This window comes from Pseudoalteromonas phenolica, from assembly GCF_005876835.1.
GTDB lineage: Bacteria > Pseudomonadota > Gammaproteobacteria > Enterobacterales > Alteromonadaceae > Pseudoalteromonas > Pseudoalteromonas phenolica_B.
In genome coordinates, this window is the sequence record NZ_PPSW01000024.1 from 57,672 (window position 1) to 115,342 (window position 57,671).

Sequence of the window (57,671 nt, forward strand, 5' to 3'; positions counted from 1 at the left end):
AACTTAATAGCTGGGCCGAAAAACTTTTGGTTTTGTTCAGTTAGCGTGTTTAGTAAATCAGTGTACATAACGTTTTCCTTTTGAGTCGTTGAGATTTTTCAAAAATTTGGTTGAGCGTTAACTGCTTACTCAACTAACTTAATTCATATATAAACCGCCGTTTAAGGCGAGTGTTTCACCTGTGATATAAGCCGCATCGTCAGAAGCTAAAAAGCGGACTGCTTTGGCGACTTCTTCTGGGGTCGCTAAACGTTGCATAGGTACTTGGCCGCGAATGTTATCTAGTACTTCAGGTTTCATTGCTGCAACCATTGGGGTTTCTGTATAACCAGGGGCAACTACATTCACCGTAACACCGGCGCGTGCACCTTCATAAGCTAGAGATTTAGAAAAGCCGATCATGCCCGCTTTTGCTGCGGCATAATTTGCTTGACCAAATTGGCCTTTTTGACCGTTAACGCTGGAGATGTTGATGATTCGACCTTGCTTTTGTGCACACATATGCGCAAACAAGGGTTGGGTCATGTTGAAAAGGGAGTTTAAGTTGGTATCGATCACTTCGCGCCATTGTTCAATCGACATTTTTTTAAATGTGGTATCACGTGTGATACCCGCATTGTTGACTAACACATCAATGTGTTGATGCTCTTCGATGAGGTCGTCTAGGGCAAGTTTACAAGCTTGCGTATCTGTCACATCTAAAAACGCCGCTTGGACATGTTTTGGATTGATGTTTGCTTCATTGAGCCATTGATCAAAGTCAGCTTGGGTTCGACGTTGACTGGCAACGGCGATAACAAAGAATTGGTTTTCTACAAGAGATTGAACGATGGCTGTACCAATGCCACCAAAGGCGCCAGTTACAATGGCAGTTTTTTGTATATCCATGATGATTTCCCTACATCTTTTATGACAATTTAACTGCATTTGTCATGTTTGTTTATGGCAACAAACACCAGTGAAATTCACTTGAGTGATCGTTAAGTGACTTCATTATTTGCGAAAAAAGTGACAGTTTTTTAACCAAACCATGACCTTTTTAAGAACTCACCCTTGCGGCTTACTTTAAGCGTAAACCCCATAGCGCGGTTTATCATATAGTCTATCGTTATGCTCGAAATTTGCACAATTTATAACTTGATCTAAATCTAGTTTTCTTTACTAAACTTAAAGTAAGGAAAAATAAAGGTCAGACTATGCGCGTTCAGTCTTCATTACTTATTTTTAAAGTTGCTTCGAGCACATGTGTGTTTTTAATCATGCTTGCAAGTTGGTTCATGTATTCACACATAGATCATACTCAGCAAGTTGAGCTGCAATTAAATCGTCTTAAGTTAGCTGCAGCTCGATTAGTTGGCGTGAAAAATGATTACATACAAGAAAGGCAGCCAGAATTTATTGAGTCTTTCGATAAGCATTATTTTCAATTCGAAAAAGAATACGGTGAGCTTGCTCAACTTCTTTTAGATGAGCCAAAAGTTATGCTGCAACTTTCCGCAATAGAATCTAATACCGCACAACTAAGGCAAACTTTAAAGCGTTTTGAGCAGTTCCAAATCAAGTTAGGTCATGAGGCTGATGAGGGGGTATATGGCTTGTTTAGACGTCACGCTCATCAGTTACAAAGTTATGTGCAAACAGCTGAAAAACCCATGTTAGAGCTTAAAGTACTTGAATTACGACGTGCAGAAAAAGACTTTTTACTGCGACACGATCATGCCTATGTTGAACGTCATACTGGAGTTTACGAAAAATTATATCAAAAGTTGCAATCCGAAAACCCTCAAGCGGCACTGCTACTCAAAGCTTATCGGCAGGGATTTTTATCTTACAGTGCAGTGCTCACAGAAATTGGTTTGAACTCTAAGCAGGGGTTGAGAAAGCAACTTGATGAGCAAAAAAATGCGCTAACAACCAAAATATTGGGATTGAGCAATACTATTATTTTACAGGACCACGACACTAAGCAAGCTTGGGTTTTAAGCTTACTAGGCATGATAATTTTGATTTGCTCTGTGTGCTTTGTGCTGTTGATGATCTTGCATGCAAGAGTCTCGAAAAAAATTAATGTGATCAATGATGTCTTAGACAAGGTTGTTGAACATGAAAACTTTAAACTCAGGACTAATCTCAATAATATCGATGAGTTAGGTCAAATAGGTACGCATGTCGATAAATTACTTGAATACCTTGATGGCTTATTAGCGCGTTTGTCTTCGGCACAAAAACGCCTTTTAGAAGATGCTGAAGTGGCGAGTTTTAGCAATGTCATACATCGCTTTGCTCAAGAGCTCAATACGCCACTTGGAGAAGTAAAAAGTGGTAAAGGCGATATGGCTGAGTTAATAGCCATCATGAAAAGTAACCTAAGAGATGGGTTAGATGAGAATGCCTCTATCACTGAGATGATAAGTCATCTAGAAAGTACGCTAGATATTATTGAAAGTAACCTCACGGTTAGTGAGCAGCTTATTGAAGAGTTTAAACTGATCTCTGCAAACCAACACTTGGATATCTTGACCTATTTTAACTTACTTGATCAAGTAGAACAGACTTTTCGAAGTAATGACGGTTTATTATCTGCCGATGATTATGATATCACCTTTGATATCTCAGAAGGGTTGTTTATTAATAGCTACCCCTCTGCAATCAATCAGATCATTAACCTATGCATTCATAACAGTATTAAACATGGCAAAATAGCCAATCAGAAACTCCATATTGTGGTGTCGGCAATGGTTGTAAATGACTTTGTGCATATCTATTTCAAAGACGATGGCATGGGTATAGACAAAGAAATTTTACCAGTGATCTTTGAACCGTTTATTACTTCAAAACGCCATAGTGGTGGCACTGGTCTAGGTATGAGCATCATACATAATTTGGTCACGCAAAAGCTGAAAGGGGAAGTGAAAATGCAAAGCCCTGCGCATGGTGGTGCTTGCCTTCATATTATTTTGTCAGAGACTGAATTTTCACAAAAACAATTATCTGACGTCAGTTCAGAGCCTATAAGTTAATCTTACGAGTAACTCATTTTGTTTAGGTTGACGTTTTATTCTGTCAGCAGAAATAAGTATATAGAAATAAAAAAGCCATGGTTTTTAACCATGGCTTTCTAAATCACTTTTGCGATTAAGCTTTTTTACTTGCTACCCACTCGTCAACGAACTTTTCAAGTACGTTAAGTGGCACAGGGCCATTTTTCAGAACCACATCGTGGAACTGACGAATATCAAACTTGTCACCAAGTTCTTTCTTCGCATCTTCACGTAGTTCTAAAATCTTAAGCATGCCCACTTTATAAGCAGTTGCTTGAGAAGGCATTACGATGTGACGTTCAACCATTTTAACACCGTCAGACTTAGCGTTAGGGGTGTTATTCACGTAGTAGTCGATACCTTCTTGGCGAGTCCACTTCATAGCGTGAATACCTGTATCTACCACTAGACGACATGCACGCCACAGCTCCATCGCGAGACGACCAAAATCTGAATATGGGTCTTCATATAGGCCCATTTCTTTTGGTACCAGCTCAGAGTATAAACCCCAACCTTCGATGTAAGCTGTGTAGCCACCGAATTTACGGAACTTAGGCACACCTTCAAGCTCTTGCGCAATAGCAATTTGCATATGGTGACCTGGAATACCTTCGTGGTAAGCAAGCGCTTCCATTTGGTAAGTAGGCATAGCTTCCATGTCATAAAGGTTTGCGTAGTAAATACCAGGGCGAGAGCCATCTGGAGCAGGCTGCTGGTAGAAAGCTTTACCAGCCGCTTTTTCACGGAACGCTTCAACACGTTTAACGATCATGTCTGCTTTTGGCTTAACTATGAATAATTCATCAAGACGAGATTTTAGGTTGTCGATCATCGCAGTAGCATCTTTTAGATACTTCTCTTTACCCTCTTCTGTATTAGGTAAGTAGAATTGCTTGTCGGTTTTCATGAATTCCATGAATGCTTTTAAGTCACCTTTGAAGCCAACCTTTTCTTTGATTGCTCGCATTTCGTCATGAATACGTGCAACCTCTGCAAGGCCAATTTCGTGGATTTCTTTAGCCGTTAGCTCTGTAGTCGTTGTACGAGCAAGGGCATTGTTAAAGAATGCCTCACCTTCTGGGAGCTTCCAAGCACCATCACGGGTATCTGCTTTCTTTTCGAGCTTAGCTAGATAATTAATTAGCTTGTTGTAAGACGGCTTGATAGCGGTTTTAAGTGCTTCTGTCGCTTCATCGATGAGGGCTGCTTTTTCTGAATCAGCGATTTCTAGTTTGTTTACCTTACGTTTGAAGTCAGCAAGTAGAGTAGAGTCGTCACCTTTTTCAAAAGGTGCACCTTTAATGATATTCTTGCTTGAATCAATTACATGAGGGAATACAAACTTCGGTGCAATAATGCCCTTTTGTGCACGGATCTCTAAAGAGTCAATAAGTTGATCTAATACTTTAGTGACGCCATTTAAACGAGAGATATACGCTTTCGCATCTTCTACGCTAGTGATTTGGTGTTGGTTAATTAAAAATGCAGGCACCATTGAGTGTGTACCAAACATTTGGTTAACCGGATAGTTATGGTAGCGCCATTTGAAATCAGCAATGCCATTTTCTAAGCTTTGTTGCATTAGGTCATAACTAACCAGAGTATTAGCATCAAGTTTGCTGCGGTCAATTGCAGTTAAACGAGCAAGATTCTTTTTCGTGATTTCAAGATCTTCAAGTGCGCGTGCTTCACTGTCATCATCCCATTTATCATAGTCTTTTTTGATGCCCATGTAAGTTTGGTATACCGGGCTGCGCATAACGCCATCCATGAAGATTTCTTCGAAAAGCGCATTGGCTTTTTCTACTTCACTTTGAACAACTTGAACTTGGGGTGCAGGAGCAGGTTTTTCAGCAGTTTGCTGACAACCAGCCAAAAATGCTGCGCTGATTGCTGCAGCAATAATGGTGAGTTTACGCATTGTTATCTACCTTTGAGTTTTTTGTACGCTATGGATTATCCGAGCGAGTTTTTATTTTTATTAAAACAGCCGAAACCGTTTAAACAAATAATTCTAGCAGGTCATTTAAAAAACGGTGGCCTTTATTTGTAACCAACCATGAATGACCTAAATCTTCTATTAATCCTTTATCAAGTGCTGTGCTAATTGCAGTCTCAATTTCGCTCAATAGTAGGCCTGAATAGTCAGTGAACTGTTGTTTATTGCACGGTTCACGCAGTCTAAATTGGTTCATAAAGAATTCAAAAGGACGGTCTTCATTTTCAACTTGCCAGCTTTTATATAAATATGGCTTACTAAGATCCATATAACCACGAGGGTGTTTCACTTTTACGGTGCGTAAAATAACACCTTGTTCAGGCTGAGTTATCTTACCGTGGGCGCCACAGCCTATGCCTAGGTAATCACCGAAGCGCCAATAATTTAAATTGTGCTTACACTGGTAACCAGGCTTGGCATAACCTGAGATTTCGTAGTGCTCATAACCGGCTTCGGCCAGCAATTTTTGCCCTTGTTCTTGAATATCCCATAATGTTTCATCTTCAGGGAGAACTGGAGGTTTAGAAGCAAACTGAGTGTTTGGTTCAATGGTCAATTGATACCAAGATAAGTGAGGAGGATTAAGCGCAATGACTTTTTGTAAATCACTTAACGCATCTTCAACACTTTGACCTGGCAGACCATGCATTAAATCCATATTAAAAGAATTTAAACCTGCAGTTTGTGCTTCTTTTGCTGCGTTTATGGCTTCATTTTCACCATGAATACGACCTAGGGATTTTAACTTGTCGGCTTGTAAGCTTTGCACACCAATTGAGATACGGTTAATACCCGCTTCAACATAATGCTTAAACTTGTCTTTTTCTACTGTACCCGGGTTCGCTTCTAGGGTAACTTCAATATCATCTTCAAAGGGGATAAGCTTTTCTATTTCGGCTAATAACCATTGATAGGCCTTGCCCGATAACAAACTTGGTGTGCCGCCACCGACAAAAATACTGTGTAATTTGCGACCTTGCACTAAGTGCAAATCAGCCTGCAAGTCGTGGAGTAAGTGTTGAATATATTCTTGTTCAGGAATTTCACCCTTTTGACCGTGGCTGTTAAAGTCGCAGTAAGGGCATTTTTGCACGCACCAAGGTACGTGCACATATAAGCTTAGAGGAGGAAGTTGCACAATTAGCCTTTTAATTTAGCAACGAGTTGCTTAAGCGCCTGACCACGATGGCTCAGGGCATTTTTTTGCTCCTTGGTTAACTGTGCAGACGTGCATCCTTCGCTTGCTACATAAAACACCGGATCATAACCAAAGCCTTCACGGCCTTGTTGATCTTCTGTGATGGTCCCTTCCCAGCTTGCTTGGCAAACGAGTGGTGTCGGGTCATTAGCATGACGCATATAAACTAACACACACCAGAAACGCGCTGAGCGCACTGTTTTACCTTGCATCTCAACCAGCAACTTGTCGATATTGTCTTGGTCATTTGCGTTTTCACCGGCGAAGCGTGCAGAGTAAACACCGGGTGCGCCGTTTAGAGCATCGACCTCAAGACCAGAGTCATCTGCGATCGCAGGCAAGCCAGTAATTTTTGCCGCATGACGCGCTTTAATAATGGCATTTTCGATGAAGGTAGTGCCCGTTTCTGGCACGTCAGGCACATTAAATTGGCTTTGCGGTAATACTTCAATGTTTAACTCATTAAGCATTGCGCCCAGCTCTTTCACTTTACCTTGGTTGCCTGTGGCAAGAACGATTTGTTGACTCATCAGTTAGTTAGTCCACGTAGAATTTTTGTTGAAAGTTTAAAACTTGAAAGTTGTTGCCTTGATTAATGTTGATTTTAAAGCGATAAATCTCTTCATTGCGAAAATCAACTTGGGCAAGGTAATAGATGGCATCACCATCAACCACTTCTTTGAATTCCAGCACTTGTTTAGTACCCAGCAGGTTTTTTGCTTCGCCAGTGAGTTTGGCTTTTTGAGCAGGTGTCCCTTCTTTATTGGCCAGTACAGAAATATTGATAATACCTTTATAGTTACTGCGCTCTAAACCGTATGCTTTAGCAATACTTGGCTGAATAAAAGTTGAAGGAAAAGCAATGTAGTGTACTTGCCACGGACCAAGCTCTTTGTATTGCCCGCCTTGCACTGAATTTGCACAAGCCCAAAAGCTGCTTAATGTTATGAGTAAAGCAATGAAAATGCGCATGAAAGCTCCTTACTACCTAAACAGGTCCATAATCAATAGGTTTACGAATTGTAAGCCGATAAGTAAAACCAGAATCGACAAATCTAATCCACCAAGTGATGGAATAACTTTACGAATAGGGCGTAGCATTGGCTCAGTAAGTTGGTCAAATACCGCCGCAATAGGGTTATAGCCTTGTGCTACCCAACTTAAAATAGCTCTAATAATTAATACCCAGAAGACTAAATTGAATGCTTCTTTTACTACTGTGATCAAGCCATGAATAGCTGCACCTACAGGATCCCAAGCACCGGCAAACAGCACCATTAATAAAGAAATTTTTGCAAAGCCAACCAGTAGGGCAAGTACTAAAGAAGCGAGATCTAAGCCACCGACGCCAGGAATGATTTTGCGCAGAGGGTTTACTGCAAAAGAAGTGGCTTTAACGACAGTTTGGCTCAGTGGATTATAAAAATCAGCGCGAACCAGTTGCAGCCAAAAGCGCAGTAACACGACCATTAAAAATAGGTCGAATACAATACCAATTAAAAATTGCATAGCAGTCATGGCTGCCTCCTAGATTTGTTGTTCCATTTCTTCAGCGCGAGCGATACAGGCGTCCATAGCGTCGGCAACGGTAGTTTGTAAGTTTTGTGATTTTAAGTATTCAACAGCCGCGTGGGTTGTGCCGCCTTTTGATGTCACGTTGGCGCGCAGTTGCTCAAGTGAAATGTCATCATTGGCAAACGCCATTTCTGCTGCACCTAATGCAGTTTGTTGCACTAGTAATCGAGCTTGTTCATGACTAAACCCAAGATTTACAGCTTTTTCGGCAATTGATTGCATAAATAAGAAGAAATACGCAGGAGAAGAACCCGTTACAGCAATGATGTCATTGATTTGCGACTCTTGCTCTAACCAAAGCGCAATGCCTGTTGCACTGAACATGTCAGTGACAATGGCTTTTTCTTCATCGCTAATTTCATCGCTGAATAAGCCACTCACGCCTTTGCCCAGTAAGCTTGGTGTATTTGGCATACAGCGTACCAGTTTTGCGTCAAACCCTAGCATTTCGCGCAAGCGTTTAACCGTAATGCCCGCTGCAACTGAGATGAATAGCTTGTTACTCATGTCTATGCCAGAGTCTTGGAATGTTTGACAAAGCTCAGCCATCATCTGTGGTTTAACGGAAAGCACGATAATGTCGGCTTGTTTTACTGCCGAAAGATTATCTGATGTGGCGTTCACACCTAAGTCAGCTTCAACTTTTGCTAGTTTTTCTGGATTACGGTTAGTAGCAATAATGCTGTTCGCATCGAAGCCACTTTTTACCATACCACCGATGATGGCATAGCTCATGTTACCTGTTCCGATAAACGCGATGGTTTTATTTGACATAGTTTGTGCTTACCTTATTGTCTTTTTCCAAAAATGTCGGTGCCAATACGCACCATGTTTGCCCCTGCAATGATGGCAGGCTCTAAGTCCTGGCTCATACCCATAGAAAGGGTATCTACTTGAGGATATTGGTGCTTTAGTTTATCAAAGCAAGCCCGCATTTGCTGAAAATATTGTAATTGTTTCTGCTCATCATCGGTTTTTTCGGTGATGGTCATTAAACCACGAAGGTTTAATTGACGTGCATCAGCTATAAATGCAGCCAATTCATCTAGCTCTGAAAGCTGACAACCCGACTTATTTTCGTCTTCACTGATATTTACTTGGATCAGAATATTTAATGGCATGAGGTTGTTTGGACGTTGCTCGTTTAAGCGTTTTGCAATTTTTAAACGATCAACACTTTGCACCCAACTAAAGTACTCTGCAATATGGCGAGATTTATTTGATTGGATCGGGCCAATAAAGTGCCATTCAATGTCTTTTTTATCTTTTAAGTGTTGAATCTTATCAACGGCTTCTTGTACGTAAGACTCGCCAAATTGACGTTGCCCTGCGTCATAGGCCTCTTCAATGAGGTCAATTGGTTTGGTTTTAGACACGGCAAGTAATTGCACTGTATCGGAAAATGGACTGTTTTGTTCTGCTTTTATCACGCGATCGTAGGCGCAGCTCAGACGTTCTGCTATTGTAACCATATTATATTTCAGCTCGTTTTGGAGTCATACATGGATATTACTGAATTATTGGCCTTTAGTGTTCAACATAAAGCCTCGGATTTACATTTATCATCGGGTGTTTCGCCGATGATCCGGGTCGACGGCGATGTACGTCGTGTAAATATTCCCGCGTTAGAATCGAAAGACGTAAATAGCCTTGTTTACGATATTATGAATGATAACCAGCGAAAGGACTATGAGCAAAATTTAGAGGTGGACTTTTCATTCGAAGTGCCTAATTTAGCGCGTTTTCGTGTAAATGCATTCAATACGAGCCGTGGCCCAGCGGCTGTGTTCCGTACTATTCCGTCAACAGTGCTTTCACTTGAAGAGTTAGGTGCACCAGATATTTTTAAAGATATCTCGGATAAACCGCGAGGCTTGGTACTGGTTACCGGTCCTACCGGTTCTGGTAAATCAACCACCTTAGCCGCTATGGTTGATTACATAAATAATAATAAACACCACCACATCTTGACCATCGAAGATCCTATTGAATTTGTGCATCAAAATAAATTAAGCCTAATTAACCAACGTGAAGTTCATCGAGATACCCATAGTTTTAAAGCGGCACTTCGTTCAGCGCTGCGTGAAGATCCTGATGTCATCCTAGTGGGTGAATTACGAGATTTAGAAACTATTCGCCTCGCCATGACCGCAGCTGAAACAGGCCATTTAGTGTTTGGTACTTTGCACACCACATCTGCACCAAAAACCATTGACCGTATAATTGATGTTTTCCCTGGTGAAGAAAAAGACATGGTGCGCTCAATGCTGTCAGAATCACTGCAAGCGGTTATTTCACAAACACTGGTTAAAAAGGTAGGGGGAGGCCGTGTGGCTGCACACGAAATCATGCTTGGCATTCCTGCAATCCGTAACCTAATCCGTGAAGATAAAATTGCGCAAATGTACTCTGCTATTCAAACCGGTGCTATGCATGGCATGCAAACTATGGATCAATGTTTAAAGAACTTGGTTAACCGCGGCCTTATCACAGCGCAAGATGCACAAACAAAAGCACATGATAAAGCGCAATTTGGTCCAAATATGTAAGGGGAGGAAATCATGTTATTGAATCAATTCTTACAAGCGATGGTAGACCGACAAGCATCAGATTTATTTGTTTCTGCGGGTCTAGCTGTGAGTGCCAAAATTGATGGTGAATTAACGCCTTTAAGTGAGGAACGTTTAACACCTGAAGCCTCTCTTGAGCTTGTTGAGTCTGCAATGAATGATAGGCAAAAAGAAGAGTTTTATCGCGAAAAAGAATGTAATTTTGCGATTGCTACCGATGAAGGGCGTTTCCGTGTTTCTGCATTTTGGCAAAGAGATTGTGCGGGCATGGTACTGCGTCGCATTGTAACGCAAATTCCTGATGTGAATGATTTGGGCTTACCTTCAGTACTGACTGATGTGATCATGTCAAAGCGTGGCCTGGTGTTATTCGTTGGTGGCACGGGTACAGGTAAATCAACATCACTGGCTGCACTACTTGGTTATCGCAACCGTAATCAGCGTGGTCATATTCTTACAATCGAAGATCCAATTGAATTTGTGCATGAGCACAAAAAGAGCATTATCACACAGCGTGAAGTAGGGATTGATACCGAGAGCTTTGAAGCGGCGCTAAAGAGCTCGTTGCGACAAGCCCCTGATGTCATTTTGATTGGTGAAATCCGCTCTCAAGAAACCATGGAATACGCGCTCAGCTTTGCTGAAACTGGTCATTTATGTGTGGCAACACTGCACGCAAATAACGCTAACCAAGCGATTGACCGTATTATGCACCTGGTTCCGAAAGAGAAACATGATAAACTCAAGTATGACCTAGCATTGAACTTACGTGCAATAGTCGCTCAGCAACTCGTGCCTTCAGCGAAAGGTGAAGGGCGAGAAGCAGCCATTGAGATTTTACTTAACTCGCCAATGGTTGCTGAGCTTGTCAAAAAGGGTGACATAGGTTCAATTAAAGAAACCATGGCGAAGTCAAAAGAGATGGGTATGCAGACCTTTGATCAGGCATTGTTTGAACTCTATAAACAACGTCGTATTAATTATGCCGATGCACTTCACTACGCAGACTCGCCAAATGATCTACGCTTAATGATAAAGCTGCAGAATAATGAGCAGCAAGGCGCAGGTTTCCTACAAGGTGTGACTGTTGATGGGTTGGACTCAAAATAATAAGTATTTAAGAAGTTTATATTTTGTACTGCCTATGTTGGCTGTGTTGTTTAGTCACACAGTCAACGCATTAGGTATAAACAAAATACAGATATACGTAAGAGATGATGTGTATATCGATTACAAACGATTCCTAAACGGTCGTAACGTCTCAGAGATCACTGACTTTTCTGGTGAGTATATACGTCGAGACGTTGTTGATATGATTTTAGCGCAACAAGCACTCGTGTTAGGTGGTTTTACAAAAGAGTTCGAATATCAAACTGGGAACGTCAACTTTAGAAATACCAAGCTGCTTGAACAAGGTAAACTGCTACTGAGCATGGACAGTTACTGGTTAGAAGATGCCAAAGCAATGTCTGACTCTGTGTATGTCAGTAAAGCGCTCATCAAACGAGGTGAGTACTATGCAGGGGTATTCTATTCACCAAATAATAAAAAAATGCAGCAGCTTCAGAGTTATAAGCAACTGATAAACTACACCTCAGTAAGTACACCACGCTGGCGTACCGATTGGGAAACCTTACATAACCTGCCATTAAATAAGCTATTTGTTGAACATGAATGGGTGTCTCAAGCGCGCATGGTGAGCATGATGTGGGCTGACTTTATGTTAATGCCACTAATGCCGAGTCTTAAAAATGAATTTAATTTAGAAGGCATAAAATTAGTCGCTCACCCAAGTTTAGTAATGCTTTTAGATGGTAGTCGACACTTGGTTGTATCGAAAGCACACCCATATGGTACAGAAGCTTTTAAAGCGCTACAAAAAGGGTTAAAGGTATTAAGAGAGCGTGGCATGATCATAAAAGCCTACACGCAAGCAGGCTTTATTCCTGATCTGTCAAAGTATGAAGTTTTAAACGAGTTACCCCCTAGGTAAACATTAATCCCATAGTGATTCAAAAAAACTTTCTAAAATGATAACCGCAGACATACCGTCAACGTTACTCTTGCCTAAGTTTCGATAGCCACCTTGCTCAAACAAACGCGCTTTTGCGTCAGTGGTGGTCAATCGTTCATCTTGGGTTTCAACTTGTAATTTAAAGTTGTTGTGCAGGCGATTAGCAAACTTCTTTGCTTGGAACGTCACTTGTTGATTCGTGCCATCCATATTGAGCGGTAACCCAACGACTAATAAATCCGGCTTCCAGTCGTCGATGTGTGTAGCAATTTCATCCCAATTAGGAATGCCATCTCGCGCTTTGACGGCGCCAACACTATTGGCTGTGCCGGTGATCTCTTGACCAACAGCAATACCGATACTTTTGGTACCAAAATCAAAGCCCATGACCGTTCTTTGGCCTATGGGCGTTTTTTCTTTTTTATTTGTCATTAACTTTATTCTTTATTAAGCATGGCCTGCGATAGTCGCTAATTTCGACACATCGAAGCCAAGCATCTCTACAGCTTTTTGCCAGCGTAGCTCTACGGGGGTGTTAAAAATGATTGCAGGGTCAGCTTTAATTACTAACCAGCTATTTTCTGACAGCTCACGTTCTAGTTGGCCTTGTTCCCAACCTGCATAGCCAAGCGTAATAATAAATTCACTGGGGCTGTCATCATAAGTCAGACTTGCGAGTACATCTTTAGATGTGGTTATCATGATCTCTGAGCTCAGCTCCTGACTTGATGAGTAGCCATATTTTGGCGTATGAAGGACAAAGCCTCTGTCGGTATGCACAGGACCACCGGCAAAGACATGGCGTTTAGCCGCTTCACTCATCTTGTTATTTTCGATATCAATTTTATCGAGTAGTTCACCGACAGTCACATTGACAGGGTGGTTAATCACCAGTCCCATTGCTCCTTCTTCATTATGCTCACAAATATACGTCACACTTTGTTTGAAGTGGGGGTCTTGCAAACTCGGCATTGCGATTAAGAAATGATTTTCTAATGATGATTGCATATTGATGGCCTTAGATCAGAAGATGGGGCGTATGTTACCCCATTTTGTTTATTTATTATGGGCTAGTTTCTCTTCGATCGCCTCATAGAATTTATCCATAATTGAAATATCAAATGCTGCTTCTATTTCTTTTACACAGGTTGGCGCTGTGACATTGATTTCGGTTAGCTTATTACCAATAATGTCTAGGCCAACAAAAATGAGCCCTTTTTCTTTTAAGGTTGGGGCAACAGCTTGCGCTACTTTTAAATCATCCTCACTGATAGGACGGGCTTCGCCTCGACCACCAGCAGCCAAATTACCTCGGGTTTCACCGCCTTGAGGAATGCGCGCTAAGCAGTAAGGGATGACTTCACCATTCACAACCAAAACACGTTTATCGCCTTGTTTAATTTCTGGAATGTACTGTTGTGCCATTGCAAATCGGCTACCATGCTCAGTCAAGGTTTCGCAAATCACGCCAATATTTGGGTCATCTTGTTTTACCCTGAAGATTGATGCGCCACCCATGCCATCGAGTGGCTTTAAAATGATATCGCCATGCTTGGTTAAAAACTCGCGAATTTGTGCTTGAGAGCGAGTTACCAGAGTGTCAGGCGTATGTTCACTAAACCAAGCAGTAAATAGCTTCTCGTTAGCATCGCGTAAACTTTGTGGCTTATTAACCACTAAAGTGCCGGCATCTTCAGCGCGTTCAAGAATATAAGTTGCGTAGATGTATTCAGTATCAAATGGTGGATCTTTTCGCATTAAGATCACATCTAGGTCACTCAGTGCAATATCTTGTTTATCTTCTAATGCATACCAGTTGTCAACGTCGTCAAACACAGTCGCTTTAGCTGCGGTTGCACGGGCTTGGCCTTGATATAAAAACAAGTCGTCCATTTCCATGTAGTAAAGTTCATAGCCACGTTGTTGTGCACTGAGCATCATGGCAAAGCCAGTGTCTTTTTTGATATTGAAACCACTGATTGGATCGCTAATGATACCGAGTTTAATTGCCATAATGTTTACCTAGTTATTTGAATGTTTTAATCAATATGGGGGTAGAAAAGCACTTTTAAAGTGCTAAATCACCAAATTGCAATTGCAGTGCACTTAATACGGTTAAAGCGGCTGTCTCTGTGCGAAGGACTCTTGGGCCTAAGCGAACATCTACAAAGCCTTGCTCTGAGGTCGCAGCCATCTCTTCATCAGTGAAGCCGCCCTCAGGCCCTACAACAAAACGCACACCTTGTGTTGGTACTGGTAAAGTTTTAATACTGTGCTCGGCACGAGGGTGAAGCGTTAACTTTAACTCTTCACTTTGCTGTGACAGCCACTGAGATAATTGAATTGGAGGGTGGATCTTGGTTACAAAATTACGACCTGATTGCTCGGCAGCAGCGATTGCGATTTTTTGCCATTGCTGGTGCTTCTTAGCGAGGCGATCACCGGTTAGTTTTACTCCACAACGGGTTGTGAACAGGGGAGTAATTTCGGTGATACCGAGCTCTACTGATTTTTGAATGGTGAAATCCATTTTATCACCGCGAGAGATCCCCTGACCTAGGTGAATTTTAAGAGGTGACTCAACGTCAACTTCTTTGAATTCGATAGGTGTTGCTGTAACCGACTTTTTGCCTACTTCGGTCAGTTCACACAAATACTCTCCCCCTTCGCCATTAAACAAAGAGACGTGATCGCCTTGTTGCATTCTTAACACTCGACCAATATGGCCTGCAGCATCATCAGAAAGCTGAACAGGGGTGTTAAGGCTTAACTCAGAAGGTTGAAAAATATGAGGAACGCGCATAATGATTAGACTTAAAAACAAAGGTGGGGCAATAGTAAGGCTAAGCGAAAGCGACGTCTAGTCATTCTCTAATTTACATAAAGATGCCTCAATTGATCTATCGGCTTCATCAAGATGTTCACTGTGACAAGATAAGTGATTTTCATGAAATACATCTGGAATTTTACTGTAGTTATAACCTTCAGGTGTGATTTCAACTAAATAACGAATTGGGTGAAGTGCATTGAATATGGCTCTTTGCTCTTCATTTGCGAGATGAAAATCTAAATCATGGATGATCACCCCTGCTATTTGATGATGTTCTAACAAATAAGCGGCAAGCTCAGTCACACTTATTTCATTAGCAAAGTCACAGTAGCAATAGTCTTTGATCAGATTATCAAACATCATTTTCACTAAATGACGGGTGTCTTCACCAGCAACGATAAGGTGTTGCGGCTTGTTTGGAAATTGTTGATTTTGATAGGTCACAAAATCTCTGCTGAATTCAGCATTACTGTCGATAAGTAAAAAATTTTCAAAACAAGTCGCCATACCTTCACCTTGCTTCAGTCAGTGGTTAACGCACTAAACTGAAAAGAGATTAATAAGTAAATAGCCCATAGCGGTGAAAACCGCAAATTCTATACAGGCAACGCCAATGTTATCTTGGTGATCAACTTCTAACCCTACATTCACTTTGGGCAGAGCAAAATGAATAAGAGAAAAGCTCATCGAGTATAACAATACCCACATTATTCCACAGTGTAGCAATACGCTGTTGATATTCTCGACTATGGTGGCACCGTGATAAGGGGCACTCTGTAAACCAGCAAAGAGCGCTAACGAAAGCCCAATGGTTTTACCCGCATAGCGTATACCAATTGAGGTGTTCGCTAGGTTAAAGTTTTGTTGTAACGAAGCACCTTGGTTTGCTTTGGCAAATCGCATTTCTCTGAGCTTGCTATCAATGGCGAATACGATCTGTAAAACAATAAAGCTCATCGTTGCCACCAATAAATCACTGACGCCCTGCGGATGAAGCCAGTGAAAAATACCTAATACCAGTATGGTATTGCCCAGTAACATGCCTGAATCAACGAGGGCCGCACAAATATTTTGTTTCATGATGGCTTTTTCTTCATTGAAGCGATTTAAAATCCATTTGCGATGAATATATTGACCTAGCAAAATAAAACTAAAAGAAATCACAACGGTAAGTATGGCTAAGGTAAAGTGACCGGCAATTAAGTGTTCATAAACATCAGGAAAGATATAAGCACCTGTGATCGCGATGATGCCGATCTGACAGGCGTAGTTAATACCGAAGGCAAAGTTATCGCGTTTGGCAATTTCAGATTCTAGGGCTTTTTTGGCTTTGTATTGCATGATCAGACGATGACCAATCACAATCAGGCTTGCTAATACAAAACAAACTAAAATGGCAAAAATATTGATATCGAGTAAAGACAAATATGACATATAACGTGTAATGTTATGGTTTTAATAGATTAACTATAACGACTCCCAACTCATTGAGCTACCTAGCTTTGGAGATTTTTTATGCATCAGGTCGATTTTCCGCTTTCACTTTTGCAATTAGCTGAGCAACGTTGGCAGCAATTATATGGCGCACAGCCCTATGATGAGCAACTTGGGCGGTTAATAGGGCTCAGTGATTTTGCATTTAGAATTTTAGAAAAACGACCGGAGTTAGGGACTTGGTTACAGCAACTTAATGTTGACTGTCGTATTATTCCAGAGCCACTGACAGACGACCTTACCGAATTGAGTGAGCTGGCATGTTTTAAACAACTGCGTTTATATCGTCAGCAGTATTGGTTAAAGGTGATGTGGTTAGATTTGGTTCATCAAAACCCCATCGAAGACAGTATTGAGTATATTTCTAAGCTGTCAGAAGCTTTAATCAAGGCTGCGAATCAATGGGCATTTGCTCAAACAACAAAACAATGTGGCGTCCCGTTAGATGAACTAGGAAACCCTCTGCCAATGTTGGTTTTAGGTATGGGTAAGCTCGGTGGCGGAGAGCTTAACTTTTCATCAGACATTGATTTAATTTTTACTTACCCAAGAAATGTACCGACGCAAGGCGGTAGGCGCAGTTTCGAATCCCAAGTGTTTTACACTAAGGTTGCGCAAAAGCTGATTAGCGCGTTAAACCAAGTGACTGCAGACGGGCAGGTATTCAGAGTGGATATGCGCCTTCGACCATTCGGTGAAAGCGGACCTTTGGTGATGAGCTTTGCTGCCATTGAAGATTATTACCAAGACCAAGGCCGTGAGTGGGAGCGTTATGCGATGCTCAAAGCAAGGCCGTTAGGGGAAGAAACCTGTTATTGGGATGAATTTAAGCAACTACTTAAACCTTTTGTATATCGCCGTTATATCGACTTTTCAGTGATTGAGTCGCTTAGGAAAATGAAGCATCTCATCGCGCAAGAGGTACGCAGAAAAGGGTTGGTAAATAATATCAAACTCGGTGCAGGTGGTATTCGTGAAGTCGAATTTATAGTTCAAGCACTTCAGATGATCCGCGGAGGTCGAGATGTTGGCCTGCAAACCCCCTCTATATTGGTTGCCATTTCAGAATTAACTCAGCTTGATATTTTACCGAGTGAGGTCAGCATTAGTTTGAAGCGTCATTATTTATTTCTTCGCAGAGTCGAGCAATACCTGCAAGCATTTGATGATCAACAAACGCAAACTTTACCTGATGCTGAGTTAGATAAAGCGAGACTGGCTCATTTGCTCGGCCAGCCAGATTTTCAGTCAACTTTGCCGCAGATTAACCAAGTGATGGAGTCTGTTCGACAAGAATTTGCTTTAGTGGTGGGTGATGAACCTCAAGAGCAAACGAGTTTTGACGACAGCTATAGCTATGCCTGGTTACAAAGAGATTGCTTACAATTAGAAGGTATACTCGAAGCTGAAAAATTAGCGCAATGGCAAAATGTGCTGGTTGAGTTTGATGCCAAGCTGAATAAGCGTCATGTAGGCATAAGAGGGCGAGATATACTCGATAAGTTAATGCCAGCTCTACTGCATGCCCTGGCACAGCAAAAAAGCTCAGCTGAGTTGTTGCAGCGGGTTTTAAACATTGTTGAAATGATTGCGACTCGAACTACTTATTTAGAATTACTGTTTGAGAATCAGGGCGCACTTAAGCAATTGGTTCTGTTGTGTGGCCATAGCAAGTGGATCGCTGAACATATTGCGAAATATCCAATATTGCTTGATGAACTAATTGACCCCGCAGCGCTTTATAAACCTTTACCCTTGAGTGAATATCAGACTGAAATTAGGCAGTATTTCTTACGCATTGAGCAAGATGATCTCGAGTTACAAATGGAAGCGCTAAGACAATTTAAACAAGCGCATCAATTACGTATTGCCGCCGCGGATGCGACCGGTGTGTTGAGTATCATGAAAGTCAGTGATCATCTTACAGCGCTTTCTGAAGCTATCGTATCTCAGTCAGTGAATTTAGCTTGGCAGCAAATGGTGAGCCGCTACGGTGAGCCACAGGGCTGTAATGAGCTTAGTAAGGGCTTTGCAGTCATTGCTTACGGCAAAGCTGGAGGCTTGGAGCTAGGCTATGACTCAGATCTTGATTTGGTGTTTGTTCATAATCAACAAGGTGATAGCAGCACGATTGGCAATAAGCAGATCTCCTCTCGTCAGTTTTATTTAAAACTTGCTCAGCGTTTAATGCACTTATTCAATACTCGTACGGCGTCAGGCATTTTGTATGAGCTTGATACAAGGCTTCGCCCTGAGGGTAACTCTGGCTTGTTGGCGATTAATATTGAAAGCTTTAATCATTATCAGCAGTCACAAGCGTGGACATGGGAGCATCAAGCTTTGACCCGCGCGAGAATGATTAATGGTGAGACAGAGTTAGTAGAGCGCTTTGCGGAGATCCGAAAAGATATTTTATGTACAGCAAGAGATGAAGCTCAATTGAAAGATGATGTTGTCAAAATGCGCGAAAAAATGCGCACGCATCTTTCTAAAGACAGTAAACAAGCATTTGATTTAAAACAAGGTCATGGAGGCATGACAGACATTGAGTTTATCGCTCAGTTTTTAGTGTTAAATCATGCTAAGCATTATCATAAACTCACGCACTTTTCAGATAATATTCGTATTCTAGAGAGTGCTGCGCAGCAAGGTGTCATTAGCTCAGAGCAACAAGCTATATTGACAGAATGTTATTGCACACTTCGTGAGCATTATCACTTAAATAGTTTAAATCAGCAGGGTCGGTGCGTGCCAAGAGAGCTGGTAGCCGAGCAGGTAGAACAGGTCAGAAATATTTGGCAGCAACTTTTTAACTAAGCCTGCTTCCAGAATAAAAAATGGGGCTAATTTTAGCCCCGTTTTTTGTTGGTGATTTACTTACTTAACCTTCTACAATTCGTTCTGACGAAGTGAGAAGGCTTTTGTGTAATGACTGCTGCGCGATGGTTAGGGCAAAAGAAAGTATACACTTCGTACTCGAAGTCATCATTGATTGCGCGACCAACCTGATAAAGTGCCGACACAAAATTACTATCGACTCTGAAGTTATGTTTGACGACATAATCTCTTTCTAAATACCAAAATAGTTCAATGCCTTCTTCGCGCGCATAGTTGGCTAAGACTTCTTTCAAAGTACCACCTGATTCAAAGCGTCGTGGCGCTAGCTCACCGGTCCAACCGGGAGAGGAAGGCTTTACAACCAGACCGCGTTGTGCCAACGCATCATCTAGAGGAAAAGTTGGTTTTCCTAAATTTATAACATACTGATCACGTTCAGTGTCTCGCTCGCTAACACGATTCCTAAAGCTCTCATAAAACTGCGATAGACCTTGCGCTGCAGCATTACTGGTTTTGGTCATGTCCATATTTTCTGGTAATGTACCGTTAAGCACATAATAGGCCGCAGCAATTAAAATTGCGCTTAGGGCGAGGTGTTTTACCCAAAAACCAGTTGAAGACGACTTTTTTCTTTTATTCTTTTTAGCCATACATAAGACTCATATTTTACTTGTAGTACGATGGAGCGTTTTCATCAGGTCGTGTTTTGAACCTGCGGTGCAGCCACATATATTGTGAAGGTGCTTTATCAATTGACTGCTCCATACGCTCATTTACACGTCTAACATCATTATTGTCATTACCACTAGGAAAGTCCTCTAGTAGTGGATGAAATTCAATATGATACTTACCTTGTTCATCTCGAGAGCCTGATAAGCTTAATGCCTCACAGTGTTTACTTGCTGCGAATAGCAAGGTCCCTGTCGTTGTTGCTGTGTCTTTTACCGCATAAAATGAAGTAAACTCACAGCGATTACGGCCATAATCCTGATCGGGTAAGTAGTAACACATTTTTTTGTTTTTTAGTGACTGTAATAAACCTTTTACATCTCTTTTACCGACTAATGCCTCATTCGAACGAAGTCGTCCTCGAGTCATAAAAAACTCCATCAAGGCATTGTTATGTGGACGGTAAAATCCAACTCCCGGCTGAATTGAACCGACAATTCGCCCTAGCATTTCAAGGTGCAGCATATGCGGTACAAGTAAAAGTACCCCTTTACCATCGGCCTGCACGCGCTCAACATGTTCAAAGCCTTTAATTGAACCAATCACATTTTTAACTCGCCAATTTGGCCACCACCATGCCATGCCAGTTTCTAATGTTGCCACGCCTGTGTTTTCCATATTCTCTTTTACGAGTTTAGCCTGTTCAGCCTCGCTCATATCAGGAAAACAGAGTTTTATATTTACTTCGGCAATTTTGCGGCGTTTCTTAACATATTTATGAACTAATTTTCCCAGGCCTTGACCTAACCATATTTGTATTTTTTGCGGAAGCCAAGAAATTAGGTAAAGGAAAAGCACACCAAGCCAAGTTAACCAATACTTTGGTGCCAAAAAAGCGAGTTTAAAAGATGGATTTGTGACCACAAAAGTTCTCTCGTACACAGAATTGTCGATAGTTTAACGATAAGCTTTTCAAAATACAAAAGCCGGCGAGTGCCGGCTTTTGAAAAAAGAATTTTAAGTGTCTGTTTAACTGGACTTAATTTTAGCCTTCAACAAGACCTTTGTTGATAGCTTCAAGGTCAGCTCTTGAAAGCGTACCTGTCGCTTGCTTAAGTCTAAGTGAAGAAAGTACGTATTGATAACGCAGGTTAGCAAGGTTACGTTTTGCTGCATATAAGTTTCGTGTACTAACTAGTACGTCAACAATGGTACGAGTACCTACTTCAAAACCCGCTTCTGTTGCTTGTAAAGCACTCTCAGCAGAAACAACGGCTTGCTCTAGTGCGCGGTAAGTCGCAACATCAGACACCACTTGGTTATAAGACGTGATCACCGAGCGTGTGATGTCACGCATACTCTTCTCAAGGTCTTCACTCGCGGCGACAAAGTTTGCTCTTGCTTGCTCAGTAGCTGCTTGTGTTTTACCACCAGAGTAGATTGGGACGTTTAAAGTTAATCCAACTTGAGTCGTGTCACCACGAGGTTTACCGTCTGCACCTGCTGCATTAGTTAAACCATCAGAATAAGATGCACTAAAACCCAATGTAGGGTAGTGACCAGACTTAGCTCTGTCGATTTCATCTGATGCAATGTCGAGTGTTGCTTTAGTGATCTGCAAAGATAAATTACGCTCTTTTGCCACATCAATAAAGTCTGTCGATTTCTTCGAAGGTTTCACAGTCGAAAAAGTATCTGTATTAAGCGCATCAAGTTTACTGTGATATTTTCCTGTAATAGTGCGAAGCGTTTCACGTGCTGTTTCAACATCATTTGAAGCAACAATTTCATCGGCAACAGCACGGTCAAACTGAGCTTGGGCTTCATGCACATCAGTAATTGCAGTTAGACCTACTTCATAACGCTGTTTTGTTTGCTCTAATTGTCTTTCGATTGCACGTTTTTCTGCTTGAACGAATTCAAGGTTGTCTAATTTACTGAGAACATCAAAATAACCTTGGGCAATACGAACAATTAAATCTTGTTGAGCTAACGCGTATTGAGAGCTTGACTGAAGTGCGCGCTTTTCTGCAATGTCTAGGTTTTGCCAAACACCTAAATTAAAGATTGTTTGCGAAAGGCTAATTTTTCTCGTGAATGAGTCAGAAGATGAACTACCAAACACATAACCTGTTGCGTCGTTACCGTCATAGCCATCTGTATCTGTTTCACCATAGCTCATTGAAAAATTAAGAGAAGGCAATAAATCAGCTAGGGCGCTATCAGTGGCGTATTTCTGTGCGTCAGCTTGGGCTTTGGCTTTTAATACCGTAGGATCATTGGCAGTTGCAATGTCGTAAACTTGTAATAAGTCTTCGGCTTGAGAAATCGTGCTGGTTAAAGCGCATGATAAACCAACAAGTAGTGATAATAAGCTTTTTTTCATTTGTCGCTCGATCCTTAGACAATTTTTAATTGAGAGTATGTTACCGTGTTTTCATCAATAGCAAAGGGGTAAATACGTAAAAGTTTACGCTCAAGTGTAACAGAATATATTACAGTTGAAATACCTAGTTTTTTGCGTCTAGATCCCTATTTTTAAAGGTAAATTTATGAAGTCTATAAATCAATTTAATGAAAATGATGTAAAAATCACATCAATTGAGCCGGTTTTTGATGGCTTCTTTAAAATTCATGCGTATAAATTTAATCATGCGCTTTTTGCTGGTGGTATGAGTCAAACTGTGCGCAGAGAAATACTAGAGCGCGGCCATGCTGTGGCTGTTTTACCGTACGATCCGAGTACAGATAATGTACTACTTATTGAGCAAATTCGCATAGGCGCGCTGGCAACAAAAGACTCACCTTGGTTACTAGAATGTATTGCTGGCATGGCCGAGGGGTCGACTGACTATGAGGAAGTGGTTCGCAAAGAAGCCAAAGAAGAAGCCGGCTTAGAACTGCAAGAACTTGAGTTTATGACATCATATTTATCAAGTCCTGGCGGTACCACTGAGCGATTATATTTATATCTGGCGAAAACAGACTTATCCAATGCAGGTGGTATCTATGGCTTAGATAACGAAGACGAAGATATCAAAGTGCATGTTATGCCTTATGATGAAGCGATTGCACGCCTAAACAGTGGAGAAATTGATAACGCTGCGACTGTGATTAGTCTACAATGGTTAGCGTTAAATAAAGCTCGTATTTTGGAACAATGGCAAGCAGAGTAAAGAGGTGCACAGTTGAGTAATGTGGTTACTAGGCAAGCGTATATTCAATCTCTCCCTAAGTATATTACCTTATGTGAGCGTAACTACTTACGCGCGTTAAAAGTATTACCTGAAGAAGTGGTTGGCGAAAAGCGAAAAATCGTATTAGCCAATGCCAGTTACGAAGTACATATTGACGACTGTGCGAAATACACCACAGATATCTCGATTAAACAAACTTCAACAATCAGCGACTATCTGCCTGAACTAGATATCGCTGTGCGTCTATACCATGATGCCAAGGTGGCCGAAGTGGTACATCATGATTTTCATCAGCGTATTAAGCCCTCATACGGTTATCCTAACCCGAGTATGCATCACAAAGATGAAAAATATCAGCTGAATGCTTTTTTAGGCGACTGGCTGATGGCATGTCTAGAAAGTGGTCGAGTACCTTTAAACTGGGATGTGAACAATGGCATGGTTTGAACAAGCTTATACTTTTGATACTCGCCATTTAAAGCTTGCTCATTTTACTGATTGTCACTTATTCGCTAACAGAGAAGGTGAATATTTTTCTGTTAATACAGCGAGCAATTTAACGGCAACCTTCGATTTCCTTGCTACACAGCAATTAGATGCGGCAATATTTGGTGGCGATATTACCCAAGATCATACTACTGAGTCTTATCAGTTGTTTTCTGAACTGCTTAAAAAAAGTGGTTTAACTTGTCCTGTCTTTTGGTTGCCTGGGAATCACGATGAACCCTGTGAGTATGCAGCGATTGAAAACACTCAAATACTGCCACATAAAAAACTAGTTGCAGATGGCGTTGAAGTATTACTACTGAATTCAAAAGGCGACACGCCAGCAGGCTGGTGTAAGCAAAGTCACTTAGAAGAATTAAACACGCTTTTGCATGAAACTGAAAACCATGTGCTCGCGCTATGTCATCACCATCCAGTGCCAATCAACGGGTATTTAGATAAACACATTTTAGAAAATGGGCCGCAGTTATTAAACGCTTTGGTTAATAGCGAAAAAGTAAAAGCGCTTATTCACGGCCATGTGCATAACGATTACTCGCAAAGCTTTAGAGGGTTGCCTGTGTTAGCAACACCTGCCACTTCGATTCAGTTTTCTAAAGCAACGCCTAATTGGCAGCAGCAAAACTTGGGGCCCGCAGTGCGTTTAATTGAGTTCTCGCGTTCAGCATTTAAAACAGAGGTGGTATGGTTAAACGCGTAATTTATATCCACGGGTTTAATAGCTCAGAGAAGTCATTTAAAGCGCAACAGTTTGGGCAATGGATATCAACGCATTATCCTGATATTGAGTACACCTCACCGAGATTACACTTTGATCCCAGAATTGCCATCATTCAGCTAACACAGCTTATTGACCAGCATACGGTGTTGTTGGGTAGTTCACTAGGAGGATATTATGCTACCTATTTGTCGCAGTTGCATAACATTAAAGCAGTTGTGATTAATCCGGCAGTTAAGCCTTTTGAATTATTAGCAGATTACTTGGGACCGCAGTATAATCCCTATCAAGACATGCACTACGAACTTACCTTAGAGCATGTTGCTGCACTAAAGTCGTTTTATGTTGAGACGCTTTCTCAGCCAAGCAATATTTTATTGCTGCAACAAATGGGCGATGAAGTGCTTCCATTTCATCAAGCGGTTGATTATTTCAAACAAAGCGCGCAACATGTAGAGTTTGCCGGTGATCACAGTTTTATGGGTTTTGAACGCTACTTTGACACCGTTGCCAAATTTCTTAAAATCACGTACAACAAATCGAATAAAAAAGATAAAGAATTAAGCCATGAGCCAGCAGAATTATAATGCCGAAGCGATAGAAGTTTTAAACGGGTTAGAGCCTGTAAAACGTCGCCCGGGAATGTACACAGATACCACTCGACCTAATCATTTAGGCCAAGAAGTAATAGATAACAGTGTTGATGAAGCATTAGCTGGCCACGCAACCAAGATTGACGTCATCCTGCATGAAGATAACTCACTAGAGGTTATCGATGATGGCCGAGGTATGCCAATTGATATTCACCCTGAAGAAGGCATTCCTGGGGTAGAGCTGATCCTGACCAAACTGCATGCTGGTGGTAAGTTCTCAAACAAAAATTATCAGTTTTCAGGTGGTCTACACGGGGTAGGTATTTCAGTCGTAAACGCCTTATCAACACGTGTTGAAATTAGCGTGCGTCGTGATGCTCAAGTCTATGAAATGGCATTTGAAAACGGCGATAAAGTACAAGACCTAGAAGTGACGGGCACGGTAGGTAAGCGTAATACAGGTACTTCAGTCCACTTTTGGCCTGATGCAAGTTACTTCGACTCAGCAAACTTCTCTTTATCTAGGCTTAATCACTTACTAAAAGCCAAAGCGGTATTATGCCCAGGCTTACGCATTCGCTTTATCAATAAGCAAACAAAAGAAACGCAAGAATGGCACTATGAAGCTGGCCTTGAAGATTACTTAAAAGACGCAGCAAGTGGTTTCGAAGTATTACCAAAATCGCCTTTTACTGGCAGCTTTAGTGGCTCAACAGAAGGTGTTGATTGGGCGCTACACTGGTTACCTGAAGGTGGCGAGTCAATCGCAGAAAGCTATGTAAACCTAATACCGACAGCACAGGGTGGTACACACGTCAATGGTCTTCGCCAAGGTCTATTAGAGGCAATGCGTGAGTTTTGTGAATTCCGTAACTTATTGCCCCGAGGTGTGAAGCTAACTCCAGACGATATCTGGGATAAATGTAGCTACGTATTATCGGTTAAGATGCAAGATCCACAATTCGCAGGTCAAACCAAAGAAAAGCTATCTTCGCGTTCATGTGCGACCTTTGTATCGGGCATTGTAAAAGATGCATTTAGTCTATGGCTAAACGAGCATACAGAAACGGCTGAACTACTGGCTGAATTGTGTATCAGCAATGCGCAAAAACGTATGCGCGCAGCGAAAAAAGTGGTGCGTAAAAAGGTTACATCAGGTCCTGCATTACCGGGTAAACTCACCGACTGTTCGGGCAGCGAAACAGAGCGTTCTGAGCTATTTTTAGTAGAGGGTGACTCGGCGGGGGGGTCTGCGAAGCAAGCCCGAGACCGTGAATTCCAAGCTATCATGCCACTGCGCGGTAAAATCCTAAATACCTGGGAAGTTGAATCAGGACAAATTCTAGCATCTCAAGAAGTACATGATATTTCAGTCGCTTTAGGTATCGACCCTGATTCAACTGATTTATCGGGCTTGCGCTATGGCAAAATTTGTATTCTTGCCGATGCTGATTCGGATGGATTACACATTGCGACACTCTTGTGTGCGCTATTTGTTAAGCACTTCCCAACCTTAGTCAAAGCAGGCCATGTGTATGTGGCAATGCCGCCATTATTCCGTATTGATATTGGTAAAGAAGTTTATTACGCGCTCGATGAAGACGAAAAGCGTGGTATTTTAGATAGAATTGAAGCCGAGAAAAAACGCGGCAAAGTGAACGTACAGCGATTTAAAGGTCTGGGTGAAATGAACCCAATGCAGTTACGTGAAACAACCATGGACCCTAATACGCGCCGTCTCGTACAGCTGACATTAGACGAAGAAGAGCACACCATTGAAATGATGGATATGCTGCTTGCGAAAAAGCGCTCGGGTGACCGTAAAACTTGGCTTGAAGAGCATGGCGACAGAGCCGAAGTGTAAGAATAGAGTTTAAAATTGAATAGCCGCTAAACGATTTCATCGCTAGCGGCTTTGTACGTTTTGTTCATTTCAGTTAATGAAAACGTATAAAGATAATAACAATAGGGCGCGATATGACAGATCCGCAAGCCTTGTCATTGCAAGGCATAGAACAGCAAACTATGGGGCGCTTCACTGAAGACGCTTACCTCAATTATTCCATGTACGTGATCATGGACCGTGCCTTGCCGCACATAGGTGATGGCTTAAAGCCTGTACAACGTCGTATTGTGTATGCGATGAGCGAACTGGGCCTTTCAGCCGCTGCGAAGTATAAAAAGTCAGCGCGTACAGTCGGTGATGTACTGGGTAAATACCACCCTCACGGTGACAGTGCATGTTACGAAGCCATGGTATTAATGGCGCAACCATTCTCTTATCGCTATCCGCTCGTTGATGGTCAAGGTAACTGGGGTGCCGCAGACGATCCTAAGTCGTTCGCGGCAATGCGTTATACCGAAGCCCGATTATCCAAATTCTCAGAAGTGCTGTTAAAAGAACTTGGTCAAGGCACCGTTGATTGGACTCCGAACTTTGACGGCACCATGAACGAGCCGTTAGTGTTGCCTGCGCGTTTACCGCATATTCTTCTTAATGGTGTAACGGGTATTGCCGTTGGTATGGCGACGGATATTCCGCCACACAATGTACGTGAATTAGCGTCTGCTTGCTGTACGTTACTAGATAAGCCGAAAACAACGTTAGAAGAGTTATTAGAGGTAGTTCAGGCACCAGATTACCCAACCGATGCTGAAATCATCACGCCAAAAGCGGATATTCAGAAAATCTATACTACGGGTAAAGGCTCAATAAAAATGCGTGCTGTGTACGCCGAAGAGCAGGGCGAAGTAGTGATAACGGCTTTACCGCATCAGTGCTCGGGTGCAAAAGTGCTAGAGCAAATTGCAGCGCAAATGACGGCGAAAAAGCTGCCTATGGTCGCCGACCTTCGCGATGAATCAGATCACGAAAACCCAACGCGCATTGTGATTGTCCCACGTTCAAATCGAGTTAAAGTTGAGCCTCTGATGGCGCACTTATTTGCAACCACTGATTTAGAAAAGAGCTACCGTGTTAACCTAAATATGATTGGCTTAGATGGCAGACCGCAAGTTAAAGATTTACGCTCAATCTTAGCGGAATGGCTTGTGTTCCGCCGTGAAACAGTGCGTCGTCGTTTGCAGTATCGTTTAGATAAAGTACTTGCTCGACTGCATATTTTAGAAGGTTTAATGATCGCCTTCTTAAATATCGACGAAGTCATCGAAATTATCCGTAATGAAGATAACCCAAAAGCAGAGTTGATGTCGCGCTTTGGCCTATCTGACAAGCAAGCTGAGGCCATTCTTGATCTAAAACTTCGTCATTTAGCGAAGTTAGAAGAGATGAAAATCAAAGGCGAGCAAGATGAACTTGCGGCAGAGCGTGACAAGTTAGAGCTAACACTTGGCTCTGAACGTCGTATGTCGACCTTGATGAAAAAAGAAATTCAAGAAGCCGCAGAGCTTTATGGTGATGAACGCCGCTCGCCTGTGGTTGAGCGTGGTGAATCAAAAGCCTTAAGTGAAAAAGACTTAATTCCTTCAGAAGCCGTTACTGTGGTGCTATCTGAAAAAGGCTGGGCACGTGTTGCTAAAGGCCATGATATTGATGCAGAAGGCTTAAATTATCGTTCAGGCGATGAATATAAAGCCTCAGCACGGGGTAAGAGCAACCAACCTGCCGTATTCTTAGACAGTACAGGGCGCGCGTTTGCGACTGATGCCCACAGCTTACCGTCAGCCAGAAGTCAAGGTGAACCAATGACAGGTCGCTTTAGCTTAGCGGGTGGCGCGACATTTGAACATGTGGTGATGGGCGAAGAAGAAGAGCTTTACCTGATGGCCACTGATGGCGGTTATGGCTTCATTACTGGCTTTAATGACTTAGTCAGTAAGAATAAAAATGGTAAAGCGCTAGTAACTGTGCCAAAAGGAGCTGAGCTCATAGCACCTATCTCTGTGAATGATGTTGCAACCGATCGCTGTATGGCAATTTCAAATGAAGGTCGAATGCTTATTTTCCCACTGCGTGATTTGCCAAAACTGGCTAAAGGTAAAGGTAATAAGATCATCTCTATTCCAAGTGCGAAAGTACAAGCGCGTGAAGAATTTGTAAAAGTACTTGCGTGTGTGCCTGATGGTGCATCGGTTACATTACATGCAGGTAAGCGCAAACTAACCCTTAAGCCAAGTGATTTAGAACATTACTATGGTGAACGTGGTCGTCGTGGTAATAAATTACCAAGAGGGCTTCAGCGTGTTGATGAATACGAAATTGAGTTTACTAAAGCGGAGCCTATTGAAGAGGTCTCGTCAGAAAGCTCAGAGTAAGCATTTAAGCTTTGAAAGCCCGCAATTGCGGGCTTTTTTAATGGCTAATCGTATTAGCTAATTATCTGAACTATAAAAATAAAATTTCGTGTCGGGTAAAAGTCGTGGTTGAGTTGCTGTACTTTGTTCATAGTGACCTCGTTGGAAGCAAGGAAATAAGAAATAATGGTTTTAAAACAATTAAGAGTCAGTCGGCACTTAACTCAAGAGCAGTTAGCTGAAATGTCTGGTCTCAATGTTCGTACAATTCAGCGAATTGAAAGTGGTCATAATGCCAGTTTGGAATCATTAAAATGCCTTGCCTCTGTTTTAGAAGTGAATGTAGATACATTGCAACAAACGAGGTTAGATATGAAAACACAAGAAGAGTTATGGCAAGCTGCGCCACTGTGGGTCAGATGTTGGTTTGCTTTAAATTATCTCAATTTAACGCCGTCAAAACGTGCGACAGTTCGGGCATTATTTACTTGTCACATAAGTGGTTATTTATTCTGTTTACTAGGCCTGATCAGTCAGCCAGCACTGGCGGGCGGCATCATTATGTTGGGAGTCGGGTATTTCTTCAATTTTTGTTTATGGCTTGGCAATAAGTATAGTATCTGGAGTGATGCAGAGCAGACTTAATTCATTACGTGCTGTCAGTTTCTAAAGTGAGTATTAGACCAGTTGCTATTGGCGAAAAGCAACTGAAGCTGATAAGTTTAATGCTCACTTATTACACAAGATAAAAACAAAAAATGAAAAAACTGACTCTTAGCTTAGCCTTATTACTCAGTGCTAATATTCACGCTCTAGATTTAGATAAATCGGTTCAACAAAGTTTACCTAAACTCAATCAGCTTTATTTACACCTGCACCAGAATCCAGAATTGTCCTATCAAGAAGAGCAAACAGGTAAGCGTTTAGCTAAAGAGCTAGAACAGCTTGGTTTTGATGTGACTAGCAATGTGGGTGGTTTTGGCGTAGTTGGTTTATATAAAAATGGCAACGGCCCAACTGTGATGATCCGCGCGGATACGGATGGGTTACCTATTGTTGAGCAGACAGGTAAACCGTATGCGTCAAAAGTAAATGTGCTAGATAAGCATAATAATCAGGTCGGTGTTATGCATGGCTGTGCTCACGATATTCACATGACCAGTATGATCGGTTCTGCTGAGCAGTTAATAAAGCATAAAGACCAATGGCAAGGGACCCTGATGATGGTTGCTCAGCCTGCTGAAGAAGTCGGGGGCGGTGCCAAAGCCATGATCAAAGAGGGATTATTTAAGCAGTTTGCAAAACCTGATTATGTGTTGGGTTTACATACCAGTGCATCCCTCCCTGCTGGGCAAGTGGCAATCGCACCAGGCTATGCGCTAGCAAACGTGGATTCGGTAGATATTTCAGTCAAAGGCAAAGGCGGACATGGTGCGTACCCACATACCACTATCGACCCTGTGGTATTAGCATCTCGCATTGTTTTAGGTCTGCAAACCATAACCAGCCGAGAAATTTCACCGCTTAAGCCATCTGTCATTACTGTCGGTTCAATTCACGGTGGTTCAAAGCACAATATTATTTCAAATGAAGTAAAGTTACAGCTAACGCTCCGCTCATACGACCCCGCGGTGCGAGAGCAGCAAATTGCGGCGATTAAACGCTTAACTGCTGGCATTGCACAAAGTGCCGGGTTAGATGAGTCGCTTTATCCTGAAGTGTTGGTGCATGAATCGGAGTCTATTCCATCAACTTATAACAATCCTGAACTTGCAACTCGTATGACGAAGAGCATTAAACAGGAGTTAGGTGACTCGCAGGTTGTCAAAGCTGAGCCTGTTATGGCGGGCGAAGACTTTGGTTTATTTGGCCGTACCGAAGAAAACATTCCAATTACCATTTTCTGGCTAGGTGGGGTTGAGCCAAGCAGCTATCAAGCCGCAATGCAAAGTGGTGAGTCTCTACCTTCATTACACTCAAGCAAGTTTGCACCAGATTATGAACTGGCAGTACATACGGGTGTAAGAGCCATGACAGCCAGTGCACTTGATCTTTTTAAACAGTAGTTTTTAATTCGTTAAAAGATAAAAGAGCCGCAAGATTATCTGCGGCTATTTTATTAAAAAGGCGCAGGCGTAGTAAAAGTCATCATCTTTTCAGTGCGAGGGTGCGCAATTTGCAACATCTCGGCATGCAGCTGTAAACGGTTTGCTGCCGCAAGTGCTTCACCTTTTGCATATAACCTGTCGCCTAAAATGACATGACCCAGTGATAACATGTGAACGCGTAATTGATGTGAGCGACCTGTGATTGGGGTAAGTTTTACGCGCGTTGCAGCTGCTTCATAGTCTAACACTTCAAAATGTGTCAAAGATGGTTTACCACTTTCGTGACACACCATTTGTTTTGGTCGGTTAGGCCAGTCGCAAGTTAGGGGTAAATTTACAGAGCCAGAAGGCTGTGCTAACTTGCCATGTACGCGGGCAATGTAATATTTGTTGGTTAAACGGTCTTGAAACTGAATGCTTAAAAAGCGATGCGCTTCTTTGTGCATAGCTAGACACAGCACGCCGGAGGTTGCCATATCCAAACGGTGCACGATACGTGCATTAGGGAAAACACGGTTTACTCGTGCAATTGCACAATCGGCATGCTTGGGGTCTTTACCGGGCACTGTTAACAGTCCACTAGGCTTGTTGATGACCAACATATCGTCATCTTGATACAGAATATCTAAATATGGGTCTAGTGGGGGAGCATAGTTAAGTAGCACAGTAATACCTCGTTTTCAGCAAGGTCGCTATTCTACCCTAAGGCCAAGGCAATAAGCGAGTTAACTTCACATACAAAAACAGACTCATAGGAGTCTGTTTTCAATTCATAAAGTTATCGATTTTCGCTAAACTTTAAACTGCTCAAGCATATCTTCTTGATGAGCAATTTTATCAAACTGCGACTGCATGGTTTGGTCAACGTTAGCTGCTTGAGAGAGCACAGTGTCAGAGATAATACGAATCTCAGAGGCATTGTCATTGACGTCTGTAACTACTTGCCTTTGTTCGTGCAGCATGTTGGCAATTTGCATATTTAAATCAACAATATGCGCAATTGAATCTCGTATAGCATCAAGGGCGTGCTTGGTTTCATCGGCTTTACCTACCGTTGTTTGTACCACTTGCTGACTTTGTTTCATCACTTGTACGGCGCTCATGGCACCAGCTTGGAGTTGATCAATCATTGACTTGATTTCTGTAGTCGCTTCTTGTGTACGCTGCGCGAGTGTTCTTACTTCGTCAGCCACCACAGCAAAGCCGCGACCTGATTCTCCGGCACGGGCTGCTTCAATCGCCGCATTCAGTGCTAGTAGGTTAGTTTGCTCGGCAATACCATTGATCACAGACAGAATTTGTTCGATACCACTTGTTGAGACTTCAAGCTCATTCACGACGTTAACAGCATCGCTTATTTGCTCTGACAATTGTGCGATTGAAGAGGTGGTTTCTGATACAACCTTTTGACCGTCTTGTGCTGCTGTATCTGTATTTTGAATCGCAGAAGCGGCCTCTTGGGCTGTGTTGGCAACACGCTGTTCAGTATCTGACATACTGGCTGTCGCTTCGACTAACGCACCTAACGCATTAACCTGACGCGAGATTTCTTGACGAGATTGGTTTGCATCATTTGACGTTTGCTTCGCATCGGCAAGAATTTCACGACCTAGGCTTTGAATTTGCTCAATGATCCCTTGAAGACGCGCAGTGAATAAGTTGAAGTTTTCTGCAAGCTCTGCAAATTCAGGGTCGCTGTCTGTGTTCAGGCGTACTGTTAAATCAGCATTACCTTTTGCAATATTCGCCATGGCGTCATTAATATCTTCGAGCGGCTTAAGTAGAATATTAATCACAATAGAAAGCAGTACAACAGCAATAATTACAAACAAAATAGTGAAAGTGATTGAGTCACTGGTTAAGTTATCAACCGCGGCGAATACTTTGTCTTTTTCCAGTGCTACGCCAACCAGCCAGTCAAACCCTTCAACTTGTTGAAATACCAGGATGTGCTCTTTACCATTGAGCTCTATGCTTTGCATGGTTTGTTTGAATTGTGTGTTGCCTAAAAATTTAGAGGCTTTTTCACCATTTAATTTGCTATCGGGGTGAGAAATAATGGTGCCGTCTTTACTGACCATAAAGGCGAAACCTGCGTCAAATAAGTTGAATGAGTTAATCATATTACTGAGCTTTGCCAAGCTCACGTCAAAGAAAATAGCACCATGAAATTGACCTGACTTTTTAACCGGTGTGCCAATTGAAACGAGGATTTCTTTTGATACAGAATCAGCATATGGAGCAGTTACAATGAGTTTGCCTGCATTTTTTGCATCTTGATACCAAGGACGTTTTCTTGGGTCCCATGTCGGGCCGGGGTTCCAACTTGGGTCGCTGGCAACATATTTGCCCGTGCGCTCTTCACCATACCCTATGAGAATGAATTCTTCTTGCAGCTTTTGCTGAGCAAGTAGCGGCGCAGCTTCATTTAAACCGCCTGTTTGCGCCACTAAATCAGTGGTGAGGCTAGCCAAATTGGCACTGCCTTGCATTTGAGCTGTGACTGTGTTGCTGATCCCTTGAATAATTTCGGCTACGCTCTGTTCAACTTGTCTTTCAAGGTTACTTTTCAGCGAGAAGTATTGTTTTATAGACAGCACAGTCAGTGCAAGCAGTAAGACCAGTGAGGATATGACGATGATTTTGTGTTTAAACTTCACACATAACTCCAAAGGCCTGAGGCCAGTCATTTATTATTATTAAAGTTTTGATTTGTATCTGTTGATTTGTGAGTGATAACTCAGCGCAATCACTCACTTAGCTAAATGCTAAACCCTACTAAAGTCTAGGGTTTAAATGCTTAAAACACAACCTAACTCAAAGAGTAAAATTAAAAGAGTTTTATTGTTTGCTGGTATTGATTAAATAGACAGCTGAAAGAGCCAGCGCGCCGCCGATAGCAACACTCAAAGGAATGGTTTCTCCAAAATACCAAACAGATAATCCCATTGCGGTTACGGGGACCACAAAGATAAATGAACTAGAGCGACTCGGGCCTATTTTTTGATTTGCTAAGAAAAACACACTCGTGGCAATACTGACCACAATCACAGACAGAAATAGCATATGGTGCCAATAAACTTCAGGATAGTGAGTCATTGAAGTAAGTGGATTTAAATCAAAAGCAAATATATAACTTAATATGCTGGCCCATAAGTACATTAGTGCGCTAAATGTCATGAAGTCGGCAAACTGTGTACCACGTTGGCTGGCAAGAGTCAGAAAAGCCCATGAAAGTGCTGCGAGCACAAAGAATAAGTTACCGGATGCAAAAATCTGCTCGGTATCAAAATGCCAAACCTCAATCATCATCATGCCACCCGCAAGGCCTAATAGCATACCCACGAGCTGCAAAGGCCTAAACTTTTGCTGATTAAAAATAGCAGCAAGCGCAAATGTCATAATGGGGTTTATGGTTGTAACCAGCATGCCGCCTTTACCTGGTAAACCGTCATGTAAGCCTAAGAAGAACAACTGATTATAACTGGCCAACAAAAGTCCTGCGGGTAAAGACCACAGTAAAGCGGGCATAGCAAAGCGCAAATTTACTAGTTTGAATCTTTTTACCAAAAAAAGAATGGGCAGCATACTAACGCTTGCCAGAGCAAGGCGATAAAAAACGGTGAGCTTTGCTGGGGCCATATCGGCAATGATTTTTCCCGAAATCCAACTCGCGCCCCAAAATAACATCGCGGTGACGAGTGCGAGAATAACAGGTGCATCATTCGAGTTTTCTGACTGCTGCAAAGAGTGCATGGTTTTCCTTTAAAGCCCTTATCTAGACAATAACGTTTTATATCATACTTATTTCAGTTTTATTCGAAAAAATGGATGAAAGTCACTGGCTTTACCGAGGTTTTTCAGGGCGCTTGGAATGTTTGATCTAAGTCGTTTTAAGTATTAAATATATTGGTGTTTTTTTAGCCTTTTCAACTTCTATTTCTATACTTCAAATAATACAAGGTCAAAATGGTGAAACACATGGATATCAAAGTACTCCTCATTGACGATGATAACTTTATTCATAAAGTGGTGAGAAAAGCAGCGGATGGGGTATTTAGTGTTTGTCATGCATACAACGGACCTGAAGGCTTTGAAATAGCTAAGTCTGAACAACCCGATGTGATTTTGCTCGATGTTGAAATGCCTGGCCAAAATGGCTATGAATGCTGCGAGGTCTTGAAGTCTGACAATACAACGAAAGAAATTCCTATTGTATTTTTGTCAGGAAAAACTACTTTAAGAGAGCGCATGCTAGGCTATGAGGCCGGTGCTGATGATTATCAACTTAAGCCTTTTGATACCGTTGAATTAATTGCCAAATTGAAGGTGTCAGCCAAATATAAAACAGAGCGAGATTCATTAAAAACAGAAATAAAAACGGCGCATAACACCGCGATGGATGTGATGACTGGCAATAGTGAGCTTGGCTTGGTGATGCGCTTTGTTGAAATGACCTATGGTATTCGCCAGTTAGATTCATTGGCAAAACAGTTGCTCGAACTAACGTCTAGCCTAGACTTGAAATGCTCAGTGCTGTTTGATTTTAATGGCAAGGCATTTACCTATTGCAGCTCAGGTTTACTGTCGCCCATAGAGCAAGAATTGCTAGAAAGCTGTCGAACTAATAAGCGGTTTATTGATTTTGGTTGCCGCACGATTATCAATTATCCAAAAGTAACCTTACTTGTAAAAAACATGCCTTTAGACAGCCCTGAAAAATATGGGCGATTCAAAGATGTTTTGCCTACTGTTTTAGGTGCCACCGATGCCAAACTTAGATTGATGGAAACCAATGATCTCTTGCTGAAACAAGGCGAGAAAACCCATTTTGCTTTCACCAATATTCGCCACTCATTACAAGATCTTGTCAAGAGCTTACATGTTCATCAAGCAGATGCGGGAGAAAGTATCGAACGCCTCGCCAAGAGTATGCAATTTGAATTACCCAAGCTTGCGCTTGAGCCAGACCAAGAAGAGTTTATCCTTGATTCTATCACCAATACATTTGATGAAGTCTCTGAGCACTTGAGTAACTCAAACGAAGTGAATATTACGTTTGTGCATATTTTAAAAGAGATGAAATCCTTAGTCGGGGATTTAGAAAACGTCATCTCAGCAACGCAGCAAGACATCTGCTTTATGCAAGGTGCCGAGGTAGACATTGACGATGAAGATGGCTACCAAATGGACGTAGAGCTATTTTAGTGACAATTTGTTAATGAGTAGGGCGCTACTCAGCGAGTAGTTTATCTATATCCTTGATGGCATTTTGGTAATTGATGATCATAAACTCTTCTTGTGCGGTTAGCTCTTGCAGCAGGTTTCTCATTAAATAAAGTGTTTCTAATAAATATGCCTCTCTGACAGACTCTCGGGAGTAAAAAATATCCCCTAATCGAGTCAAAGTCGCTTCTATGCTTAAGGTTTGGAAGCGATATAGGGTATTTAACGCAGATATAGTCTCGATACGCATATTTGAAGAGATCCCCGATTGCTTGAGTGCATCCCAAGCGGAGTTTCTTAACATATCTTGCACTAAACCATTTGGCATCTGGCTCAAAATAAATGCTCGTTGCTTACTACTATCTAGAAACTCAGGTGGCTCGGTAATAGCAGATTCAACATTGGCAAGAACTTGTTGATGATAAGGTCGCCACTGTTCTAACAATGCTTTATTGGTTGTTAATTCAGCTTTTATGAGTTGCAGGGCACGGACTTTTTCTTGGTCTTTTTTAACTTGCGAATGCATTTCACTCAAAAATAAAGCCAATAGTACACTGAATACGATTAACCCAGATTCAAATAAAACTTTGATGATATTTGCCCGTGCTTTTTTAGTTTGAAAAATCATCGTCCATCCCCTGAAGTTAAGTGGCAACCTCTTTTGGTTAAGAGGATTATTAAAAACATAATAGGGCTGTATCTGATTAGGGTAAACAGAAAAAAGGTAAGTTCACGATGAAAAATCATCAACTCTCTAGTAATACTACTAGACAGGGGCTTTGGAAGTGCAATTGATATCTGTTTGCAGGTTTAGAAAGAAATGTAATTGAGGGGAAAAAGAGGCCAGCCATTGACTGACCTCACAGGGAATTTAGTGAGATACCACAATTAAGCGGATCGCATCGAGTTTCAATTGTGCTTTTTCAATAAACTCATCTAATTGCGCTTTTTGCTTATCGAAGACCTGAATTTCTTCATCACGAATATTCGGGTTGATTGATTTTAGTGCCACAAGACGGCCTTGCTCTTCATTTAATGACGTTTGCATTTTTTCTTGTGCAGCAGCTTTTAGCGTCACTAACTCAGCACCCGCCAATTCATTCGCTTTAGTAATGAGTGGGTGGATCGCAGCTTGTAAAGCATTTGCCAATTTACTACCCGTTTGGCGGCCAACTGCCGAAAGCTGATTGTTGAATGCATCGAAGGCCACATTTTCAGCTAAGTTATTGCCTGCTTTATCAAGTAATACACGAATAGGTGTTGGCGGTAAGAAACGACCAACTTGCAACGCTTTTGGTGCAGAGGCTTCAGCAACAAAAATTAACTCAACAAAGAAGGTCCCTGCAGGTAGTTTTTTGTTTTTCAGTAGTGCTACAGACGCACAACCAAAGTCATCATCACAGATCATGTCCATGGTGCCTTGTACCATAGGGTGATCCCAACTGATGAATTGCGCATCTTCTTGAGAAAGAGAGGTTGCACGATCAAATGTCACTGTAATGCCATCATCACGTAAACACGGGAAAGATGGGTTTAGCATATGCTCAGTTGGCTTCAAGATAATGGTATTTTCGCCTTTATCTTCTTGGTTTACACCAAACATATCAAACACATTGATCATGTAAGCAGGTAGCACAACATCGTCATCCAGTTGTTCAATTTCAGCGGCTAATGCATCTGACTTACCTTGGCCACTAGAGTGCAGCTCTAACAAACGGTCACGACCTTGTTCCATTTGTTTACGTAGTTGTGCGTTTTGTTTTGCTGCTTGTTCTAAAAGCGGGTCTAGTTCTTCTTCGTCACAGTTATGCTCACTGATAAACTCTAATAAATCATCGCTGAACTCTTTGTAAAGAAGCTGTCCCGTTGTGCTGGTGGTTTCGAATGCATCTAGGCCTTCATGGTACCAACGCAATAACACTTCTTGCGCGGTATTTTCAAAGTAAGGCACATGAATGTTGATGTTGAACTTCTGACCAATACGGTCAAGACGGCCAATACGCTGCTCTAGTAAGTCTGGGTTGAGCGGTAAATCGAACAACACAATGTTATGTGAGAATTGGAAGTTACGGCCTTCAGAACCAATTTCAGAACATAGTAATACTTGCGCACTGTCGTATTCGTCGGCGAAGTAAGCTGCTGCACGGTCACGTTCAACAATGCTCATGCCTTCGTGGAAAACGGCTGACTTAATGGCCTCGCGCTCACGTAAAATTTGTTCAAGGCTAATTGCGGTTTGTGCTTCGGCACAGATCAACAACACCTTTTCGTGCTTAAGCTCTTTGAGTTTAGCAATTAACCACTCAACTCGAGGATCAAAACCTGCCCAGCTACTACCTGCGCCTTCAAATTCTTGGAAGATTTTTTCAGGAAACAGAGCGCGTAATGCAGACTTTTCAGGTGTTTGAATGCCACCCATATTACCCATTACAGACATAGCGGTTTTGTATTGCTTAGGTAACTCAACCGGGTAGCTATGTAATTTACGGCTTGGGTAACCATCAATACCACTGCGGCTATTACGGAATAAAATACGACCTGTACCGTGGCGATCTAATAGCATCGACAAGATTTCTTGCTTTGCTGCGTCATCACCACTTTGCGCTTTGGCTAGTAATTCAGTGATGTCAGTTTCTTTTAACAGAGTTTTTAAAGTCGTCTGATTCTTTTCATCTAACTCTCCTTGCTGTAATAGCTGGTTAGCGGCATCAGCAACTTCTTTATAGTGGCTTTCTTCTTCAACAAAAGCATCGTAATCGTAGAAGCGATCTGGGTCTAAAAGCTGCAGACGAGCAAAGTGACTGTAGTGGCCAAGTTGGTCTGGCGTTGCTGTTAGAAGAATTAAGCCCGGAATATCTTGGCTAAGCTCTGCAATACGCAGGTATTCTGTGCTTGGCTTTTCTTTAGTTACCGTTAAGTGGTGCGCTTCATCGATGATCAATAGATCCCAATCAGCCAAAGTGGCTTGTTCAAACCAGCGGCGTTTTTTAGTGATGAACTCAAGACTCACCAATACCAGTTGCTCAGTCTCGAATACATTTGGAGAGTCGGCAAAAGCTTCGTCACAACGTTCTTCATCGAAGATAGAGAAGTACAAGTTGAAGCGACGCATCATTTCAACCAGCCATTGGTGCTGAAGGTTTTCAGGTACCACAATTAGTACTCGGCTAGCACGGCCAGTTAAAATTTGCTGATGTAAAATCATGCCTGCTTCGATGGTTTTACCCAAACCAACTTCATCTGAAAGTAAAACGCGTGGCGCGTGACGTTGGCCCACTTCATCTGCAATATATAACTGGTGTGGGATAAGGCTGGCACGTTGGCCAATTAGGCCTTTTAAATGCGATTGCTGACGAGTGAACTGGTGCTGCCATGTGTTATAACGCAACGTGTAACGGTCGAATCTATCAATTTGACCTGCGAATAAGCGATCTTGTGGCTTATTAAATTTAATAAAGTGGTCTAAAAACGTTTCTTTTAGCGTGGTTTTTTCTTCTGTATCGAGGCGAATACCGTGATAGCTCAGAATGCCATTTTGTTCTTCAACGGTTTCTACCTCTAGTTCCCACTCTTCGACACTGCGAATAACATCACCGGGATTAAAAATTACACGAGTCACCGGTGCTTCTTGTACTGAGTAAACGCGGTTTTCTCCACTGGCAGGGAATAAAATCGTAAGCTGTCGCCCCTCTAAAGCTACGATGGTACCTAATCCTAAATCTGATTCAGTATCACTGATCCAGCGCTGACCTAAGGAAAAATTCATGTTTGTCTCGACTTAGCAGAAAAAAGGCGGCTATGTTAACCGTAAGCAAGGGCCTATTCAATCTTGTTTCTCAGGCAATTTTATGCTTTTAAGGATCCAGTAGCGCGCAGATAAATCACTGCCTTTTAAGATAGTCGAAATCTTCTGATTTAGTGAAGGGAATTGAGCGGTGTATTGAACATTGGTTTGAACAAAATTTACGCCTTGAAGATAAACACACTCTATTTCTGTCATAAAACAGACTTTTATGGCAGATAGGCTAAACTTACAGTGTGGCCATGAGTTTTTGATGGCAACGTCATCAAAAGCCATGGCTGTCGCGGTATCAATGCAACGATAGGAAGATGCTATGGTAAAAGCTCAAGATGTCGATAAAAAAATGTACGTGCTCGACACTAACGTACTACTCCACGAACCCCTCGCATACCTCTCTTTCCAAGAACACGATGTAGTCGTCCCCATGACAGTGTTAGAAGAGCTTGATCATATTAAGGATAGAAAACGTGATGTAAGCCGTGATGCACGTGTTGCTATACGCGGTCTTGAAGATATTTTAAGAGATGCTTCTCCTGAGCAAATGTTAGAAGGGGTGAAGTTGCCTAATACAACTGGTGAGAACAACTCAGATAATTGTGGTCGCCTTGTGATCATCAACGATCATTTATTTCCTGATAATGTCTCTGGTTTGCCGGGTAATGAAAACGATCACAGAATCATTAACTGTGCCATTCATTTACAGCAGCAACATAAAAGTACCAAGGTTGTGCTGGTCACCAAGGACATAAACATGCGTCTCAAAGCAAAAGGGGCCGGACTGAAGTTTGTAGAAGACTATCGAACAGACCAACTCATTGACGATATTAAATTGCTCAGCTCGGGATTCAAAAAGTTCCAAGGTGATTTTTGGCAAAGTGTTGGCGAATGTAGCTCAGAGCAGCAAGGGCGTTACACGCTGCATCATATTCCTAAAGAGCGCATTGAAGACGTTTTCAGCAACGAGTACATTGTTGATGAAACTGATCACTTTGTAGCGCGAGTGGTGGGGTATGACGAAAAACATATTACCCTCAAAGATCTCGGGGTAGAGCGCCTTATGCACCAACAAGCTTGGGGCGTTTCACCGAAAAATATTTATCAAGGTATGGCACTTGATGCCTTATTAGACCCGGAAATAGAACTGGTCATTCTGACGGGCCCAGCCGGTTGCGGTAAGACACTTCTTGCGTTGGCCTGTGCGTTGGAGATGGTGATTGAGAAGAAGGTTTATGACAAGGTCATTGTCACTCGTAATACACCTGAAATCGCAGAGAGCATAGGTTTTCTTCCCGGCACAGAAGAAGAGAAAATGGCACCTTGGCTTGCAGCCATTACCGATACACTTGAGGTGCTACACAAAAATGATGAAAGCCCCATTTCAAGCCGTAACTACATCATGGAAAAGGCCAACATTCAGTTTAAGTCAGTAAACTTTATGCGTGGGCGAAGCATTCAAAATGCGGTGGTGATTTTAGACGAAAGCCAAAACTTAACTGCTTCGCAATTAAAGACCATTATTACCCGATGTGGTGAAGGCACAAAACTCATTTGTACGGGCAACTTGGCACAAATTGACAGTAATTATTTAACCCCAGTGACCTCGGGATTGACCTACTTAGTTGAAAGGTTTAAACACTTTGAAGGTAGCGCCACTATCAATCTTAATGGTGTGGTGAGAAGTCGTTTGGCGTCATTTGCCGAAGAAAACTTATAGCTTAATTAAATATTTTCCATTCAAATCAATGCTCACCTCGGTGGGCATTTTTTATAGCAGTTTTAAACAATCCTTTTATGTTTTTATTTCGTAGCTATATTTTGATACAGGCTGTTTGAGTATACCCAAACCACCTCAATATACGAGGTTCAGCGAGAATTGATTGGCTGTCAGACAAGGCATCGATTTGAAGGTCTAGTGGTTCTAAATCGAAAATTGATAACGCAGTATGAAAGCCAATCAAACTCGCCCAAGGGAGCGTGCTTTCAGTCCTATTTCATCGTCAAAGAACTTGGAAAGGACTCGTCATTACGCTGCGTCCTTTTCCTTGAACTAGAACAGAAGGCAGCGCTCTGAATCATGCATCTTGAGGAAGTTTGGGTATATAAGCAGTTAATAATAACGAAAACTGAGAGTCATCATGAAAACAATATTGATATTAATCGGAGCGTCTTTACTCAGCGCGTCATTTGCAAGCTTTGCAAACGTTAAGTTTAAACTAGAGGCATTATCTGAAAACCTACATGTGCTGTATGGGCGTGGTGGTAATATTGCCATTAGCACGGGCGATGATGGCATTTACTTAGTAGACGACCAATTTGCCAAGCTCAGTGATGACATTAAAAAGCAAATAAGCCAGTTAAAACCTGGTGCGCCTGAGTTTGTGATTAATACGCATCACCATGGCGATCACACTGGTGGAAATGAGAACTTTGCCAAAGCAGGGAGTCATGTCATAGCGCATCATAATGTGTATGACCGCTTGAAAGAAAAGCATGGTGAAGGGTCTAAATATTTGCCTGTTTTAAGCTTCAGCCAAGATATGACACTTCATTTTAACAATGAACACGCGCAGCTTTGGCATTACGCCCATGCTCACACCGATGGCGATTCGGTCATTTTTTACAAAAATGCCAATGCAGTACACATGGGAGATATTTTCTTTAATTTAGGTAGTTTACCTTTTGTCGATGTCGACAGTGGTGGTTCGCTTGATGGCGTGATAAATGCGGTGGAGCAAACCTTATCAAGAATAGATGGCGATACTAAAGTGATCCCAGGTCACGGCCCTGTTACTAACAAGCCGGCGCTCGAAACTTATCGAGCATTACTGTTACAAGCTAAAAGTGTCATGGTATCAGCGATGAGCGGCGGCAAATCACTTGAAGAGGTGCTTACTGCAAAGCCGCTGTCAGCGTTGAATTTAACTTATTCAAACTGGTTACCAGAAGAGCGAGTGACCACTTTGTTTTATAGAAGCTTGAGTGCGCCACATCATAAACATTAATCGCTATTTGTTGTTATTTCTTACATCAGTGAAGAGGTTACTTCGCTGATGTATTAACCATCTATGGTTGTCTTCTAAGCACTAAGACTAAAGTGTATGTCCCTAATTAAACACATTTGCTCTGGATCAATTCTTTGATTTTGTTCTGCTGTCACACTTATTGATGTAGTAAGAGTTCAGTATTAAGAGATCAAAATCTAATTGAATGGGAAATTCACATTATGACTTCAGCGTTTTATATTCCAACAGTAAATCTTATGGGTGCAGGTTGTTTGAAGGATGCCGCCGACAGCATTCAAGCACAAGGTTTTAAAAAGGGCCTTATCGTTACCGATCAAGTATTAAATAAAATTGGTGTTGTGGCTCAAGTGCAAGCTTTATTAACTGAACGTGACGTGCAAACGGCTGTTTTTGATGGCACGCAACCAAATCCAACCATTGGCAATGTTGAACAAGGGTTAAGCATCTTATCTGACAACCAATGTGATTTTGTTATTTCACTGGGTGGTGGCTCTCCGCATGATTGTGCAAAAGGTATCGCATTAGTTGCCGCTAATGGCGGAAAAATTGCTGACTATGAAGGCGTTGATCAATCTGCAAAACCTATGTTACCGCTGATTGCAATTAACACCACAGCAGGAACTGCATCAGAAATGACGCGCTTTTGTATCATTACCGATGAAGCGCGCCACATAAAAATGGCGATTGTTGATAAGCATACGACACCGCTTATTTCAGTAAATGACCCTGAGCTGATGTTAGCAAAGCCAGCATCATTGACGGCTGCAACGGGAATGGATGCACTGACACATGCCATTGAAGCTTATGTATCAATTGCAGCGACGCCAATTACTGATGCGGTGGCGATTAAAGCCATTGAATTAATTCAAGCCAATCTTCGTGAAGCCGTGCAAAATGGTGAAAGCATTGAAGCGCGTGAGCAAATGGCTTATGCACAGTTTATGGCGGGGATGGCATTCAATAATGCATCGCTTGGTTATGTGCATGCCATGGCACACCAATTAGGTGGTTTCTATGATTTACCGCACGGTGTGTGTAACGCAATTTTATTACCTCACGTTCAGCGCTTTAATGCCAAAGCTTGCCCTGAGCGACTAACTGATGTGGCAAAAGCCATGGGTGTTGATGTGAGTGCTCTGACGGTAGAACAAGGCGCAGAAGCGGCGATTGATGCCATCGTTAAATTAGCGGCTGATGTGGGTATTCCTTCAGGTATTGAGCAGCTAGGTGCCAAAGCTGATGATATTCCGACCTTAACTGAAAATGCATTGAAAGATGCGTGTGGGTTTACTAACCCTATTCAGGCTACTGCAGAAGAGATTTCAGAAATCTTCCGCGCAGCAATGTAATTAAAAGAACGAATTTGCTTTTTAGATGTCGAAGCCTTGGTATATTTACCAAGGCTTTTTTACTTTGGTATTGAATTTATTTGAGGATTTTTTATCCTTACGCTTTTATCTTCTCGCCGTTTTAAATTTCAGGGCCAAACTATGTTTAGTAAAATTGTAAAACTTAAAGATTATCAATTACTCACATTAGGTTGGTTAGGCATGTTATGTATGGTGTGTTTAAACTGCACAGTGCATAGCGTATTTATTGCTAAACAGCGAGTTGATATTACTTCCTCTATTTTGTGGTCATTGCAAGAGTTCGGTATTTGGTTGCTGATAACACCGTTTATTTGTTTTGCTCTCCAGCGCAGTATGAAATTAAAACAATTAATCTCAGTGGGATTTTTCGCGCTTACATGCGTGTTAACCGTAAACACGAGCCTTGATGTTTTAATTGAGCAGGCCAAATGGCAAGAAAGCCTTTTTTATAATTGGCATAAACATGCCATTGCTTATTTGGCCATCGTCACTTTAGTGTATTTTAAAAGCCGGTTTGTCGATGTAAATCGGGCACAAAGTGGCGACTCATTTGCTCAAACATCTCGTTCATGTGTTAATCAAAAAGCGGAAGAAAAAACAGAGTTACAAAGGTTGCAAATAGAAGAATTTGATATTGCGTTTACCGATATTTACTTTGCAAAAGCCGCGGGTAATTATGTTGAGTTACATACCAAGCAAGGTATATCTCTGGTACGCACAACCATGAAAGATTTAGAAAATTGCTTACCTGCTCAGACTTTCTATCGCTGCCATCGCTCTTATCTTGTCAATCTTTCTCATGGTGCAAAGCTAGTCAATGCGCGCTCGGGTCATGGTCTATTGGTGCTCAATAACGACATTGAGGTGCCTGTCAGTAAAAGTAATCGTTCAACAACTAAATTGCTGTTAGGCCTTTAAAAATAAAGACTAGGGACGAATGGATGAATAACCTTTTGTCCCAAATCTTATGAGTTCGTCACATAGAGCTGGGTTGGGTAGAATCAATTTTATATAGTTTTCATCATCAAAATTCTGAGGAGAAAATAATATGAATAAGCCGTCACTTACTCTAACGACTCGCTTACTACACTGGTCGGTTGCATTCACTATGCTAGGTTTGATTAGTGTGGGTTATTACATGGTGAACTGGGAAGTATGGTCTTTATATCCTATCCACAAAGCGCTAGGTGTTATCGCGCTATTGATAGTATTACCACGTGCAATTTACCGTATTAAAAAAGGCTTCTTACCTGCTGATGACAATGCATCAGAGGCATTTAATAAAGCCATTCATTTCGCCCATTGGGGTTTACTAATAGGTACCTTGTTAATGCCAGTAAGCGGTATGCTTTACTCAGGCTTTGGCGGGTACGGTATCGATGTGTTTGGCCTGACTTTAGTGCCAAATAACTATACAGAGAATGGCGCAGTACCTTTCAATGAGACTGTTTTTGTAGTTGCTAAAGCTGCACATTCTTATATTGCTTACGCTTTAACAGCGCTCATTGCATTACACATGCTTGGCGCCATCAAGCATCATGTGTTTGACAAAGACACAACACTATTGCGTATGTTAGGCCGTGCTTAATTAAGGATTATTATAATCCTCAAATCAGTTCTATGTGTGGTTGAAGTTATAGCTTTTCTTCGACCACATGCACAATACTATAAAGTCCTTGCTTGTCAGGAAAGATTAAATTTTCATGTGCATCAACCATCTTCCAATCGGTCCGACAAGTACCTGGGTACTTTGGTGTGGTGAACTCAATAGAAATATCTATGATTTCACCAGATTCTACTGTAGGCAGGGGAATGCTATCTCTTGAGTAGCATAAGTTAGGGTCCTGAGGCGTGATACGTTTTAGATGTTTTTCTTTCCAAGGTACGGTGCCAATATTTTGCACCCGCCAAGTTTTAGTAAAACGCGTGTTAATAGGAACAGGTGTTCCATCTGGAATAGTGACGTCTTTAATAAACTTGGTTGCAAAGCCTGTTTTTAGTTCTATCTTTTCATTCTTACTATCTGAAATATAAGCATAAAAATAATATGGCGACGCTGTTAAACAGATCAAACTAACTAGCCATATTACATAGCTAGGTAAAGTCTTAGGCTTTAATTTTCTCACTATAGCGTGCAGCCTAACAGCATTAAGGTTATTGCTGTAAGTCGATACTTTTCTTTGCTCATCAGCTTTGTTGGCTTGTAACAACGCTGCGAATTCTTCTTCGTTTATCTCTAAAACGGTCATAAGCTTAATCTGCAGACTTTCACTGGGTATACGTTGACCATCGAGTACTTTATAAAAGTGAGAGCGACTGCATTCGCATAGGTTAACGATTTGTTTTATGGTTAGTCCTTTTGTCTCCGAGACACTTTTAATCTGGCGTCTGAGTGGTGTCATGCTTATTCCTTTTTGGGACTTTTTAGTACTTTAAGTTTTTTGTCTCTGAGACAATTTTTCCATTGTACATAAAAAAAGCAAGGCATAGAGTGTGTTGTAGGATTTTTGTAATACAAAATACTTATAAAGCATAACAATCACTTGATCCCTAACGCCGAGTAAGAAATTTAAGACAATGAAATGGTTAAAGCACTGTTTGTTTTATCTATTCACACCTAGTCGAACGTGTGATGAGTGTACCCTAGTATTTAAATCAAAGCAGAGTAATGAGCGGCTATGTGAAAAGTGCCAAGCGCGGAGAAATGAGGCCAAGCAATAGGCTTTTATAGGTGAACAGATAGGTTATAAAACCTCTCGAAATTGTAGTTGTTGATTATACTAACTAATAACTAGTTTTTTAGAGGCGAGATAATGAGACGAGTATGTCTTGTTTTCCTATTAATTATATCGACCTGCTCATTGGCTAAACCATTTAATGTCGTAACAGGCATTGATAGACCGCCATATTCTCTACAAAATGCAAGGGTAGGCTTTGAAATAGAGTTGCTAAATGCGGTGCTAGAAAAAGTAGTGAATAAGCATGAGTTTGTTATCGCCCCCTATGGTCGGTCAATTAAAATTCTGGATGTTAGAAACATAGATGCTATGACTACAGCCAGTGTCGCCTTATATAAAGCGTCAGGTAAGCTCAGTATGCCCTATATTCAGTATCAGAATGTCGCAGTGACTTTAAAAAGTGTAAATTTAAAGATCGAATCAATCAATGACCTAGAGCGCTTTTCTATCGCTACCTTTTTAAATGCTAAAACGATCTTAGGAGACATTTTTAATCAAGCAGTTTCAAAGTCGAGCCAATACACCGAATTATCAGACCAATCTCTGCAATTACACATGCTTAGAAAGAATAAGGTCCAAGTCTTAGTAATGGATATCAATATATTCAATTACTTTAATAAGTTTCATGAACTTGAGGTTGATATTCACCGGATCTTTCCGCTTACTGCTTATGGACTTCTGGTTAAAGAAAATGCTTTTAAAACTCGTTTTGATCATGCGCTACAGCAATATTTAAATTCCGACGCCTACCTTTCGTTAGCCAACAAATGGTCTATTGACCCTAATCTATTAATAAAGCAGTAAATTTTAAATTGCATTTAGTATGCATGTTATTTTCATTGTAGGGAAAACTATGTTTTCAATCTGGTTTTACCAGTTTGTATTGGATAGTTTTTTCAATGGAAGTGTTTATCTGTTTACAAAATTTCACATTTAATGCTTTAAATTTAAATCTATTTAAAACAGTTTGTTAGCTTTGTTTTTTAAGTGGGTTTTTGTGTCGGTATTCGTAATAAAAGGGTTGTGTAGTTTACAAAATTGTAAATAAAGTTAGAATTTATTGCATACAATATCCTTTATTGTATTTGGACTGGCTTTCGTGCAATTTGAGCCAGTCTTTTTTTGCGTCAGATCAGCAGGTTATTGGCTTAATCTGTTTCCAACGCAATGGTAATAATTGATTATCTGGAAGTAGAAGTATGATGTATAAATCGAAAAAGTTGTTTGTAGGGGCAAGCCTATTTGCTGCTGCAACACTTCCAACCTATGCCTCAGCAGCCGCAATGTGCGGTGCAACGACAACAACAGGCAATGCTTTAACACTTGGACAAACTGAGTGTATTTCAGGAAATGGACTTTATTTCTATGTAGATATTGAGCAGGATGCCACACCACTTAACATTTCCACTTCTGGTGGCATTGGCGAGGCTGATATTCTCGTAAACACAGGAAGTTGGGCAACTTCTAGCTCCCACATTGCACGTACACAAGATGTGGGCACAAACGACTCTTTAAAAATTACAGCAAACAAAGGTCGTTTATATATCAGTGTGTTTGGTCTTCATGAACAAGTACAATTGTCTTTGACTAAAGCAACTGTAGATGAGCAGCCTGTAGGGGCTACTTGTAGCCAAACTAAGCACCCTAGTGGCGCATTAGCTTTAAATGAATCTGTATGTATTGGTGGTAATGGTCTTTATTATTATGTTGACGTACCAGAAGACAATACCGAGCTGACAATTCAGACCCAAGGCGGTGAAGGCGAAGCGGATATTTTTGTAAATCGAGATGGCTGGGCAACACGTAGCAGTTTCATTGCCTCATCTGCGAATGCTGGCACCAACGAAACATTAAAAGTGACGGCTAACAAAGGATTATTTTACGTCAGTGTAATGGGCCAAAATGATGGCGTGAACTTCTCTGTTAAAACTGGGACTTCAACCCCAGATCCAGTAAACCCAACAGATCCTGCAACAGCAGATTTTGTGGTTGTAGAACCAGTTGTGGTGTCTATACCAGCTGCAGTGATTAATTCAAAAGCAGAATTTAGCACAGATGTTGAGCAGATCATTGCCTCTACTTGGGCGCAGTGGGGCGAGATTTCAGCAAACTCTCCAGGCGTAGTAGCGGATGTTGCCAAAGCCATTCATTTCCTTGCACAGCAAGATGATATAAAAGACAAAGACCTAGATACCTTACTGTATTTTTTACGTAACTTTGCGGCAAATGGCGACTTTACTCAGTTTAGTCAAGCGGATGCTAAGTTAATCAGTGATGCGCTTCATGCAGTTGCTATGATGACAGAGTTTTATACCACAGGTGCGCCGGCTGGTTTAATTCATGAAAGCTATGCAACTGCTTTGATTAATTTAACCACAGCTGAAGGCGCGCAGTTTATTACTGAGCAATTACCACACTTAATGGCACTGACTCAGTTCTATGCGGGCTTATCTAACCCATATGTGAATGACAATTTCGGCTACAGCACCAATCAAATCTTAAAAGCATTTTATGATTTAGCTTACATTGGTAAACAAAATGCGGTGATTAAAGCGGCATTTAATGAGCATATGCTTGCTGTGATGTCTGTACTGCGCAGTTATGCACTAGGCGAAACAGGCTTAGATATGCGCTGGAATGCAGATGCTGATCGACTTTGGATTGTTCCGCACGAATTTTTAGCATTAGGCCATGTTGCAAATCTTGCAGAGCCAGCAGTTCAAGCGCGTATTGATGATATTGTGAAAGAAATCTTCGACGTAACATCGGCACAAGTTGACGCAGAGGAAGTGAAGAAGAAAATCACAGAAAGCTACCTTGAAACCGTTAATCGCAGCTGTGACAGTAGCGATGCACTGAACGGTTATTGTTCTGTGCCTAAAAAGGTGGAAGATATCTTAACCATTACCTACCAATGTAATGACGCTATTACTATTCGTGCACAAGCAATGACAAACCAGCAACTTGCAACAGCATGTAGCAAGATGGCTGATGTAGGCAGCAACTTCCACCAGTTCTTTAATACCAATATGCAGCCGGTTAGCAATGATAACAACACCAAACTTGAAGTGATTGTTTATGCAACACCTGAAGACTATGAAGCATATGGCTATCAATTTTTTGGTCATAATACCAATAATGGTGGTATTTACCTTGAAGGCGACCCAAGTGTAGCTGGCAATATTCCGCGTTTCCATGCAATGCAATGTCCACAAAGCTGGGTTGGCTTTTCATGTGACACCGCAGGTGAAGTCTATAACTTAGAGCATGAATACGTTCACTATTTAGATGGTCGTTACAACTTATATGGCATGTTCGCACACCATAATAATACGGTTTCTTGGGCCGAAGGGTGGGCTGAGTTCTTAACTAAAGGTCAGTACAACAAGCGTAACTTTGATGCCATTGCAGGTAAGACGATTCCGTCACTACGCAGTATTTTATTCATGGAATATGGATTTGATAATTTGTATCCCTGGAGCTACTTAACGATGCGTTATTTGGCTGAAAACCATAAACAGAGTGTGTTGGCGCTTTCAAATGCATTGAAGTTAAGTGATAGCACGCAGTTTGAAACACTACTGGGTCAAATTGCGACCGATCATAATGATGACTTTATCAATTGGATGGTTGCAAACACCGACGCGGTTGCACCAGGCGTACTACCAGTTCCTGTTGCAGGTGTATTCTCTGGTTGTGAGTTGTTGACCACTTATGAGCGCGGCACAGCAAAAGCAAGTGTTTCAATCACTAACCCGTATGCTGAGCCTGTGACTTTGTACTGGGTGAACCCTGCAACAGGTGCTGCGGATTTAGCAAACCCATATGCAACTTTGAGTAATGGCGAAGTATATAGCGCTGATTTTTGGTCTCAAGGCGACCGTATGGTAGTTATGGATAGTCAAAATACCTGTTTAGGTGTGGCGGCGTTAACTGAGCTAAACAGTGATTATGTGATCACGCAAGCTATGCTACCAAGCACAGACAACGGCTCTGGCACAGATAATGGTTCTGGCACAGATAATGGTTCTGGCACAGACAATGGTTCTGGCACAGACAATGGTTCTGGCACAGACAATGGTTCTGGCACAGACAATGGTTCTGGCACAGACAATGGTTCTGGCACAGACAATAGCTCTGGTACAGACACGGGTTCTGGCACAGATACTGGCTCTGGTACAGATACTGGCTCTGGTACAGACACGGGTTCTGGTACAGGTGAAAACCCTTGGACGCCAATTGCGAACTGTCCAAATACTGAAACAAACAGTGCCTATGACATCGCAATTAATGAAAAGATCTGTATGACGGGCTCAGCGTCTAAGTACTTCACCATGACAGTACCTTGGGATGCTTCAACCGTTACTATCGGCTTAATGGGCGGTGAAGGTAATGTCAACCTATATGTGAACAATGAAAGTAATGCTTGGCCGACGTCTGCTGCAGCTGATTTATCGAGTACCAATGCGGGTACATCTCAATCAGTTCAGTTTACTGCCAATGCAGGCCAGCAGATCATGCTTCAGCTTGATGGCCAGTTTACTGGGGTGACTTTCCATGCCTTAGTGCAAAGTAATGAGCAAGGCGGTGGTAACACAGATCCAACACCAACCGATCCAAATGACCCATTTGTAAATAACCACCCAGAGTTAAATGATGGCTTACCTGAAGATGAGTCTCGCTTCTTAGGCTTAGATGGTCAGGCTTTGGTTGAGCGTATTATGGCGTCTAACCCGCAACATGTGGGTGCCGTATTCAACATTAAATCGGGTCAGGCGAGATACTTATTCAGCGAATCTAATATGATGTCGGTGATCAGCGAGTTACGTCGTCAAGCGCGTACTATTGATGAGTACAATGCCTATAAAGTACAAGGTTTAATTTACTTCTTACGTGGCGGGTTATTTGTACAGTTCTTTAACCCTGATCTAGTTCCTGAGTATTCTTCAACTATTGAAGTAAACCTAAAAGCAGCAATGCAGGACTTATTTGCGAGCTCTGGTATTTATGGTGAGTCAAACGACCAAGCATTAGCGCTTCAAGAGTTATTAACCTTAACTGACTCAGCTGAGATCCGTGCGCCATTCTATGATAACTACATCAATATTTTAGAGATGTTTGATGAAACATGGGCGGCTAAGCGAAGCCGTATGGCGGCTGCTAATGCCATGATGACCGCGTTTTTCCGTGCTTCACAAGCAGCGCCAAATGGTGATGCAGATTTCATCGCGCGTATGCAAGATGGCCGTTTACTCGATACTATGTATCGCTTTCAACGTGATAACCGTTATTTACTGCAAGCAGACGATAACTACTTTATTAAAAATGTGGTGAATGAGCTTGCGCGTTTCTTAAGTGTGCCGTCATTAAAAGATCAGGTTAAGCCAATGGTTAAGAACATTTTGGCATCAACCAGTCAGTATGATGAAACTGCGCCGTTATGGGTAAAAGCAGGCAGCATGGCAGATACATTTGACCGTCAAGATTGTGGTTACTATGACATCTGTGGCTTTGCATATTACTTAGAAAAAGAAACCTTAAAGTTTAACTATCAGTGTTCAGAGACATTAAAGATCCGTGCTCAGCAGATGTATAACGATCAAGCTCAGTGGATCTGTGAAGTATTAGGTCAGCAAGAAGCGCATTTCCACACTGTATTAAAGACGTATAACATCCCTGTGGCAGATGACTATAACGATGCACTTGAACTGGTTATTTTCAACTCATCAGAAGATTACCGCGACTATGCCGGCACATTCTTTAACATGGATACCAACAATGGTGGTATGTATTTAGAAGGTGCGCCGAACAATCCGAATAACCAAGCGCGTTTTATTGCTTATGAGCAAAATGGTGATGACTATTTCCACGTATGGAACCTACAACACGAGTATGTTCACTACTTAGATGGTCGCTTTGATTTATATGGTGACTTTGCACAAGGCTTAACCGCTGCTACAACTTGGTGGACAGAAGGTTTAGGTGAGTACATTGCATATCAAGACGGCTATAACCACGCAATCAATGTTGGCAAAGCGGGCAACGTAGCACTGTCTACTATTTTCACAAACACCTATGAGTCTGGCCAAGATCGCATCTATCGCTGGGGTTATTTAGCAGTACGCTTTATGCATGAGCGTCATTCAAGTGATGTGGCACAAATCCTAACTTACTTACGTAGTGGCGAGTATCAAGTTTATCAGCAATACATTGATGACATTGGTACACGTTATGACAACGAGTTTGCAAATTGGGTTGCATCATTGGCTGAAGGTGTAAGCGGTATTGTTGAAAGAGGCCCAGATGATACGGTGGCTGTAAATTCAGGTGATACTAGTAACTGGGCAGGCGAGCTAGAAACAATTGATACCGATTTCACGCCATGTATTGCAACGGATGCAGAAAACGCATTTGATCCAAGTAACAACCAGTTAAGTAAAGGTGTGACTGTGGTGGAATGTATTTCGCCAAGCACATCGAGCGCAAACTTTGTGTTTGCAAACTCTGAGTACAAGCCGTTAACGCTGCGTATTACCACACAAGGTGGTTGGGGTAATCTTGATATCCTATACAAAGGCGGTAACTGGGCAACACGCAGTGACTTCACAGCTAAATCGGGTGGTCACGGTAATACAGAATCGATTGACCTACAAATCGATGCCAATGAACACTGGCACTACTTCTCTCTTGACGGTCAGTTTGGCGGCGCCAAGATGACGGTGGAGATTGTTGAGTAACCCTACAACAGAAGTAAAAATCAGTTTCATTATTTGATACGTCCCTAAAGCCACTCGCAAGAGTGGTTTTTTTGTTTTCAGCATTTTAGCGGAGGAAGGCCGTATTTAACTTAAGTTTGATAGGGGAACAGTAACAAAACAGGCATAAAAAAAGAAAGCATATGCTTTCTTTTTTGCTTAGTTTGTATTTAAAAATTAGCGCCGGTTGGCGGTATTTTACCATTATGTGTTTTAGGCCTTTGATGATGTTCATGGCCGTGCTCAAGCTTTTCGTTATGGCCATGACGGCTTCTAGTTTGATGGTTCGGCTGCAGTGGGGGGGCAGAAATATTAGGACTTACTGGCGCAGCTTGCATCGCTGGTGCCTGAAAATCAGGTGTTTTGTGCGCCATCGCAGTAATTGGCTGCTTTAACTCCGCTTCTTGCGTTGGTAATGAACTGGGCGGCGCATTTTCCGTATGCTGGCTAGTTAATACAGAAGGTTTTAATGGTGCTTCTTCTGGTTGAGAATTATGCGTGAAAATAATGATGCTAGACACCGCCATTAACGCAATAGGAATGATAATTTTATTCATACGACACCTCTGAATATTGTATACATAAAATCTATCACTTAAGCAGGTCTAAACCAAGTTTGGCATGTATAAAATTGTAAATATATTAATGATAAAAAGTCACCATTAAGTAAGATTGCTTGCTAGTATTAACTTAGATCATTACCCCAAAGGAATTTGTGCATGATGATGCACACGGAAGAACAACTAACCACATCACCGCTGCAATTTTATCGACGTGCATTTTGGGTTGCGCTCGCGATTACGATTATGTTGGCTGCGACACTGACATTGCATTTGTATAACCTTAAACTGCAACAAGCATTTACTCAGTTTGAAACCCATTATGAACGGCTAAATAGCCAGTTAGATAAAACGCTGACAGCCGTTGATAATATATTTCTGGCCGTTAATGTGAGCTTAGAGCAACCTCTTGGTTATGAGTTTTCTCAACCTAAAACCTCTCCCATTATTCGTTATTCAAATTATTATTATCAATCTTTGGGTAAGCACTTTGGTGAGTTGGTCGGCTATGGTGACTTAACAGGTGTTGATTTATCGCATCCATATTGGCAAAAAGTGATGGCTTTGGGTGGGGTGTTTAATACTTCTTTGGCTTTGCTTGAACCACTTGAAGCAATTGCCTACGTCAGTGATAGTGGCCTAGTCTTTGTCAAAAGAAGGCATACTCAGAACAGTGAACTGTTGAGCAAAATTGTTTCAGGCAGCTTTAAAGTAAATACAGACCCTTCTAAATTCATGGTCAGCCAGCGATTGGAAGTGGCAGGTAAAAGTTATTTTGCGTTCTCTAATCAGCGTATTTCAAGTTCACGTGCTCATACGCTGATGATCTTTGATGCGAGTAAGTTCCAAGCATTGTTTTATGATAAGTCGCAGCCTAAAGCAGAAATCTATTTAAGTGATAAATTACATCGGAACTTAATTACAGACTTGTCATTAGGAAAGCCTATTTATCCAGACCAAGGTGAAATTGCACCTTGGCATGATGGGGTTATATTTTATAAAAGTGAAGCATCGCGCCCGCTTGATGTCGTTATGAACGTGTCTGAGCAAGGCTTTGCAGAGTCTATTATTTATAGTTTAGGGCTAGAATTTAGTTTTATTTTATTATTTATTTTAGCAACTTACTTTCCCTTGCACTGGCTTTGTGAACAAATATTTGTAAGACCATTGAAGGAGCTTTTCTCATTTATTCAGCAGCCCGAAAATCACTCCAATACTTATATTGTGCCTAAGCTTTGGCTTTCTGAATTTAAACAAATTAAAACCATTCATCAACGTCGCGCACAGTTATTTTCAAGGGTAAAAGAAGATCATCAAACGCTCACCGATCAACTTCAACAGAAGCAGCATTTTCTGGAGCTTGCAGGGCAAGATAAAGAGCGACAAAGTGCGGTGCTTAAGGGGGTGTTAGATGCGGTGCCTGATGCCATTTATTATAAGAATACTGACGGGGTATTGATTGGCTGTAATAGATCTTTCGAACGCTTACTCAAAACAAGTAAGCTAAACTTGCTCGGCAAAGACTTTAATGATTTTGCTGAACACTTCCTTGCAATAACGGATATCGAAGCAAAAGTTGCAGAGCAACACAAACCCTTATCTCAGCAAATGAGTGTCGAGCATAGTACTTACTTTGTTACGGTTGCGCCTTTTTTTAGCGAACAACTTGGCGTGATGGGGTGTGTCGGGGTATTACGTGACATTACTGAGCACCAAAAAGCACTACAATCTTTGCAAGTGTCTGAGTCTAATTTTAAATCTGCTATTGAGTATGCACCTAATGGGATCGCGCTTGTAAAAGTAGATGGCACTGTAATGATGTTAAATAAGGCCGCTGAACGTTATTTAGGGTGTAGTAATAAACAAGGGCAGCACGTATCTACACTATTTGGTTATGAGAATTATCAGCAAATTTCTCAGGTATTAGAGCATTTATCAAAGCACAAACAGTCTGTTGATCAGCTGAGTTTGACACAATCTGGAAGCTATCCGTTTCTCGATTTGCGTGTGTCTTTGGTATGTGACAGTGAAGAAATGCCCAAGTATTTTGTGATCCATATTCAAGATATCACAGAAATCACCACGTCAAGGATGGAAGCCGAAAGAGCCACATTAGCCAAAAGCCGCTTTATTGCCAATTTAAGTCATGAAATTAGAACCCCCCTCAATGTCATTATTGGGCTGGTAGACATGGTAAAACGGGCTGTTACAGAGAAGCAGCAGCAAAGTCGCTTAGAAACAGTCACGCATGCCGCTGAAACCTTGTTAGAGATGCTGAATGATATTTTGGATTTTGCCAAAGTTGAAAGTCATGAAGTGAGCATAAAAAATAACGACATTATTGTTAGTGAACTCTGTGAAAATCTTCAAGAGTTAATCAAGCCGCTGGCAAATAAAAAAGGGCTAGCAGTTTCTTTTACCGTTGATGAAGATGTATGGCCTTGTTTATATGGCGATAAACAAAAGCTTACGCAAATCTTGTTGAACTTATTGAATAATGCTGTGAAGTACACACAAAAAGGCACGGTCAGCTTTGCTCTGAAGCTCACCTACTCTGATGCTGAGACACAAACCATTCAATTTTCAGTTAAA

General features: G+C 41.6%; 48 protein-coding genes (2 of these 48 cut by a window edge). 22 read left to right on the forward strand and 26 right to left on the reverse strand.

What is annotated here, in order from left to right; genetic code table 11:
• Together C1E24_RS14595 and C1E24_RS14600 are read right to left on the reverse strand one after the other, a co-directional pair.
• A protein-coding gene (locus tag C1E24_RS14595) for a phasin family protein (RefSeq protein WP_058030660.1) crosses the window boundary here: on the reverse strand, positions 1-68 show its 5' portion. Its footprint begins 277 nt before the window's first position; only the first 68 of its 345 coding nucleotides appear in the window; its start codon is at positions 66-68; its stop codon lies off the left edge, out of view.
• A gap of 70 nt (positions 69-138) precedes the next feature.
• Entirely contained in the window at positions 139-888 is a 750-nt protein-coding gene (locus tag C1E24_RS14600) for an SDR family oxidoreductase (RefSeq protein WP_138482655.1), read from the reverse strand.
• A 308-nt stretch (positions 889-1,196) separates the two neighbouring features.
• On the opposite strand from C1E24_RS14600, the gene C1E24_RS14605 reads away from it, so the two are divergent.
• Positions 1,197-3,020, forward strand: a complete 1,824-nt coding sequence (locus C1E24_RS14605) for a sensor histidine kinase (RefSeq protein ID WP_138482657.1) — start codon at positions 1,197-1,199, stop codon at positions 3,018-3,020.
• Positions 3,021-3,135: 115 nt separating this feature from the next.
• Here C1E24_RS14605 and C1E24_RS14610 read toward each other — a convergent pair whose 3' ends face one another.
• The 7 genes from C1E24_RS14610 to C1E24_RS14640 form a co-directional block, all read right to left on the reverse strand.
• Positions 3,136-4,962: a DUF885 domain-containing protein gene (locus tag C1E24_RS14610; RefSeq protein ID WP_138482659.1), complete on the reverse strand. Its 1,827-nt coding sequence runs from the start codon at positions 4,960-4,962 to the stop codon at positions 3,136-3,138.
• A gap of 79 nt (positions 4,963-5,041) precedes the next feature.
• Positions 5,042-6,178, reverse strand: coding sequence for a radical SAM family heme chaperone HemW (gene hemW, locus C1E24_RS14615; protein WP_138482661.1), 1,137 nt, complete (start codon positions 6,176-6,178; stop codon positions 5,042-5,044).
• Positions 6,179-6,180: 2 nt separating this feature from the next.
• Positions 6,181-6,768: an XTP/dITP diphosphatase gene (locus tag C1E24_RS14620; RefSeq protein ID WP_138482665.1), complete on the reverse strand. Its 588-nt coding sequence runs from the start codon at positions 6,766-6,768 to the stop codon at positions 6,181-6,183.
• A 7-nt stretch (positions 6,769-6,775) separates the two neighbouring features.
• Positions 6,776-7,210 (reverse strand): DUF4426 domain-containing protein, encoded by a 435-nt coding sequence (locus tag C1E24_RS14625; protein WP_138482667.1) that lies wholly within the window; start codon positions 7,208-7,210, stop codon positions 6,776-6,778.
• A 12-nt stretch (positions 7,211-7,222) separates the two neighbouring features.
• Entirely contained in the window at positions 7,223-7,756 is a 534-nt protein-coding gene (locus C1E24_RS14630; RefSeq protein WP_138482669.1) for a YggT family protein, read from the reverse strand.
• A gap of 9 nt (positions 7,757-7,765) precedes the next feature.
• Entirely contained in the window at positions 7,766-8,587 is an 822-nt protein-coding gene (gene proC / locus C1E24_RS14635; RefSeq protein WP_138482671.1) for a pyrroline-5-carboxylate reductase, read from the reverse strand.
• A 14-nt stretch (positions 8,588-8,601) separates the two neighbouring features.
• Complete coding sequence (locus tag C1E24_RS14640) at positions 8,602-9,285, reverse strand: YggS family pyridoxal phosphate-dependent enzyme (protein WP_138482673.1); 684 nt, start codon at positions 9,283-9,285, stop codon at positions 8,602-8,604.
• Positions 9,286-9,315: 30 nt separating this feature from the next.
• On the opposite strand from C1E24_RS14640, the gene C1E24_RS14645 reads away from it, so the two are divergent.
• The 3 genes from C1E24_RS14645 to C1E24_RS14655 are packed head-to-tail and all read left to right on the forward strand — an operon-like array spanning position 9,316 to position 12,376.
• Positions 9,316-10,362, forward strand: a complete 1,047-nt coding sequence (locus tag C1E24_RS14645) for a type IV pilus twitching motility protein PilT (RefSeq protein WP_138482675.1) — start codon at positions 9,316-9,318, stop codon at positions 10,360-10,362.
• A gap of 12 nt (positions 10,363-10,374) precedes the next feature.
• Positions 10,375-11,493 (forward strand): PilT/PilU family type 4a pilus ATPase, encoded by a 1,119-nt coding sequence (locus C1E24_RS14650; protein WP_138482677.1) that lies wholly within the window; start codon positions 10,375-10,377, stop codon positions 11,491-11,493.
• The gene (locus tag C1E24_RS14655; protein ID WP_138482678.1) at positions 11,474-12,376 is read left to right on the forward strand and encodes a hypothetical protein; all 903 of its coding nucleotides are present in this window, start codon (positions 11,474-11,476) and stop codon (positions 12,374-12,376) included. The genes C1E24_RS14650 and C1E24_RS14655 overlap by 20 nt, the downstream gene beginning before the upstream one ends.
• Before the next feature lie 3 nt (positions 12,377-12,379).
• Here C1E24_RS14655 and ruvX read toward each other — a convergent pair whose 3' ends face one another.
• From ruvX to C1E24_RS14685, 6 genes are read right to left on the reverse strand one after another with little or no spacing between them, the layout of a single operon-like run.
• Positions 12,380-12,829, reverse strand: coding sequence for a Holliday junction resolvase RuvX (ruvX, locus tag C1E24_RS14660; RefSeq protein ID WP_138482680.1), 450 nt, complete (start codon positions 12,827-12,829; stop codon positions 12,380-12,382).
• A gap of 15 nt (positions 12,830-12,844) precedes the next feature.
• Positions 12,845-13,405: a YqgE/AlgH family protein gene (locus C1E24_RS14665; protein ID WP_138482682.1), complete on the reverse strand. Its 561-nt coding sequence runs from the start codon at positions 13,403-13,405 to the stop codon at positions 12,845-12,847.
• 48 nt (positions 13,406-13,453) lie between these two features.
• A complete protein-coding gene (gshB, locus tag C1E24_RS14670) occupies positions 13,454-14,410 on the reverse strand; it encodes a glutathione synthase (protein WP_138482684.1) in 957 nt (318 codons plus the stop codon).
• A 55-nt stretch (positions 14,411-14,465) separates the two neighbouring features.
• Positions 14,466-15,200: a 16S rRNA (uracil(1498)-N(3))-methyltransferase gene (rsmE, locus tag C1E24_RS14675; RefSeq protein WP_138482686.1), complete on the reverse strand. Its 735-nt coding sequence runs from the start codon at positions 15,198-15,200 to the stop codon at positions 14,466-14,468.
• 57 nt (positions 15,201-15,257) lie between these two features.
• Positions 15,258-15,734, reverse strand: a complete 477-nt coding sequence (locus C1E24_RS14680) for a hypothetical protein (protein WP_138482688.1) — start codon at positions 15,732-15,734, stop codon at positions 15,258-15,260.
• A gap of 33 nt (positions 15,735-15,767) precedes the next feature.
• Positions 15,768-16,661, reverse strand: coding sequence for a hypothetical protein (locus tag C1E24_RS14685; RefSeq protein ID WP_138482690.1), 894 nt, complete (start codon positions 16,659-16,661; stop codon positions 15,768-15,770).
• An 81-nt stretch (positions 16,662-16,742) separates the two neighbouring features.
• Here C1E24_RS14685 and glnE point away from each other — a divergent pair, with 81 nt between their 5' ends.
• Positions 16,743-19,538, forward strand: coding sequence for a bifunctional [glutamate--ammonia ligase]-adenylyl-L-tyrosine phosphorylase/[glutamate--ammonia-ligase] adenylyltransferase (gene glnE, locus C1E24_RS14690; RefSeq protein ID WP_138482692.1), 2,796 nt, complete (start codon positions 16,743-16,745; stop codon positions 19,536-19,538).
• Between the two features lie 56 nt (positions 19,539-19,594).
• Here glnE and C1E24_RS14695 read toward each other — a convergent pair whose 3' ends face one another.
• The 3 genes from C1E24_RS14695 to tolC all read right to left on the reverse strand — a co-directional run bounded on the left by C1E24_RS14695 (position 19,595) and on the right by tolC (position 22,614).
• Complete coding sequence (locus C1E24_RS14695) at positions 19,595-20,209, reverse strand: TcpQ domain-containing protein (protein ID WP_138482694.1); 615 nt, start codon at positions 20,207-20,209, stop codon at positions 19,595-19,597.
• Between the two features lie 16 nt (positions 20,210-20,225).
• Positions 20,226-21,152, reverse strand: coding sequence for an LpxL/LpxP family Kdo(2)-lipid IV(A) lauroyl/palmitoleoyl acyltransferase (lpxL, locus tag C1E24_RS14700; RefSeq protein WP_138482696.1), 927 nt, complete (start codon positions 21,150-21,152; stop codon positions 20,226-20,228).
• Between the two features lie 121 nt (positions 21,153-21,273).
• The gene (gene tolC / locus C1E24_RS14705) at positions 21,274-22,614 is read right to left on the reverse strand and encodes an outer membrane channel protein TolC (protein ID WP_138482698.1); all 1,341 of its coding nucleotides are present in this window, start codon (positions 22,612-22,614) and stop codon (positions 21,274-21,276) included.
• Positions 22,615-22,780: 166 nt separating this feature from the next.
• Here tolC and nudF point away from each other — a divergent pair, with 166 nt between their 5' ends.
• The 8 genes from nudF to C1E24_RS14745 all read left to right on the forward strand — a co-directional run bounded on the left by nudF (position 22,781) and on the right by C1E24_RS14745 (position 31,563).
• Entirely contained in the window at positions 22,781-23,404 is a 624-nt protein-coding gene (gene nudF, locus C1E24_RS14710) for an ADP-ribose diphosphatase (RefSeq protein ID WP_138482700.1), read from the forward strand.
• A 12-nt stretch (positions 23,405-23,416) separates the two neighbouring features.
• The gene (locus tag C1E24_RS14715; RefSeq protein WP_138482702.1) at positions 23,417-23,872 is read left to right on the forward strand and encodes a DUF1249 domain-containing protein; all 456 of its coding nucleotides are present in this window, start codon (positions 23,417-23,419) and stop codon (positions 23,870-23,872) included.
• The gene (locus C1E24_RS14720) at positions 23,859-24,632 is read left to right on the forward strand and encodes a metallophosphoesterase (RefSeq protein WP_138482704.1); all 774 of its coding nucleotides are present in this window, start codon (positions 23,859-23,861) and stop codon (positions 24,630-24,632) included. The genes C1E24_RS14715 and C1E24_RS14720 overlap by 14 nt, the downstream gene beginning before the upstream one ends.
• Entirely contained in the window at positions 24,617-25,237 is a 621-nt protein-coding gene (locus C1E24_RS14725) for a YqiA/YcfP family alpha/beta fold hydrolase (protein WP_138482706.1), read from the forward strand. Before C1E24_RS14720 ends, C1E24_RS14725 begins: the two co-directional genes overlap by 16 nt.
• Positions 25,218-27,107 carry a DNA topoisomerase IV subunit B gene (gene parE / locus C1E24_RS14730; RefSeq protein ID WP_138482708.1) on the forward strand — a complete coding sequence of 630 codons (1,890 nt, stop codon included), beginning with the start codon at positions 25,218-25,220 and terminating at the stop codon, positions 27,105-27,107. The genes C1E24_RS14725 and parE overlap by 20 nt, the downstream gene beginning before the upstream one ends.
• Positions 27,108-27,220: 113 nt before the next feature.
• Positions 27,221-29,518, forward strand: coding sequence for a DNA topoisomerase IV subunit A (parC, locus tag C1E24_RS14735; protein WP_138482710.1), 2,298 nt, complete (start codon positions 27,221-27,223; stop codon positions 29,516-29,518).
• A gap of 165 nt (positions 29,519-29,683) precedes the next feature.
• Positions 29,684-30,142: a helix-turn-helix domain-containing protein gene (locus tag C1E24_RS14740; RefSeq protein WP_138482712.1), complete on the forward strand. Its 459-nt coding sequence runs from the start codon at positions 29,684-29,686 to the stop codon at positions 30,140-30,142.
• A 113-nt stretch (positions 30,143-30,255) separates the two neighbouring features.
• Complete coding sequence (locus C1E24_RS14745) at positions 30,256-31,563, forward strand: amidohydrolase (RefSeq protein ID WP_138482714.1); 1,308 nt, start codon at positions 30,256-30,258, stop codon at positions 31,561-31,563.
• A gap of 53 nt (positions 31,564-31,616) precedes the next feature.
• On the opposite strand, the gene rluA is transcribed toward C1E24_RS14745, so the two are convergent.
• From rluA to C1E24_RS14760, 3 genes are all read right to left on the reverse strand, one after another.
• Positions 31,617-32,270: a bifunctional tRNA pseudouridine(32) synthase/23S rRNA pseudouridine(746) synthase RluA gene (gene rluA / locus C1E24_RS14750; RefSeq protein WP_138482716.1), complete on the reverse strand. Its 654-nt coding sequence runs from the start codon at positions 32,268-32,270 to the stop codon at positions 31,617-31,619.
• 126 nt (positions 32,271-32,396) lie between these two features.
• Positions 32,397-34,265 carry a methyl-accepting chemotaxis protein gene (locus tag C1E24_RS14755; RefSeq protein ID WP_171040903.1) on the reverse strand — a complete coding sequence of 623 codons (1,869 nt, stop codon included), beginning with the start codon at positions 34,263-34,265 and terminating at the stop codon, positions 32,397-32,399.
• A 181-nt stretch (positions 34,266-34,446) separates the two neighbouring features.
• Positions 34,447-35,361: a DMT family transporter gene (locus C1E24_RS14760; RefSeq protein ID WP_138482720.1), complete on the reverse strand. Its 915-nt coding sequence runs from the start codon at positions 35,359-35,361 to the stop codon at positions 34,447-34,449.
• A gap of 225 nt (positions 35,362-35,586) precedes the next feature.
• Here C1E24_RS14760 and C1E24_RS14765 point away from each other — a divergent pair, with 225 nt between their 5' ends.
• Complete coding sequence (locus C1E24_RS14765) at positions 35,587-36,813, forward strand: response regulator (RefSeq protein ID WP_171040904.1); 1,227 nt, start codon at positions 35,587-35,589, stop codon at positions 36,811-36,813.
• Between the two features lie 25 nt (positions 36,814-36,838).
• Here the strand turns inward: C1E24_RS14765 and C1E24_RS14770 are convergent, their stop codons facing one another.
• The 3 genes from C1E24_RS14770 to C1E24_RS20970 all read right to left on the reverse strand — a co-directional run bounded on the left by C1E24_RS14770 (position 36,839) and on the right by C1E24_RS20970 (position 40,831).
• Positions 36,839-37,459: a hypothetical protein gene (locus tag C1E24_RS14770; protein ID WP_138482724.1), complete on the reverse strand. Its 621-nt coding sequence runs from the start codon at positions 37,457-37,459 to the stop codon at positions 36,839-36,841.
• A 243-nt stretch (positions 37,460-37,702) separates the two neighbouring features.
• Positions 37,703-40,597 (reverse strand): RNA polymerase-associated protein RapA, encoded by a 2,895-nt coding sequence (gene rapA / locus C1E24_RS14775; RefSeq protein ID WP_138482726.1) that lies wholly within the window; start codon positions 40,595-40,597, stop codon positions 37,703-37,705.
• A 57-nt stretch (positions 40,598-40,654) separates the two neighbouring features.
• Positions 40,655-40,831 carry a hypothetical protein gene (locus C1E24_RS20970; RefSeq protein WP_171040905.1) on the reverse strand — a complete coding sequence of 59 codons (177 nt, stop codon included), beginning with the start codon at positions 40,829-40,831 and terminating at the stop codon, positions 40,655-40,657.
• Between the two features lie 115 nt (positions 40,832-40,946).
• On the opposite strand from C1E24_RS20970, the gene C1E24_RS14780 reads away from it, so the two are divergent.
• The 5 genes from C1E24_RS14780 to C1E24_RS14805 all read left to right on the forward strand — a co-directional run bounded on the left by C1E24_RS14780 (position 40,947) and on the right by C1E24_RS14805 (position 46,614).
• Entirely contained in the window at positions 40,947-42,347 is a 1,401-nt protein-coding gene (locus tag C1E24_RS14780; RefSeq protein ID WP_138482727.1) for a PhoH family protein, read from the forward strand.
• Positions 42,348-42,768: 421 nt separating this feature from the next.
• Positions 42,769-43,635 (forward strand): MBL fold metallo-hydrolase, encoded by an 867-nt coding sequence (locus tag C1E24_RS14790; protein ID WP_138482729.1) that lies wholly within the window; start codon positions 42,769-42,771, stop codon positions 43,633-43,635.
• A gap of 221 nt (positions 43,636-43,856) precedes the next feature.
• The gene (yiaY, locus tag C1E24_RS14795) at positions 43,857-45,005 is read left to right on the forward strand and encodes an L-threonine dehydrogenase (protein ID WP_138482731.1); all 1,149 of its coding nucleotides are present in this window, start codon (positions 43,857-43,859) and stop codon (positions 45,003-45,005) included.
• Between the two features lie 141 nt (positions 45,006-45,146).
• A complete protein-coding gene (locus C1E24_RS14800) occupies positions 45,147-45,944 on the forward strand; it encodes a LytR/AlgR family response regulator transcription factor (protein ID WP_138482733.1) in 798 nt (265 codons plus the stop codon).
• Between the two features lie 130 nt (positions 45,945-46,074).
• Positions 46,075-46,614: a cytochrome b gene (locus C1E24_RS14805; protein ID WP_138482735.1), complete on the forward strand. Its 540-nt coding sequence runs from the start codon at positions 46,075-46,077 to the stop codon at positions 46,612-46,614.
• A gap of 46 nt (positions 46,615-46,660) precedes the next feature.
• Here the strand turns inward: C1E24_RS14805 and C1E24_RS21120 are convergent, their stop codons facing one another.
• On the reverse strand, positions 46,661-47,428 hold the full coding sequence (locus tag C1E24_RS21120; protein WP_240722030.1) for an NBR1-Ig-like domain-containing protein: 768 nt from the start codon (positions 47,426-47,428) through the stop codon (positions 46,661-46,663).
• 411 nt (positions 47,429-47,839) lie between these two features.
• Between C1E24_RS21120 and C1E24_RS14815 the strand changes: the two genes are divergently transcribed.
• On the forward strand, positions 47,840-48,568 hold the full coding sequence (locus C1E24_RS14815) for a substrate-binding periplasmic protein (protein ID WP_138482737.1): 729 nt from the start codon (positions 47,840-47,842) through the stop codon (positions 48,566-48,568).
• 395 nt (positions 48,569-48,963) lie between these two features.
• The gene (locus tag C1E24_RS14820; protein WP_138482739.1) at positions 48,964-54,501 is read left to right on the forward strand and encodes a collagenase; all 5,538 of its coding nucleotides are present in this window, start codon (positions 48,964-48,966) and stop codon (positions 54,499-54,501) included.
• Positions 54,502-54,689: 188 nt separating this feature from the next.
• On the opposite strand, the gene C1E24_RS14825 is transcribed toward C1E24_RS14820, so the two are convergent.
• Positions 54,690-55,076: a hypothetical protein gene (locus C1E24_RS14825; protein ID WP_138482741.1), complete on the reverse strand. Its 387-nt coding sequence runs from the start codon at positions 55,074-55,076 to the stop codon at positions 54,690-54,692.
• A gap of 162 nt (positions 55,077-55,238) precedes the next feature.
• On the opposite strand from C1E24_RS14825, the gene C1E24_RS14830 reads away from it, so the two are divergent.
• On the forward strand, positions 55,239-57,671 hold the 5' portion of the coding sequence (locus C1E24_RS14830) for a PAS domain-containing hybrid sensor histidine kinase/response regulator (protein ID WP_138482743.1). The gene runs 1,299 nt beyond the window's last position; only the first 2,433 of its 3,732 coding nucleotides appear in the window; the start codon lies at positions 55,239-55,241; the stop codon falls past the right edge of the window.

Excerpts from the sequence above, each read along its gene's own strand:
- rapA (WP_138482726.1), bottom strand. The coding sequence starts at position 40,597 with ATGAATTTTTCCTTAGGTCAGCGCTGGATCAGTGATACTGAATCAGAT.
- C1E24_RS14790 (WP_138482729.1), top strand. The coding sequence starts at position 42,769 with ATGAAAACAATATTGATATTAATCGGAGCGTCTTTACTCAGCGCGTCA.
- C1E24_RS14725 (WP_138482706.1), top strand. The coding sequence starts at position 24,617 with ATGGTTAAACGCGTAATTTATATCCACGGGTTTAATAGCTCAGAGAAG.
- C1E24_RS14765 (WP_171040904.1), top strand. The coding sequence starts at position 35,587 with ATGGATATCAAAGTACTCCTCATTGACGATGATAACTTTATTCATAAA.
- C1E24_RS14650 (WP_138482677.1), top strand. The coding sequence starts at position 10,375 with ATGTTATTGAATCAATTCTTACAAGCGATGGTAGACCGACAAGCATCA.
- C1E24_RS14780 (WP_138482727.1), top strand. The coding sequence starts at position 40,947 with ATGGTAAAAGCTCAAGATGTCGATAAAAAAATGTACGTGCTCGACACT.
- C1E24_RS14630 (WP_138482669.1), bottom strand. The coding sequence starts at position 7,756 with ATGACTGCTATGCAATTTTTAATTGGTATTGTATTCGACCTATTTTTA.
- C1E24_RS14640 (WP_138482673.1), bottom strand. The coding sequence starts at position 9,285 with ATGGTTACAATAGCAGAACGTCTGAGCTGCGCCTACGATCGCGTGATA.
- C1E24_RS14645 (WP_138482675.1), top strand. The coding sequence starts at position 9,316 with ATGGATATTACTGAATTATTGGCCTTTAGTGTTCAACATAAAGCCTCG.
- C1E24_RS21120 (WP_240722030.1), bottom strand. The coding sequence starts at position 47,428 with ATGACACCACTCAGACGCCAGATTAAAAGTGTCTCGGAGACAAAAGGA.
- C1E24_RS14685 (WP_138482690.1), bottom strand. The coding sequence starts at position 16,661 with ATGTCATATTTGTCTTTACTCGATATCAATATTTTTGCCATTTTAGTT.
- parC (WP_138482710.1), top strand. The coding sequence starts at position 27,221 with ATGACAGATCCGCAAGCCTTGTCATTGCAAGGCATAGAACAGCAAACT.
- C1E24_RS14815 (WP_138482737.1), top strand. The coding sequence starts at position 47,840 with ATGAGACGAGTATGTCTTGTTTTCCTATTAATTATATCGACCTGCTCA.
- C1E24_RS14720 (WP_138482704.1), top strand. The coding sequence starts at position 23,859 with ATGGCATGGTTTGAACAAGCTTATACTTTTGATACTCGCCATTTAAAG.
- C1E24_RS20970 (WP_171040905.1), bottom strand. The coding sequence starts at position 40,831 with ATGACAGAAATAGAGTGTGTTTATCTTCAAGGCGTAAATTTTGTTCAA.
- yiaY (WP_138482731.1), top strand. The coding sequence starts at position 43,857 with ATGACTTCAGCGTTTTATATTCCAACAGTAAATCTTATGGGTGCAGGT.
- gshB (WP_138482684.1), bottom strand. The coding sequence starts at position 14,410 with ATGGCAATTAAACTCGGTATCATTAGCGATCCAATCAGTGGTTTCAAT.
- tolC (WP_138482698.1), bottom strand. The coding sequence starts at position 22,614 with ATGAAAAAAAGCTTATTATCACTACTTGTTGGTTTATCATGCGCTTTA.
- rsmE (WP_138482686.1), bottom strand. The coding sequence starts at position 15,200 with ATGCGCGTTCCTCATATTTTTCAACCTTCTGAGTTAAGCCTTAACACC.
- nudF (WP_138482700.1), top strand. The coding sequence starts at position 22,781 with ATGAAGTCTATAAATCAATTTAATGAAAATGATGTAAAAATCACATCA.
- C1E24_RS14800 (WP_138482733.1), top strand. The coding sequence starts at position 45,147 with ATGTTTAGTAAAATTGTAAAACTTAAAGATTATCAATTACTCACATTA.
- C1E24_RS14680 (WP_138482688.1), bottom strand. The coding sequence starts at position 15,734 with ATGGCGACTTGTTTTGAAAATTTTTTACTTATCGACAGTAATGCTGAA.
- C1E24_RS14825 (WP_138482741.1), bottom strand. The coding sequence starts at position 55,076 with ATGAATAAAATTATCATTCCTATTGCGTTAATGGCGGTGTCTAGCATC.
- C1E24_RS14600 (WP_138482655.1), bottom strand. The coding sequence starts at position 888 with ATGGATATACAAAAAACTGCCATTGTAACTGGCGCCTTTGGTGGCATT.
- glnE (WP_138482692.1), top strand. The coding sequence starts at position 16,743 with ATGCATCAGGTCGATTTTCCGCTTTCACTTTTGCAATTAGCTGAGCAA.
- C1E24_RS14620 (WP_138482665.1), bottom strand. The coding sequence starts at position 6,768 with ATGAGTCAACAAATCGTTCTTGCCACAGGCAACCAAGGTAAAGTGAAA.
- C1E24_RS14770 (WP_138482724.1), bottom strand. The coding sequence starts at position 37,459 with ATGATTTTTCAAACTAAAAAAGCACGGGCAAATATCATCAAAGTTTTA.
- C1E24_RS14820 (WP_138482739.1), top strand. The coding sequence starts at position 48,964 with ATGATGTATAAATCGAAAAAGTTGTTTGTAGGGGCAAGCCTATTTGCT.
- C1E24_RS14805 (WP_138482735.1), top strand. The coding sequence starts at position 46,075 with ATGAATAAGCCGTCACTTACTCTAACGACTCGCTTACTACACTGGTCG.
- ruvX (WP_138482680.1), bottom strand. The coding sequence starts at position 12,829 with ATGACAAATAAAAAAGAAAAAACGCCCATAGGCCAAAGAACGGTCATG.
- C1E24_RS14760 (WP_138482720.1), bottom strand. The coding sequence starts at position 35,361 with ATGCACTCTTTGCAGCAGTCAGAAAACTCGAATGATGCACCTGTTATT.
- C1E24_RS14665 (WP_138482682.1), bottom strand. The coding sequence starts at position 13,405 with ATGCAATCATCATTAGAAAATCATTTCTTAATCGCAATGCCGAGTTTG.
- C1E24_RS14610 (WP_138482659.1), bottom strand. The coding sequence starts at position 4,962 with ATGCGTAAACTCACCATTATTGCTGCAGCAATCAGCGCAGCATTTTTG.
- parE (WP_138482708.1), top strand. The coding sequence starts at position 25,218 with ATGAGCCAGCAGAATTATAATGCCGAAGCGATAGAAGTTTTAAACGGG.
- C1E24_RS14655 (WP_138482678.1), top strand. The coding sequence starts at position 11,474 with ATGGGTTGGACTCAAAATAATAAGTATTTAAGAAGTTTATATTTTGTA.
- C1E24_RS14625 (WP_138482667.1), bottom strand. The coding sequence starts at position 7,210 with ATGCGCATTTTCATTGCTTTACTCATAACATTAAGCAGCTTTTGGGCT.
- C1E24_RS14605 (WP_138482657.1), top strand. The coding sequence starts at position 1,197 with ATGCGCGTTCAGTCTTCATTACTTATTTTTAAAGTTGCTTCGAGCACA.
- C1E24_RS14745 (WP_138482714.1), top strand. The coding sequence starts at position 30,256 with ATGAAAAAACTGACTCTTAGCTTAGCCTTATTACTCAGTGCTAATATT.
- C1E24_RS14695 (WP_138482694.1), bottom strand. The coding sequence starts at position 20,209 with ATGGCTAAAAAGAATAAAAGAAAAAAGTCGTCTTCAACTGGTTTTTGG.
- C1E24_RS14740 (WP_138482712.1), top strand. The coding sequence starts at position 29,684 with ATGGTTTTAAAACAATTAAGAGTCAGTCGGCACTTAACTCAAGAGCAG.
- proC (WP_138482671.1), bottom strand. The coding sequence starts at position 8,587 with ATGTCAAATAAAACCATCGCGTTTATCGGAACAGGTAACATGAGCTAT.